Source organism: Chlamydia abortus, from assembly GCF_002895085.1.
Taxonomy (GTDB): domain Bacteria; phylum Chlamydiota; class Chlamydiia; order Chlamydiales; family Chlamydiaceae; genus Chlamydia; species Chlamydia abortus.
Genome location: NZ_CP024084.1, coordinates 1,036,246 through 1,093,916 on the forward strand (window position 1 = coordinate 1,036,246; position 57,671 = coordinate 1,093,916).

The window sequence follows — 57,671 nt, forward strand, 5'->3', positions numbered from 1 at the left end:
AAGAAGGCGTCCCTACACCAATTTTTGAAAATAAATACTTCAAACTTTGTGAAGAGGAAATGACCGACGCTTTCAAAACTAAGTTTCTAGGCATTTCTGCAGGTCACCGTGTGACTGAAATTATCGCATCCCCCGAAATCCAATCATTCCTCAACGGAGATGTTTTAACTTTTACTGTTAACGCGGTTATTGAAGTTGTTGCTCCTGAGCTTGATGATGATAAAGCTCGTCAGCTACAAGCTGAATCCCTAGAAGATTTAAAGAAAAAGCTACGCATTCAATTAGAAAATCAAGCAAAAGATAGACAACACCAACAGTGCTTTGCTGAGGCAGAAAATGCCTTGGCAAGTATTATCGATTTCGACCTTCCCACATCGATGTTAGAAGATCGTTTAGCTATGCTAACCAGAGCAAAACTACTCAACGCTCGATTGATTCAATATTGTTCTGATGAAGAACTAGAAAATAAAAAATCAGATTTATTAAAAGAAGCGGAATTAGAAGCTAAAAAAACTTTAAAACTGTTTTTCCTAGCGAATAAGATTTTCAATGATGAAAAGCTTGTGATCAGTCGTGAAGAGCTTCAATATATGATGGATGTATGTTCTAGGGAACGTTATGGCATGCAGCCTCCTCGAGATATCTCTAAAGAAGCTTTACAAGAATTAGTGATGGCAGCTCGTGATCGCTTAACTTACCATAAAGCTATGGAAAAAGTTCTAGCCAAAGCAAAAGAATCAGCGACAGCGCCCTCTGCATAATTGAGCTAGAGGAAAACACTTGACCCAAGAAAGTCTTAAACATAGAATTCAACATTTTAATGTGTAGGCTTGTTTTCAAGTAAAACAGCATAAAAAAATAAATATGTGTATTGTTGGAATTGCTTTTCCGCTTCTGGGTATATAGGCGGAGAAGAAACTATTTTGAGAGGAAATGCAAATGACATTGGTGCCTTATGTGGTCGAGGATACAGGTCGTGGCGAGCGTGCCATGGATATTTACTCGCGTCTTTTAAAAGATCGCATTGTAATGATTGGCCAAGAAATTACCGAGCCCCTCGCTAATACCGTCATAGCACAACTACTTTTCCTCATGTCCGAAGATCCTAAAAAGGACATTAAAGTTTTCATTAACTCCCCAGGAGGGTATATCACAGCTGGATTGGCTATCTATGATACTATTCGTTTCTTAGGTTGTGATGTAAATACTTATTGCATAGGTCAAGCGGCTTCTATGGGAGCTTTACTACTTTCTGCAGGGACTAAAGGTAAGCGTTATGCTCTACCTCACAGTCGGATGATGATCCATCAGCCTTCAGGAGGAATTATAGGAACTTCTGCTGATATTCAGTTACAAGCTGCAGAAATCTTAACATTAAAAAAACACCTTGCAAACATTCTTTCCGAGTGCACAGGACAACCTGTAGAAAAAATCATAGAAGATTCTGAAAGAGATTTCTTTATGGGAGCTGAAGACGCAATCTCCTATGGTTTAATTGATAAAGTGGTCTCTTCAGCAAAAGACACGAAAGATAAGGACACCATCTCCTAGAGAGTCATTATGAACAAAAAAAATCTCACCATCTGCTCTTTTTGTGGGCGTTCTGAAAAAGATGTGGAAAAATTGATAGCAGGTCCCTCTGTCTATATTTGTGATTACTGTATTAAGTTGTGCTCAGGGATTTTAGATAAAAAGCCAACATCTACATCATCCTCAGGAGCATCCACAGAAACAGCCCCTCAGCATCCGGATCTTCAAGTGCTCACTCCAAAAGAGATCAAAAAACATATTGATAAGTATGTTGTCGGTCAAGAAAGAGCAAAGAAAACCATCGCTGTCGCTGTATACAATCACTACAAACGTATACGTGCTTTATTAAACAACAAACACGTCAGCTATGGAAAGTCCAATGTTTTGCTTTTGGGCCCTACAGGATCGGGAAAAACCCTTATTGCTAAAACTTTAGCAAAAATCTTAGATGTACCTTTCACAATTGCTGATGCAACTACGCTTACCGAAGCGGGCTATGTCGGCGAAGATGTGGAAAACATTGTTTTACGACTATTACAAGCTGCGGATTACGATGTCGCAAGAGCAGAACGGGGTATCATTTACATCGACGAAATTGATAAAATTGGTAGAACTACAGCGAATGTTTCCATCACCCGAGATGTTTCTGGCGAAGGTGTTCAACAAGCTCTATTAAAAATTATAGAAGGTACTACCGCCAATGTCCCTCCTAAAGGAGGACGTAAACACCCTAACCAAGAGTATATCCGTGTAAATACGGAGAACATTCTTTTCATAGTTGGTGGTGCTTTCGTAAATTTAGACAAGATTATCGCCAAACGCTTAGGGAAAACTACCATAGGTTTCTCTGATGACCTCGGAGATTTCTCTCAAAAGGATCGTGATCACCTACTCACAAAAGTAGAAACAGAAGACCTGATTGCTTTTGGTATGATTCCTGAGTTTGTTGGTCGATTCAATTGTATTGTGAACTGCGAAGAGCTTTCCTTGGATGAACTCGTGGCTATTCTTACCGAACCCACCAATGCCATTGTGAAGCAGTATATCGAGTTATTCTCAGAAGAAAATGTAAAGTTGATCTTCGAAAAAGAAGCTCTGTATGCTATAGCGAAAAAAGCCAAGCTGGCGAAAACTGGAGCCAGAGCTTTAGGTATGATTTTAGAAAACTTACTCCGAGATCTAATGTTTGAGATCCCTTCTGATCCTACAGTAGAAGCTATACAGATTCAAGAAGACACGATCTTAGAGAATAAAGCTCCGGTAATTATCAGAAGAGCTCCAGAAGCTATAGCTTAAATTTCTCTTCTTCGTTATTTAGGGATGTAATGACAACAATCGCCCTAGAAGCTGCAAAAAAGATTCTCCTGAAATTGCGTAATGCCGGCTACCAAGCCTATTTTGTTGGTGGTTGTGTTCGCGATATGCTCATGGGCAAGCCCATAGAAGAAATTGACATAGCTACTAGCGCTCCTCCCGTTATTGTTTCTACTATCTTTCCTGACACACTAGCCATAGGAGCCGCTTTCGGTATTATCGTCGTTAAAGAAAACAACCGCTTATTCGAAGTAGCTACATTTCGTAGTGATGAAAATTATACAGACGGACGGCATCCTGAACGTGTGATATTTTCATCAATGAAAGAAGATGCTTTACGCCGTGATTTTACAATAAACGGGATGTATTACGATCCCTTTGAAGAAAAGCTCTATGATCTTGTTGAAGGAAGAAGAGATCTCGAAAAGCGTGTCATACGTGCTATTGGTCATCCTAAATTACGTTTCTCCGAAGATAAACTCCGTATATTACGTGCTATACGTTTTAGTTCCTCTTTAGGATTTACTTTAGATCCTGCTACCGAACGTGCCATTATTAAGGAAGCCCCTTCGTTGGTATGTTCCGTATCTCCAGAAAGAATCTGGCAGGAACTAAAGAAAATGCTGAAAAAAAATCCTTACGAAGCTCTATCCTTGCTGATACAGCTGAAAATCATGACGATAATTTTCCCCGAGCTTCGGGATATTCCTCCAAGCTTACTACGCACAAGTAGCGAATTTGCTAAAAGACTGAATCCGCTAGATTTCCCTGAAATTTGCTTTTTACTTCCTCTATTTCAAGGTGTGAGCGAAGAAGCGGCTTGTGTAGCTTTTACTCGTTTACGAATCTCAAACAAAGATTTGAAACTCATACAACTGTGGTATCAAGCACTTCCTCAGTTCCAGAATGTCAGTAATAATCGTGTGTTCTGGGCGCACTTTCTAGCCTCCCCGACAGCACACCTATTTCTATCTCTATTTTCAGCAACCCAAAAAGATCCTTCCCAACAACAACATTTCATCGCCCGCGTTCAAGAACTAGAAGAACGCTTAGAACAATTCATTGTGAGAATCAAAACTGCGTCGCCCTTAGTTTCTGCTCCTGATCTCATCGCTAGGGGGATTGCACCAGGCAGACTACTCGGAGATCTATTAAAAGAAGCCGAGATACTTTCTATAGAAAACGAGTGTCATGATAAAGAAAAAATTTTAACCCTGCTAAAGGAAAAGGGGTTCTGGAAGTAAGATAAATCACAAAATAAACTTTTCCCTTAAACACGTCATCAATTTTATTTCTTTAGATTTAATTTTTTAGCTCTTATTATTTTTCCTATAATTATTCAAAACTTAGATTAATTGAGCTTATCATGCTACGAATTGCTATTTTAGGAAGACCCAATGTAGGGAAATCTTCTCTTTTCAATCGCATGTGCAAACGATCTTTGGCTATAGTCAACTCACAAGAAGGAACGACACGAGACCGACTATACGGAGAGATACGTGGATGGGGAATCCCTGTACAAGTCATCGATACGGGAGGAGTAGATAAAGATTCTGAAGATCACTTCCAAAAACATATTTACAAGCAGGCGTTAGCTGGAGCAAACGAAGCGGATATATTACTGCTCGTCATTGATATCCGCTGTGGGATTACAGAATTAGATGCAGAGATTGCGAAACAGCTGCTCTACTTAAAGAAACCTTTGATCCTCGTCGCAAATAAAGCAGATACACTAAAAGATGAATACCGTGTTCATGAACTATACAAAATAGGAATCTCTGAGATTGTTACTGTATCGGCAAGTCACGATAAACATATCGACAAGCTTATACACAAAATTAAAACTCTCGCTAATGTTCCTGAAGTTGTTGAGGAACCTAGAGAGGAGATGCATGAGGAAGAAGTTCCTGGCATGGAGTTCCCAGAAACCAAAGAATTTCTATCCGATGACGAAGACGAAGACACCGCCTTTTCCCAGTCTTCAGTAGCAGATAAGCCCCTAAAAATTGCTCTTATAGGTCGTCCTAATGTCGGGAAGTCCTCGATCATTAACGCACTATTAAATGAAGAGCGTTGCATCATTGATAATGTCCCTGGAACTACTCGTGACAATATCGATATTCTTTATTCTCATAATGACCGGTCGTATCTATTTATAGACACCGCGGGTCTGAGAAAAATGAAAAGCGTGAAAAATTCTATAGAATGGATCTCTTCTTCCAGAACAGAAAAAGCTATAGCGCGTGCCGATATTTGCTTACTCGTCATTGATGCTACGCATCACCTATCTTCTTATGATAAACGCATTCTTTCTCTGATATCTAAACAGAAAAAGCCCCACATCATTCTTGTGAACAAATGGGATTTGATTGAAGGCGTGCGGATGGAACATTACATTCGCGACTTACGTGCTACAGATATGTATATTGGTCAATCGAAGATCCTTTGCATATCTGCGGCGACAAAACGCAACCTACGTCAGATCTTCTCATCGATTGATGAACTCCATACAACAGTATCAAGTAAAGTCCCCACGCCGGTAGTGAATAAAACACTCGCCCTAGCTCTACAGAAACATCATCCCCAAGTCATTAACGGAAGAAGACTACGTGTGTACTACGCTATTCATAAAACAGCAACACCCTTCCAGTTCTTACTATTTATTAATGCGAAGTCCTTATTAACTAAACATTACGAGTGTTATTTAAAAAATACTTTAAAATCAGCATTTAATTTATACGGTGTTCCTTTTGATTTAGAATTTAAAGAAAAAACGAAAAGAACAAATTAATTTGTTTAAAAAATGAATATTATTAAAAAAATAATAATAACAAATTAATTATTTCTTGGAGACTTTAACCATGAACCATGATCGTTACGATATGTCAGAAGCTGATTACCACCATTCACTTGATCAGCTTCTGTACCAATCAGAAGAGGCTTTCTCCTTAGACAAATACCAAGAGACAGGTGTTTATGTTGAAGAAGAGAAAGAAAATGGTGATCTCCTTATCGTGCTTGGAGAATCGATCCTTAAAGGCGTAATACGCCAATTTTACATTAGTGACGACAATCACGCCTACACGCGTAGTTGTCTCAACGGGACATGGGACCTGTGGTTCAATATTCCTCCAAAAACTATCGAAAGCAAAACTTACGACTTTAACTCTTTATTAGAATCAGACTTCCTTCTCATACAAATGTAGAAACATTTGTGAATGCCCCCAAAGATTTTCCGAAAGGATCGGAATCATTAAGCAACATTATCATTTGCATGACAACACGCAATCGCGATCATCATGTACAATTTCTGATTGAGGATAATCACAGAACATTTTGGATACGCCACCACGACACACAATCCTGGTCTGAGTGGTCCGTATTTATTTAAAACTATAAATCAATAACGTAAGGGAAAAGGCTGGAAGCTAGCCCAGCCCTAAAGCTCTTTTTATTCATCGTCAGAATCACTGATAACTGTGAGTTCCAAAGGACCGAAATTTTCATTATTTTGGAAAGATGTGGCAACAACAGGCACGACATTTTGAGGCCGCTGTTCTCTAGTCATCGTCAACTCTAAACGGAACAAATGCTTTACAATAGCAATACGAATATCGCGAATAAGACTTTCGAATAGTAAGAACGACTCATGTTTAAATTCGATAAGAGGGTCTTTCTGACCGACAGTACGTAAACCTACTTCACTACGTAATAAATCCATATCTACAAGATGAATTTTCCACTGCTCATCGATATGCATAATCATGACCGAGCGAATAACATCTTTACAGACACCATTAGCATCGACTTTTTCTCCGGCTGCTTCGGTAATTTCCTGCACCATAGAAGCAAACTTATTCTGGAAAACTTCTATGAGATCATCAGCAACCCGTTCGGCAATGGCATCTATAGACTTCAATCTTTTCAATTCTTCAATATTCAATTGCAGTGGGAAAGAATAGTTCATCCATTCTTCCAGCCTAGGAAGAGAATTCCCTGTAGGATGATCACGGCTCACTATCAACGAAGCGATCATTAATGCAACATGAGATATTGCTTCCTTAGCTAAACCAAAGATATCTTCAGAGCGGATAACGTCATTACGAAAAGCATAGATCGTCTGCCTTTGCCTATTCATAACATCGTCATACTCAAGAGTATGCTTTCGAATAGTATAGTTTCTTGCTTCCACCCGTTTCTGTGCTGTTTCAATGAGCTTATTGAACATAGGATCCGACATAGCCTCTCCTTCAGGAGGACGGAAATGACGAATCAAGGCATTTAACTTGGGCGATGCAAATAAGCGCATCAGGCGATCTTCAAAAGATAGGAAAAATTTCGCCGAACCAGGATCTCCTAAACGTGCGCAACGCCCGCGCAACTGCCTATCTATACGGCGTGATTGGTGCCGACTCGTACCAATAACATGGAGACCTCCAACAACTACAGCTTCTTCATCCAGCTTAATATCTGTACCACGGCCAGCCATATTGGTAGCTACAGTCACAGCTCCCAGCTTTCCTGCTGCTGCAATGATCTCTGCTTCTTGAGCATGATTTTTCGCATTTAACACTGTATGTTCTATGCGATTTTGTCTCAAAATACGAGAAAGTTTCTCAGAAACCTCTACAGACTCCGTTCCTATGAGAATCGGGTTCCCTACGGCATGTATACGGGCAATTTCCTTAACAATCGCGTGGTACTTTTCACGCTCTGTCATATAAAATTCGTCATTGTGATCTACACGCAAACATTCTTTAAACGTGGGCACCTGCAATACATAAAGATTATAAATCTCTTTAAACTCTTTAGATTCCGTAATTGCTGTTCCCGTCATACCTGCGAGTTTTTCATACAGACGGAAGAAATTCTGTAAGGTAACTGTAGCAAACGTTTGTGATTCCTTACGGATAGTGACATGTTCTTTTGCTTCTATGGCTTGATGCAGTCCTTCGGAAAAACGACGACCTGGTTGCGGGCGGCCCGTATGTTCGTCAATGATGACAATTTGATCATTACGAACAATATAATCCACATCGCGTTCCATAAGAAGATGCGCTCTTAATAGTTGGCGCAAGCCATGAGCTCGAGCTTTTCTCCTCGTATCTTCTTCGGAAATAGCTATTTTTCTATTGATTTTCTCTGTCGGTGATAAGGTATCGTCACCATCTATAAGAGCATATTCATGCCCCATGTCCATCATGACAAAATCTTCAGCAGAACCTCCAGCCTTATCCACCCATTGTTGCATGCCACGATCTGTCAATTCAAAATCGTTATTATGTTCATCAACAATGATATACAGCTGAGATAGCTTCTCTATACTCTCTTCTTTATTTTGCTCAGCATGATAATAAGTATCCCATTTATCTATCATGGCTCGCAAATCTGGGTGTTCGCGCACTCTACGCAAAACACGATTTAAAGGCATTCCCTTACTAACTAACCATAAGCTACGGCAAAATTCGGAGATAGCTTCGATAACTTTTTTATCCTTAGGAAGAATATCCATATCCAAGAACAATTCTAGTCCCCGTCTAGCTTCAAGAGCTAACTGGTTACATAACTCCCTTTGTAACTGAACGAGGTCAGCCACTTTATCTTTGAGTTCGAAATACACAGGATTATGTTTTTCCCCAGGACCAGAAATAATTAAAGGAGTTCTGGCTTCATCAATTAAAATCGAGTCGACTTCATCGATAATAGCAAAATAAAACCCACGTCCCACCTGCTCATCCACAGAAGTTGCAATAGAATTATCTCTGAGATAATCAAACCCGAACTCTGATGCTGTACCGTAGACAACGTCACAACGATAAATGTCTTTTCTTTTTTCTAAAGGCGATCCTGATATCAATACTCCGGTAGTTAAACCTAACCAACGCAATATAGAGCCGACCCACTCACAATCCCTTTGAGCGAGATAATCATTCACTGTGACTAAATGCACAGGCTTGCCTGTCAATGCATTTAAATATAGAGGCATAACAGCGGTGAGAGTTTTCCCCTCTCCTGTCTGCATCTCGGTTATAAAGCCCTTATGCATAGCTATAGCACCGAGAACCTGCACATCATAGGGAACCATGTCCCAATTTTGATGATAACCCGACACTTCTACAGGAGTTCCTGTTAAACGCCTGCATACATTTTTCACTACGGCATAAGCCTCGGGAAGCATATCATCTAAGGATTCGCCGTCCTGATAACGCTTTTTTAACTCTGCTGTTTTATTACGTAACTCCTCATCAGACAAAGGAGCTAGCATCTCATCATAGAGGTTGACCTTATCCACAAGTTTTTGAAATTTTTTTAAGGTGCGCTCTTGAGAAGATCCAAAGAAACGTTTAAGAAAATCTAACATACGTCGCTTAATTTAATATAATTGCTTGGAAAATAATCTATTAATTCCTACGAAAACTCATCTGCTAATACCATACTCGATGATGGTGAATAAAAGGAACAAAAGTTCCCTCTCTTATATTCTTCTTTCTCCAGAAAAGGAGACAAAAAACTTTTATCACAAAGATAGAGAAATAAAAAAAGAATTTAAGCAGCAAGTAGCGTATCTACTTCTACAACATGCTGATGATTCAAAGGCAGCTTGCGTCGTAAATTACGCATAATTTGCGAACGACGCTTCTTTTGCTGCAAAGCAACATCTTGAGCTGACAAAAATGCTTGTATTTCATAAGCAGCGTCAAAATTCCCTGAACGGGCTTCACAAGCACTCAATAATTCTAAAGTTTCTGAGGAATGATTGAGGTGCAGAGCCTTTTTTGCATACTCTAAACCAGCTTCTGCTGTGACTATTGATGCATACCCGACCCCTGACAACCAGGCCAAAGCTTTGCATGCTGTAGGACAATCCGGGAACTTCTGAATCACTTTAAGGTACATCTTTTCAGCATCAGAATATTTCTTCAAACAACATAAACTAAAGCCATAACCCAAACTACATTGCCAATCCTCAGCATATGTACAACACTGAAATGCTAAACCCCAGCAATATTCAGCTAGGTGGTGATCACCTTGATCCATGGCTGCTAAAGCCGCGTGCTTCATCAATAAAGCATCGCCTCGGGACCACAAATCACTGCTTTGATAAATCAGTAAAGCTTTTTTAGATCGACCTTGTTTTTGTTCACATAAACCAATGTTGAATAGAGACTCCTCTCTATAAGTCGGCTCGGATAGTAACTTGCGAAATAGCTTCCCTGCTTCTAAATAATTACCACAAATACGAGAAGAGTGCGCCAAATTATAGATAACTTTTAAAGGGCATGGGCCCAAAGTATAGGCACGATTATAAAACTCTATAGCATCTTGGTACCGCTTAGATATAAAATAAATATCTCCGACGGTAATGTAAGTCTCTTGATGGGATAGAGGAGAAATCCACGGTTCAATGACACTACACGCCGCATCTAAGTTCCCCACATGCACTAAAGCGGATGCATACTTCGCGGCATCTTGTTCTTCAAATATCTCTTTCGAAACTAAAGAAAAGGCATGACAAGATTCTTTATACGCGCCATGACGGTATGCTTTGTAGGCTATCTCTAACAAAAATTGCGGACCGCGTAAATGTAATCTTCGTGCTTCGTCTAACAGTTTTTCTACCTCGTCAAAGCGACGCAAATTGCGAAGAATCCGCATATAATCAAATAAACACTGACGACGGTAACAACGTTTTTTTAAGATGGGCAAGAGTTTTTGTTCTGCGGCAGACCATTCCTTCAGCTCCATGCTCAAATGAACCTCGCGAATCACCTGAATAGCATAACGACGGAAACGGGAAACGTGACAATAGACTTTAAAAACTAAAGCTGTTGTCAAACTTGCAACTAAAGCCCATAGGATGACTAGCCACATAATTCGCCAACTCTCTCTTTTCTCTCTCTTTGCAATACCAAAAAAAACCTTTAAAGTCTGTAAAATTATTCTCTCAAAGAACGCCCTAAAGATTGTCCCATAAGGCAACGTGTTTCCAATCCCATGCGCGAATTCTTCAATAAATCTGCGTCAAATTGCACAGATCCCGGTTGAAATAACACAATCACCGTAGATCCACCTATCTCAAAAAAGCCTTTCTCATCACCTTTAGAATACTTTTCCCCAGGTTTGTAGGTTTGAATAATAGAGCCAACATTTAATGCCCCGACTTCTAGGTAAAGTACATCTCCAAACGCCTCTGTTTTGAGCTCGGTTAGTGTCCGTTTATTCTCACAAAAAATATTAAAATTATCTTTTAATGCCATCGGATGTACAGAAAATAAATACCCGTTGATAGTGCGCGTTGGCCCCGGTAAGCAATCTACTGGGAAGTGAAAACGGTGATAATCAAAAAGAGCTAAACGGGCAAAAACCACACTACCGGAAGCATATTTTTCAACAAGTCTAGGGTCTCCTAAAAGTTTTGAAAGAGAAAAACGCTTGGATTTAACAACGAATTCTCCAAATTCAGCTATGTTCGAGTAAATCAGATAGGCACCATCTACAGGAGTCACACAGATATTATCTCCTTGAGCAATGGGTCGCGCTTCAGGGAGAAGCTCCCTAGTAAAAAAATCATTAAAAGAGGAAAACTCGGAAAGAGATTTTTTGAAGTCTTTGATGTTGATATGATTTCTCTTTACAAATCCGGGGATTTTTCTACGTGTCCAAGAACGTTTTTGAATCCAACCATAGATACGTGACAGAATGGGAGATCTAGATAATAGTGTGGATAGTCTTTTCCCTAATTTAGAGCTATATAGAAACGTCATGGTTTTTTCATAACATACGGATTCCGTCACTCTTTGATTAGTTAAACGATCAATGTATTGCAGTTTCTTCACTTGTCCTCGACCTATGAGATCAAAACAGGCGACTATAGAAATTTATTAAAAATATTCCAAACTAATTAAATAGAAATCGTTAAAAAACCTGCCTACATCTTTAATGGGGAACCTGATATCCTAACTCTCAAGTTAGTTTTATTTTCATCCATTTTCATGATTAAAAACGATACTATTGCTGCGATAGCCACACCTCCCGGAGAGGGAAGTATTGCCATTGTCCGTATATCGGGCCCAGAAGCTATTCAGATCACAGACAAAATTTTCTCCGGATCCGTACCGTCGTTTTCTTCCCACACAGCACATCTAGGTACGGTAAGTTACAATGGCCAGCAGATCGATCAAACCCTTTTATTAATTATGCGAGCTCCGCGTTCATTCACGGGAGAAGATGTTGTCGAACTCCAGTGTCATGGAGGCTATTTTTCCTGCTCTCAAATCTTAGCAGCTTTGATAGCCGAAGGAGCTCGCCCTGCTCTCCCTGGAGAATTTTCTCAACGCGCTTTTCTCAATGGAAAAATTGATCTTATCCAAGCAGAAGCAATTCAAAATATTATTGCTGCTGATAATTTAGACGCTTTCCATATAGCGCAGAACCATTTCCAGGGACACTTCTCAAAGAAAGTTCAACAGATTTCTTCGTTGATTATCGAATCTCTCGCCTTTATTGAAGTTCTTGCAGATTTCCCTGAAGAAGAACAGCCGGATATGCAAGAACCGATGAACCGACTCCACGAGGCGATATTGATCATCGACGATCTCATTGCTAGTTTTGATCAAGGGCAAAGGTTAGCTCAAGGAACGAGTATTGTATTAGCCGGCCACCCTAATGCAGGAAAATCTTCTCTTCTTAACGCACTCACGAATAAAAATCGCGCCATTGTTACGGATATCCCCGGAACTACAAGAGATATATTAGAAGAAAATTGGATGTTACAAGGAAAACGTATCCGACTTATCGACTCTGCAGGACAGCGAGAAACCCATAATCCTATAGAACAAGAAGGTATTGAGCGGGCCATAGCTGCCATGGAAGCGTCCGAAGCCATTCTTTGGGTTATGGATGCCTCACAACCTCCACCACCTCTTCCAGAAATCTTAATGCGCAAACCTTCCCTTCTTCTTTGGAACAAATCCGACCTAGCGACACCACCTCATCTTGAAACCACCTTACCTCAATTAGCTGTCTCCGCAAAAACAGGCGCAGGCATGATTGAGCTCAAACAATTTATCCAACAATGGATGCAAAAACAACAGTTGGGCAAGAATGGAAAAGTCTTTCTTATTTCTTCGCGACACCATACAATACTGCAACACATGCGCACCTATTTGCTCTCAGCCCAGGAAGGATTACAGAGTCAATCCCCCCCGGAGTTTATTGCTTTAGAACTAAGACAAGCTCTGCAGACTACAGGAAATCTTTCTGGATCTGAAATTAATGAAACCATACTGGGAGAAATTTTTAGCAGGTTTTGTATTGGGAAATAGAGATTGCATTAAAAATTTTATTCTTTCTACTTTGAACGAGCTCTTCCCCGATCCACAACCGTCGTTAACAGGGTGGGAAACTCCGTTTCAGCTCCTTGTGGCTATTGTACTTTCAGGAAATTCCACCGATAAAGCTGTAAATGCTGTCACCCCAAGGTTGTTCTCCCTTGCTCCTGATGCGCAGGCTTTAGTGCAACTCCCCTTAGAAGACTTATACTTCATCATCTCGCCTTGCGGCCTCGGCAGAAGAAAAGCTGCCTACTTACATCATTTAGCACAGATATTGTTAGAAAAATATCATGGGGAACCTCCGGCTTCTCTAGAGCTATTAACACAATTGCCCGGAGTGGGAAGGAAAACTGCATCGGTTTTCTTAGGAATTATTTATAAAATACCGACCTTTCCTGTAGATACACATATCTTAAGATTATCCCAACGTTGGGGAATCTCTAATAAACGCAGTCCTTCAGCAGCAGAAAAAGATCTCGTTCTTTTTTTCGGAGAAGCTAACTCTCCAAAACTCCATTTACAACTCATCTACTACGCCAGAGAGTACTGCCCTGCTCTCTACCACGACACAAATAAATGCAAAATATGTGCATATTTAATCCGAAGATCTTATGAAAAAAAAACAAACAAAACCCTCTAAGAAATAATATGTTCTGTTTTTAAAAATAGAAATAGTTTCATATAAAGTTTTTCCTCTGTATATGTCATGGATGAAATTTACTTTGCTTTCTAACGTAGAAATCTTTTAGACTGGGCACCTACTTACTACCTCGATATCGCAATTTTTAATATAATGAATAAAAACGCTTCTCATAGGGCTAGTTCTAAAAAAGAGCTCTCTGTTTGGTCGATAGGAGGCTCTATTTTCGCCATGTTCTTTGGAGCGGGCAATATAGTATTTCCACTAGCCTTAGGTTATCATTACCATGCCCACCCTTGGTTTGCTTGTTTCGGCATGATCCTTAGCGCAGTCTGCGTTCCCCTACTGGGCTTATTCAGTATGTTATTATATTCCGGAGATTATAAAGCTTTTTTTTCTTCCATTGGAAAAATGCCCGGAATGTTTTTCATCGTAGCCATTCTATGTTTGATAGGTCCTTTTGGAGGGATACCTAGAGCGATCGCCGTTTCGCATGCTACTCTAGTGTCGCTATCCGATTCAAAAACAACATGGATTCCTCATCTTCCTGTTTTCAGTTTGATTTGTTGTGTTTTGATTTATCTATTTGCTTGTAAATTCAGTAAACTTATCCAATGGTTAGGGTCTGTATTTTTCCCCGTAATGTTAGTTACTCTAATTTGGATAATCTTTAAAGGATTGGTCATTCCTGCAAATCCTAGCTTTATGACATCAGTAAGTTCCAGAGAAGCTTGGTCAGCAGGAATCATCGAAGGCTTCAATACTATGGACCTTCTTGCAGCTTTCTTCTTTTGCTCTATTGTTGTAATTTCTATAAGACAACTGTTAGAAAATAGAGAGGCGAGTGATGAAACACCTTTAAACTTTCAAAAAATCAACAAAAAAGACAAACGCACTTTAGGTTTAGCTTTTGCTTTGGCTGCAGCACTTCTTGGATTAATTTATCTAGGATTTGCGTTGTGTGCTTCTCGGCACGCAGGTTTGCTAGCCCATGTAAGTAAAGGACAAATTCTAGGAAGAATTTCTGCTATTGCTCTCGGACCAAATAGTTTATTAACCGGTGTATGTGTGTTTGTAGCTTGCTTAACGACAGAGATAGCTTTAGTTGGGATCTTTGCTGACTTTTTAGCCCGCATCATCTCATCAAAAAGAATGACGTACTCTAATGCAGTAATTTTCACTCTGATACCCTCATACCTAATTTCTATTTTAAACTTCGAAAATATCAGTCTCCTTCTATTACCTTTACTACAGCTAAGTTATCCTGCATTAATCGCTTTGACTTGCGGAAGTATTGCTTATAAGTTGTGGAATTTCCGACACGTCCAAGCTTTGTTTTATTTAACCCTCTCTCTTACAATCGTTTTACGGTTGGTGAGTTGAGTTAACGCTTGTATTTGCTAACTAGCATAAAGTTATGGTTTTAAACGCTTTAGCTGGCTTTCGTCAAACAGCGATGGATTACCTCGCAACGAATCGCCACGACATTGCTTTAGATTTTTCTGGAGATTGTTACACTATCCGAATTCCTGATGAAGATTCTCCCGATGGAGATTGGGTCAGTACGTTAAAATTCAGTAACATTGACAATCTGACCTTTGCCTCATGCAGTTGCCCTGATGGGGACTGTTGTGTTCATTTGATGACGGCATTCTTCTCTGCTTATGACGCACACGGATGGTTACCCCTACACCATAAATTTCACTTATCTTTCTGGTATGCGCTATTCTTTAAGTTCTTCATAGAAGAAGCGCGGTTACACGCTGATGGTGATCGACACTATTCCATAGCGTCTTCTCATGTCACGTTAGAGATTTCCGCACTGTCTCCCGAAGCTTTTACAAAATGGTTGCCTATCGTCCATCAATCTACAGAGCCTAAAATCCCTAGTGAGAAAACCTTCCCACAATCCGCGCTATATCGTATAGCCAAATGCTTCTTTTTCTTCGCTGAAGCTGGAGCACAGTTAGATCTCATTGAAAATAATCAAGGATTCCCTACGCAATTTTCTTTACAATGGGAAGGGCTCTCTCTAAAAGGAGAGATTCTAGATTTCACGACTTTAGAATACCTATTTCCTAAGATCAATTTTGCACAAACATCTCTCCCTGGAAACTATCGAGACTTTTCTGTCACCAAAGTCCGTGTAGCTCCTGAAGAGTCTAAAATATATTTCACAATTCACCCTGCACAACAAGACAATACAACTCAGACTATAACACCACTGGGTTCCGTCGGCTATGTCGCAGGATCTCAACTCGTTATTTTGCCATCACAAGAAACTTCCGTTTCTATTTATGTCCTTTCCCTGCTTCCCGCAACATTGAAAAAACAGATCCTCTCTCTACTACATTATGACGCTGAGGAACGACCTATCCGCTACTCTATCCATTTCTTAAGGGATTCTTCTTTATCTTTTTCAGCATATTTAGATACCCCAGGGGATTTAGAAAATGGGGAATTAATCTACCCAGATTTTTGCTATGTACCCGAGAGAGGGCTATTCACAATAGAGGGATTACTCTCTCCACAAATCTCATTTATTATTAAAGCAGATCAAGTTGAAGAGTTTTTAAATCACGAGGGCTCATTAATTCGAGAACCAGGATTCGAAGTATTTACCAACCAAGTTCCTGAAGGGCAACTCACCTACAACATTACACAACAAGGCGTCCTGTTATTCCATTACAATACAGGTGATCCTGCCGCTATCGACATTCATTATGGTCCTTGGACATATTACTCGGGGCAAGGTTTCTTCTTACAAAGAAAAGCTGATCTAGAAATTCAAGATGGTTTAATCGTAGAAGCCGACCAAATTCCTAGCTTCATTATGAAGCATGAGGTGGTATTAAGAACGATTCCTAACTTCTTTGCTCCTACACCACCATTAAAAAATCTCTTTTTTGAAGTACATAAAGAAACTAAGGGGTCAGGGTTATATTTAAAGCCAGTATTTCAAGGACTCGAAGAAGAAAATTGTCGATTATTTGGTGTTTTCCTGTATCGCGAAAATCTCGGATTTAACTTACTCCCAACTCCTTTACAGTCCTTATGTTCCCTACCTAAGAAAATTCCTCCGGAACAGGTCCCTGATTTTATTCATCAGAATTTCCAAAACGATAAGCTTGTCTTTGTAGATCCTCAGCTGTGTCTACCTGAAACTTTTGAGCTTGTTATACGATCCATAACACGTCCGCACCCATCCTCTCCTTTGCATTTACAGCTAGAACTCAAAACGAACATCGGTTCTATACCTTTAGGTACGGCACTACAAGCCCTAAAAAATAAAAGAGCTTTTGCTTTTACTAAAGCAGGTTTCTTAAATTTCCAACACTGCCTATTCCAATTTTTAAAACAGTTCATTTCTTCTCAGAAGTGTCTAATCCCTGAAAACACGCTAATAGCGACAGTGACTGATATTTTTAAATTGGATGCTTTAGCTCCGTTATCTACCCATGAGAAAATTCAAGCCAGTGAATCTGATCTCGCTTTCTTCTCGCAACTTAAAGCGGCATGTCTTCCTCCGATTCCACAAAGTCTGTTCTCTACTGATCATAAGCTGCGCCCGTACCAAAACAGTGGCTTATTATGGTTATGGTTCTTGTACAACCACCGTCTATCTGGTCTACTTTGTGATGAGATGGGCTTAGGGAAAACACACCAAGCTACAGCCCTATTAGATATTGTTTTCCAATCTGCAGAACCTACAGAACGTCCTAAGTTTCTTGTTGTTTGTCCCACAAGCGTTCTTCCTCACTGGGAACACACATTAGCCACGCATTTGCCTACAGTCAGTATTTTTTCTTTTCATGGTCCGAATAAGCCTGAACACCTGCCTCCTGCTGATGTGATTATTACCTCATATGGCACTCTAAGACAAAACTACACTAAGTTTTACAAGCTTTCATTCACCGTAACGGTATTCGATGAAATTCATATGGCGAAAAACAAAAGTAGCCAAATTCACAAGATTCTTTGTCGGTTGGACTCCCAAATGAAATTGGGCTTAACAGGCACCCCTATAGAAAATAACCTTCTAGAGTTTAAAGGTCTCTTAGACATCATCCTGCCCAACTACCTCCCATCAGATGCTTTATTTAAAAAGCTCTTCACAAAAAAGCATACTGCTGAAGTCGATGATGAAATTATCCCTTCTCAAGATTTGTTATTAAAATTAACTCGGCCTTTCATCTTAAGAAGAACGAAAAAACTGGTTCTTCCTGAACTTCCTGAAAAAGTAGAGTCGATTATTCCTTGCACTTTGTCTCCAGAACAGAAGAAGTTGTATCTGTCTACCTTGAAACGAGAAAAAGCGCAAATTCAACAACTGGAATCTCCAGAAGAACAAACAGTCAACTACCTCCACGTGTTTGCATTGTTGAATCACTTAAAACAAATTTGTAACCACCCTGCGATTTTCTTTAAAAATCCTGATAAATACAGAGAACATGAATCAGGGAAATGGGAAGCTTTTGTCCGTCTTCTCCACGATTCATTATCATCAGGCTATAAAGTTGTTGTCTTTTCACAATACATCCACATGATTCGCATTATCATGTTATATCTTGAAGAGATCGGGGTAAAATACGCCTCTATTCAAGGGAAATCCTTAAATAGAAAAGAAGAAATAGAATACTTTACTACAGACCCAGAGTGTCGAGTATTTGTAGGTTCGTTACTCGCAGCAGGAACAGGAATTAACCTCACGGCTGGAAATGTCGTGATTATGTACGACCGTTGGTGGAACCCTGCCAAAGAAAATCAAGCTTTGGATCGTGTCCATAGGATAGGACAAAAAAACACTGTATTTATTTATAAGCTCATGACTGAGGATACGTTAGAAGAACGTATCCACTACCTGATTGAAAAGAAAATTCGTCTATTAGACAAGGTGATTTCTACGCAAGATTCGAACATTCTCCACATGTTAAATCGGGAAGACCTCATCACCATTCTATCATACAAAGACGAACGTGGGGGAGTAGATGAAACTCTAAGCAACACGTCAGAAGAAGATGAGGTATCTCTATTCTAGAACTCAGGGAAAATGGCAAACATTTACTGAGAAAGCTTTAAGTAGCCCCGATAAGTAAATACGGCTCCTAAAAGTCCATACACATAGGCACGATTTTTGGGCCACGTCAAAGTCAATCCAGCATCGGTAGCAAATAATAGGATAATCATAGCAAAGGCAAGAAGCCCTGCTCCTAAAAATAGCGCAACAAGTGGCCAATGTTGTAACCAACTCCAATCTGATTCAGATTGTTCGGTAGGTTTTTGAAAAGTGTTTTGATCACTAAGAACAGCTTCCCAATCTTCTGAAGAAACGGCAAAAAGATCTTCAGTTTCTCCCTTTGCAGAGCCTTCTGGGAAAGAAATATGACACGAAGAAAATCCTCGTGAAGCTATCGGAGGATCTTGAAGGAATGCGCTGCAATAAGGACACTGGGGCATATGCATGGATACGCTACCTTCACACTTCCAACACGTGCGCTGCATCTCTGCTTCTTTAGCAAATGGCATGGCAACCTACCTTCCCCAGCTTAGGGTTTAATACAAAGAAACAGAAAGTTTCTTCTATGTCAATTTGTACGCATTACAGATAATTACAGTACATAACTTAAATTATAATTTCTATTGGGAAAAAATCAATGCTGAAAATTAATCTTTAGATCTAGAATAAGCACAAAGCTCCTCATAAAATCATACTAAGACCTAGCGTCTTAAAAAACATCTTCTTAAGGACTTTTAAATTTCGATACTTACGAGAATTGGGGACAAAATATGAGTACAGATTTTGACTGTGTTGTTATTGGTGCTGGACCTGGTGGTTACGTTGCAGCAATTACCGCTGCGCAACAAGGACTGAAGACAGCACTTATTGAAGAACAACAAGCCGGCGGAACATGTTTAAATCGCGGCTGTATTCCATCTAAAGCCCTATTAGTAGGTGCAGGAATTGTTTCCCAAATTAAACATGCAAACCAATTTGGCATACATATTGATGGCTATTCCATAGACTATCCCGCCATGGTTCAAAGAAAAAATACGGTCATCAATGGAATACGCCAAGGATTAGAAGGTCTGATACGCAGTAATAAAATCACTGTATTGCATGGTCGAGGATCGCTCATCTCCTCTACAGAGGTCAGAGTCAAGGGTCAAGATACTTCAGTCACTAAAAGTCAGTATATTATCATAGCTACAGGCTCAGAATCCCGCCCTTTCCCCGGTGTGCCATTTTCATCTCGCATTCTATGTTCTACCGGCATTTTAAATCTTACTGAGCTGCCTAAAAAACTCGCCATTATCGGCGGTGGTGTCATCGGTTGTGAATTTGCCTCCCTATTTCATACTTTAGGAGTAGAAATTACGATCATAGAAGTCGCTGAGCAGATCCTTTCGGTAAATAACGCGGATATTTCCAAAACCATGTTGGACAAATTCTCACGACAAGGAATCCGCATCATCACGAAAGCTTCGATTCATGCACTGGAAGATCTTGGAGATCGTGTAAGAATCACTGTAAACGAACAAACAGAAGAATATGACTATGTTCTTGTCGCGATCGGACGTCAATTCAATACTACGGATATAGGTTTAGACAACGCAGGAGTCATTCGCGATAACCGTGGGATTATCCCTGTAGATGAGACGATGAGAACCAATGTCGCGAATATTTTCGCTATTGGAGATATCACAGGGAAATGGTTACTCGCTCATGTTGCCTCTCATCAGGGGATTGTCGCAGGGAAAAATGCTGCCAGCCACAATGAAATTATGGATTATTCTGCAGTGCCTGCAGTCATTTTCACCCTCCCCGAAGTTGCTATGGTGGGTCTTTCTTTGGAAGCTGCACAACAACAAGGTATCCCTGTGAAACTCACAAAGTTTCCTTTTAACGCTATTGGGAAAGCTGTCGCTATGGCAGAAGCTGACGGTTTTGCAGCGATCATCAGCCACGAGACTACACAACAAATTCTAGGAGCCTATGTTGTCGGTCCACACGCAGCATCATTAATTGCAGAAATGACTCTAGCTGTACGTAATGAACTTACATTACCTTGTATCTATGAAACTATACACGCTCATCCAACACTTGCTGAGGTTTGGGCTGAGAGTGCGTTATTAGCAACAAATCACCCTCTTCATTTACCTCCTCCAAAACTATGAATGACACTCCTAATGACATACAAAAACCCAAACAAGGGAAACGTTTTTCAGAACGTCTCCCTCACTGGCTAAGGCAAGCTTTACCCAAAGGCTCAGTCTTTGACTTTACCGACAAAACTATAAAACGTACTGGCATGGCTACAGTATGTGAGGAAGCGCTCTGCCCTAATCGTACGCGCTGTTGGTCAAGAAAGACAGCAACATACTTAGCTTTAGGAGATGCCTGCTCTCGACGTTGTGGATTTTGTAACATTGATTTCACAAAAAAACCCCTACCTCCAGATCCTGATGAACCAAGAAAAATAGCAGAATCCGCAAAGATCCTTCAGCTTAAGCATATCGTATTAACTATGGTCGCTCGCGACGACTTAGAAGATGGAGGGGCGAGTTGTTTGGTACGTATTATCGATACTCTTCACAAAGAGCTCCCCGAATCTACTGTAGAAATGCTTGCTTCCGACTTTCAAGGAAATGTCGATGCCTTGCATACCCTGCTAGATTCAGGATTAACCATTTATAATCACAACGTGGAAACAGTTGAACGTCTCACCCCTGTAGTTCGACATAAAGCCACATACCGGCGTTCTTTATTTATGTTGGAGCAAGCCGCGTTATACCTCCCCGATCTTAAAATCAAATCCGGCATCATGGTGGGGTTAGGAGAACAAGAAAGCGAGGTAAAACAAACACTCAAAGATCTTGCAGATCATGGTGTACGTATTGTCACAATAGGACAGTATTTACGTCCTTCACGATTGCACATACCTGTAAAGAGCTACGTTACTCCTGAGACTTTTGATTACTACCGGAGAGTAGGAGAATCCTTAGGCCTCTTTGTTTATGCAGGGCCTTTCGTAAGATCCAGCTTCAACGCAGATATTGTTTTACAAGATATGGAAAATAAACAATCTAAAATGGCAAAAACGTAGAACTCCTGTGCATTTTCGCTGTCACTTTTTTAAAAGCACCTGTGTGTTAACGAGGCTTTTTTAGATCTAAATTTGTACGACTATAACTGCATATTAAAGAACTTTTGCGCTCTCATGTTAATAGAAATCAAAAACATATTTCATGTTTAATGTTCACGATTGGCACTAATCCCCCCTTTTGTTATGGTGAGTAAAAAGGTATGCGTGGGTTATGTTTCGTAGTTCTATTTCTTGTTGCTTATTCTTTATAATGACCTTATTTTGCTGTACAAGTTGTAACAGCAGATCGCTCATCGTTCATGGGCTTGCAGGAAGAGAAGCTAATGAGATTGTCGTTCTTCTTGTTAGCAAAGGTGTCGCCGCTCAAAAGCAACCACAAGCTGCTGCTTCTACAGGAGGTGCCTCTGCAGAACAACTATGGGATATTTCTGTTCCTGCAGCGCAAATTACAGAAGCATTAGCCATTTTAAATCAGGCTGGTCTTCCTAGAATGAAAGGCACTAGCCTCTTAGATCTATTCGCCAAACAAGGTCTTGTCCCATCAGAAATGCAAGAAAAGATCCGGTATCAAGAAGGTCTTTCTGAGCAAATGGCTTCTACCATTAGAAAAATGGACGGGATCGTTGACGCTAGCGTACAAATTTCTTTCACCACAGAAGCTGAGGATAATCTTCCTTTAACTGCCTCAGTATACATTAAGCATCGTGGAGTTTTAGATAACCCCAATAGCATCATGGTCTCTAAAATTAAACGCTTGGTAGCCAGTGCTGTCCCAGGATTGTCTACAGAAAACGTTTCTGTCATTAGTGACCGAGCCTCCTATAGTGATATCACTATTAATGGCCCTTGGGGATTGACCGATGAAATTGACTATGTCTCCGTATGGGGTATCATCCTAGCAAAATCTTCGTTAGGTAAATTCCGTTTAATCTTTTACTTCTTAATACTTACCCTATTCATTATCTCTTGTGGATTGCTTTGGGTAATTTGGAAAACGCATACATTGATTCTTTCCTTAGGTGGAGCCAAAGGCTTTTTCGACCCAGCTCCCTATTCTAAAGTTGCCCTAGAGACTAAGAAACCCGAAGAAGGTGCCGGAGAGAAAAAAGAAGGACAAGCTCAACCTAATCCAGAGGGTACAGAAGATCCTAAAGACAATGCACCAGAGGCAACAGAAGGAAACGAAGAAAATGAGGGTGTCTAGTGACCGCCAACACTTTTGGAACGTTGAATATCTTAATGAAGTATTCCAAAGAAGACGATCTTGCAAATTTTTTGCCAGAGGATCTCTTAATCTCACCTACGCATCATGAGGATATTCCTCTAAGTTCTTTATCCTTCACTATGTGTTGGTTGGCAACAATTCATCCTTCATGGATTAGTGTGGCCATTAAAGATTTTCCAGAAGTTATACAACGCCAATTACTCTCTTGGCTACCTGATTCTTTAGTTCAAGAATTGCTTCCCTTGCTTCCAGGAGTGTCTATTGCTAAGCAACGCTGCTCAAATTTTGGTGCGTTCTACCTACTCGATATGTTGAGCAAAAAAATCCGTCCTCCGGGGATTATCGAAGAGATATTTCTTCCTGCTTCGCCGTTCAATGCTATGCTATACTATTCCGGAACGACAAAGATGACGTTGATTAACTGCTTAGGATTATTCGCCATAGCCAAAGAACTACGCAACATTGTTGATAAAGTCATTATCGATCGCGTGCATAAGATCCTTTCTCCTACAGAACAACTCTTCTTGTCTTATTGCCAATCGCACCCTATGAAACATCTGGAAACTACAGAATTTCTTGTCTCTTGGGATAACGATCATGATTTCCACAATTTTATTCACAAACAAGGACTTCAATTTCTTGCTATAGCCTTGGCAAAAGAAGATGCCTCTTTCCTTTGGTATTTTCTACGTAGATTAGATATCGGTCGGGGATATATTTTTGAACAAGCTCTACGAAAATCCTATGAACATCCCCACAGAGACTATTTTAAGAGCCAGTTAGAATTATGCATGAAGATCTTAGTACAGTAAGATCTCTAAAACTCAGAGCATGAACAAATAATCAGGGAGACTTTCTCTTTTTTCCTTGCATATGAGTTGAGTGTTAATAATAAGGAATGAAAATAACGAAAAGAAGGAGCAGCGTTTCCTCTCTAAACATTAAAAAATCTTAGGGTTTTATGCGCTGTTAAATGAATGAAGTTTTTTAGTCTAATTTTTAAACATGACGAAGTCGTACCGAATAAAAAAGTCCTTGCTCCGGAGGCTTTTTCAGCTCTGCTTGACGCTAAAGAACTCTTAGAAAAAACAAAAGAAGATAGTGAATCTTACACTAATGCAACAAAAGAAGAATGTGAAGTATTACGTAAAAATGCGAAAGAGCAAGGCTTTAAAGAAGGCTGTGAACAATGGAATTCTCAACTTGCCTATTTAGAAAAAGAAACTCATAGTCTCCGTAATAAAGTTAAAGAAGCTCTTGTTCCTTTAGCTATTGCTAGTGTGAAAAAGATTCTCGGTAAAGAATTAGAAATCCATCCAGAAACTATTGTTTCTATTATTGCTAAAGCATTGAAAGAACTCACTCAACATAAAAAGATCATCATCCACGTCAATCCCAAAGATCTTGCCATTGTTGAGCAAAACCGCCCTGAGTTGAAAAAAATCGTTGAGTATGCTGATACATTGATTATTGCTCCTAAAGCAGATGTGACACAAGGAGGTTGTGTCATAGAAACAGAAGCAGGTATAGTAAATGCTCAGCTGGATGTACAATTAGCTGCTTTAGAAAAAGCGTTCTCTACTATACTAAAACAACAAAATCCTGTAGATGAAGCTCAGAACAAGCAAGAATAAAGGTATTTGACATCATGCGTTTCATTTTTCGTACTTTCCTGTGTATGTTTATCTTGAGCGCACCGTGGTGTCTTGCAGATAACGGATTATACGATACCTCTTGTTCGTCGCGTTGTCAGCCCTCTAAACCTACAGAGTTGCCTGTGGCTTCTCCACAACCTGAAGTAAAAAAAACTTACCCCCAGCCTACATTCCGAGAAAGAGTCACAGCTGACGATGTTCTTCCTCGAGAACACCTGTCCGAAGGAAGTTTTTCCGATACCTATCCTGATCTGACTACTCAGGCAGTCATCTTAATTTTCCTAGCATTGTCCCCTTTCCTGATGATGCTGCTAACATCATATTTGAAAATTATTATCACTCTCGTTCTGCTAAGAAACGCTTTAGGCGTACAACAAACTCCACCTAGCCAGGTCCTTAACGGGATCGCATTGATTCTTTCTATTTATGTGATGTTCCCTACCGGCGTGGCTATGTACAATGACGCTAGGAAAGAAATTCAAGGCAATGCTATCCCTAGAGACCTATTCTCAGCAGAAGGCGCAGAAACGGTTTTCGTAGCACTAAACAAATCCAAAGAACCCTTACGGTCATTCTTAATACGCAATACGCCAAAAAGTCAGATCCAAAGTTTTTATAAGATTTCTCAAAAAACATTTCCCCCAGAGATCCGAGAACATATGACAGCTTCGGATTTTGTGATTGTCATTCCTGCTTTTATTATGGGGCAGATTAAAAATGCTTTTGAAATAGGCGTCCTCATTTACCTACCGTTCTTTGTCATAGATTTAGTCACAGCCAATGTTTTGGTAGCTATGCAAATGATGATGCTTTCGCCACTATCGATTTCGCTACCTTTAAAATTACTTCTTGTTGTGATGGTGGATGGTTGGACGTTATTACTTCAAGGTCTCATGATTAGCTTTAAATAGGGATATGCCGTGATAGCACTCGCCGCAAGTTTTAAATCCATGCTCTTTGAGTATTCCTATCAGTCGTTGTTACTGATTTTGATTATCTCTGCGCCTCCGATTATCCTGGCCTCTATTGTGGGTATCATGGTTGCCATCTTCCAAGCAGCAACACAAATCCAAGAACAAACATTTGCGTTTGCTATTAAGTTAGTCGTGATTTTTGGCACCTTGATGATTTCTGGGGGGTGGCTAAGCAATATGATTTTCCGTTTTGCTTCTCAAATCTTCCAAAACTTTTATAAATGGAAATAAACAGCTATGGCAATCTCTTTACCAGAGCTTGTTTCTGTTTTTGAGTCTACATACCTTAATTACATTTTGCAAAAGCCTCCGGCTTATGTTTGGAGTGTCTTCTTGCTGCTTTTATCTAGATTACTTCCTATATTTGCTATAGTTCCCTTCCTTGGGGGGAAATTATTCCCCGCACCGATTAAAATTGGCATTGCGCTTTCCTGGGTAGCCATCATCTTTCCTAAAGTATTGATGAGCACTCATGTAGCCAATTATCTTGATGATGATGTGTTCTATATTCTCATTATAAAAGAGATCTGTATCGGTACATTAATCGGTTTTATTCTTTCTTTTCCTTTTTATGCTGCACAATCTGCAGGATCCTTTATTACTAACCAACAAGGTATTCAAGGTTTAGAAGGAGCAACATCGTTAATTTCTATTGAGCAAACCTCGCCTCATGGGATCTTCTATCACTATTTTGTGACTATAGTTTTCTGGTTATCGGGTGGTCATAGAATTGTCTTAACGATTTTACTCCAATCTCTAGAAGTCATTCCTATTCATAAATTTCTCCCCATGGAGATGATGTCTCTAGATGCTCCTATCTGGATTACCTTAATTAAAATGTGTCAGCTCTGTCTGATTATGACTATTCAGCTTAGTGCTCCGGCAGCTGTAGCTATGCTCATGTCTGACTTATTCTTAGGAATTATTAATAGAATGGCTCCGCAAGTGCAGGTGATTTATCTCCTTTCTGCCTTGAAAGCCTTCATGGGTCTATTGTTCCTCACTCTTGCTTGGTGGTTCATAGTCAAACAAATCGACTACTTCACATTAGCGTGGTTTAAAGAAACACCCATCATGCTTCTCGGATCTAATCCTAAAGTCCTTTAGGGAGAACCATCTAAAAATCTATATTGAGAAAATATGCAGCGAAAAAGCCACGAAATTCCAGCAGCTTATTTCGCTAAGACTCTATAAACTTATAGAGGTTTCTGAGAGGAATCATTGCTCTTATTGTCCCCAAGTAAAACAAGAATCAAACACAAGACTAAAAACGACAGTGTAAAAGGGAAAACATTCAAAAAGAAGAACAATAACAAGCCACAAAGAAGAGCATTCTTGGCAGGGCCATTCTTCGCATAATAACTCTGAAGATTTTTCAACACCGCGCGAATTTCAGAATAAAAACCTAGCACCACGCCGCAGGCGACAAATAATCCACCTACCCAAGATACAAAATCAGTAATAATACCAAATAGAACTAGAGCTCCACTGACAGCTTCTCGAGCGTGATGAGAAAAGAATCTCTTCATTCTTCCTACTTTAGGATTGGCATGCAAATCCTTCACCTTACGCTTCAAAGACTCAAACTGAGAGGACGACTCTTTCGAAGAAGAGTTTTCTTTTGGTGTCTCATCTGCCATAGCCTTACCTTTAAAAATCTTTTTTATTTATAAATACTTATAATACACAATTATCAAAAAAAATATTTAAAGATAAATAAGAAATTTTTAATTATAATTTATTACTCTTTGGAGAGCAGCGACATCGAGAAACAGCTCCTGTTTCTGGATCAATGAGATAGAGATAGTCTCCGGCATTCCCTAAGGTGAAATCAAAGATCTTTTTATTCAGCAAGGGGAGCAGATCGTATTGCGAAAGAAGAATCTGCGTCTTATCCCTCAACTCCATACGAAAATCCGTTCGTGTTTTAAAGAGCTCTAAAGCAGCGGCTTCTCCATGCTCTTGAATGGATTGTTCTTGCCGTTTTACACTTTCCCAAATCCCCCCTCGGAGAGCTTCCAGCTCTCGATACGCGTTAGGGTGATCTATAACGGCTTCTAAGAGTAAGGGATCAGCAAATATCAAGTTTAACTTTATCATCCCTTGAGGTTTCTCTTCATAATGAAGAAAATTCAGCAGAGGTTGGATAGTTTTCGTGCCTCGCAGCATAGTATAAAGAATCTCTGCCTCTTGTGAGGGCAACGTAAGAGTTTCAATGACATCGGCTCCAAATTTTTTCCCCCCTTGCAGAATCTCCTCTTTTTTATTTAGCAAAGCTTTCGTAACCGCGTACTCTGAACCTGGAGGCACGCAGCCTGTATCCACATAAACACGTCTCAACAAGCGTATAAATAGTGCATGCCAAGATACGGAATCTGCGTAATCCTCTGGAGACTCTTGCATAAGAGCATATAAATTCAACCTAGAGTTGTTCGGAGGTCGTGAAAAAGGAACTTTTAGAAGGCGGTATTTACGTTTTTTCGTGGTCGCTACCTTGGCTGTCTTTTTTGGAGAAGAATTTTCAGCATCTCGAGAAATCTTTTCCATAGCAGAGATTTTTTTAGATTTTTCCTGATATTCTACCTCTGCGCAGGCGGAGCGTTGTGCCGTAAAGAGATTTTCACTATTTTCTACCATCCGCGAATAAACTGCGCGTTTTCTTGCATTTACAGCATCAAAAGACACCATAGAAACTAAAGAAGCCAGGCAGAGTAAGGTGAAAATGTAAGACTGCATCGTTATTTCCCCAGGGCAAATTGGTATGTCAACACGCGCTCAGTACTCTTAGGACAATGGCGATGGATGACCATGAGCACCCTCTCAGGAAGCTCTGAATCACTCGTGTTCCTCCGAGGAACAATATCTACTTGGGAGACGTTATCTAAAAGTAAAGAGGTTTCTACCTTACCGTGATTTCTTAAACTACGTATTTGCAGTTCTAGTCTTCCTTGCTCTTTATGATAGTATAGAGAGCCTCCGACTTCTCCGGCAAGATCAGGATCCCGGTAGACCCCACGATCAAAAACTACAGAACATAGCGCACCCGGGATCTCTTCTATTTGCGATGTAGTGCGGAATATAGTCCGCAGTTGCTTATACGCGTAGTTTTCCTGTAAAAAGGTTTTGTATGCCTGCTCATCGCGTTTCGTAGAGCAAAACATGTGCCTTTGCCAAAACCCTAAAATACCGAATAGTACGGCGAATAAGGTCATGGAGACCAACACCTCCATAAGCAGGAAGGACCTTTTCTGTTTTTTAAAAAAGTTTACACGACTACGCATACACTCCGTTGCACCGATGTTGTATATTTTTGATTAGGGAAAATCTCAACGACAACATCGGCAAAACAAGCTTTTACCATGTTGGTCTCTACACGCATGCCTTTGCGAATGTCTATAGAATACACATAGGGAACCCGTATCCCCTTCCCTTGGCTTGTATAAACAACACAGGAGAGTTCACCCGAACCTGATGTAGGAAAATTTCCATTCAGCATGTGCTCGCGCATAGTATCTTCAACGGCAAAAAAACAATAATCAATCACCGCGGGCAACTGTAAATTGATCACATCATCTTGAATAGATTTATGCACCCCACAGTAAAAACGAATGCAAGGCATAAGCACTAGACAAACTAAGGACAGTGACATCAATACCTCGATAAGCAGAAAACTCCGCTTTACCTTCTTTTTACGTAGAGCCATAGCCACCTTTACCCATGCTTTTTATTTGTTCCTGTTGCTCGTTGCGAAAACACTATCAAGTCATCACCCTGGTCATTGACCTTCACAATGATGTCTTCACCCCAGGCGTCTTTCAATAATTTTTTCCCTTCTTTACACCATGCCGCTCCTTCAAGAACGGATTCTTTCCGGTCGACGATCTCTTTTAAAGAAGCTCCTCCTGTGGCATATTCCATCATTAAGATGTCGTACACCTTGGCACAGTTTTGCTCTGATTGGAAAGCTTTGCCTTTTTGAATGCTTCCGCGCATATTAAAAGCTAAAGCTCCACCAACAATCCCGATCAATGTGATCACCACCATCATTTCAATCAATGTGATGGATTGTTTACGTTTTTGTTTTTTCATAACTTCTGCCCTGTTTGTCTATAAAATTTGAATATTGCTTGTTAATGGGATAAGTATTGCCAACATAATTATCCCTATAATTCCCCCCAGAAACACAAGAATCACTGGCTGGCACCACGAGGTTATCCAGGTGAGTGTTTTTTGAATATCTTCATTATAAATATGAGCGACATGGCCGAGAACATCAGCAAGATCTCCGGATTCCTCTCCTAAAGCCACCATCCCCAATGCCAATTTCGGCACCCAGGGTCTTTTTGCTAACTCTTTGCTTAGCGAACTCCCTTCGATGACAGCGTGTACCATTTGTCGCATATCTTCACGTAGTACGTCATAAGGAACAGCTCCACAGCCAAGCTCTAATCCCTCGATCAAAGTTCCACCACCACGCAGAATCGCCGAAACTACGGAGCAAAACCGAGTAAATCCCAATTTGACAAAAAAATTCTTCACTCCAGGAATAGAAAATACAGTATTCTCGTACCATTTTTTCCAGAAGGGTTGACGGCGTGTAGCTATGATGCTCACCATTCCCAATCCCAAGAAGCCGAGTATAAGATACTTGTATTTACACACGAAATCGCTAAGACCGAAGACTATAGAAGTCAGTGTGTTGGGCTCCATATTTTCAAATGTCTCTTTCAACGAAGGAATCACCCCCGTAAGGAAAAAGAGAATCACAGCTAGAGAAAATACTAACAAAACTATCGGATAGCTAAGCGCTGCTGTGAGCTTTTTGGTCATTTGCTCACGTTCTTCTAAAACTATGATGATGTTTTGCAAACACCCCTCTAGGTTGCCTACACTTTCTCCAGCGAGAACAGCGCTGCGATAAAAATTGTCAAAAATCCCTGGATACGTTGCCATTGCCTGTGACAAGGATCCTCCTCCACGAAGCTTTTCCATAAACACTGTCAGCAATCCGGACATGCTCTGCCCTTGATATTGATCCCGCAGTGAAGATAGCGTTTCGTATAAAGGCAACCCCGAACGGAGAAGAAGGAGCATTTGTTTTGAGAAAATGATCAACTCGCTATTTTTTAATCGTACACGACAGGGAGGCACCTCGCGAATCGACAACAGTTGTACACCCTGTTGGGCAAGTTTTTCTCTCGCTTCCTGAAGATGTAATGCTTCTATCCAATCTTGTTTACGCCGCTCTTTAGCATTAAGGTAGGTGTAGCGATATCGTGGCATATCCCCCTCCTTAGTCATACCGTTTCGTCACACGGAACACTTCCGACAAAGTCGTCTCTCCTGAAAGAGCTAGAGTGACACCATGTTGTAATAAAGGTTGAAATCCTTTCTGTTCAGCATATTCTCGCAACACATGATAGGGCTTATGCATAGCGATTTCCGAACGCAAGGCTGCATCAGGATGGAAGAATTCGTAAATTCCCTGACGCCCCTTATATCCTGAACGGAAACACTGAGCACATCCCTTTCCATAATATAACGGCACATCGGCATCGACGCCTATAGAGTGTAGAAACGCTCGCTCCTGAACACTTGCTGCACAATGCTCCTTACAATTAGGACAGATTTTCCTTACCAACCTTTGCGCTACAACACCGATAATTGTTGCCGAAAGTAAATAGGGTTCTACTCCCATATCTAAAAGACGGGGGATGGCAGAAATCGCGTCGTTAGTATGCAATGTACTCACAACAAGGTGTCCTGTGAGTGCTGCCTGTATCGCTATTTCTGCAGTCTCCTGATCACGAATCTCCCCCACCATTACAACATCAGGATCCTGACGAAGCAAATGTCGTAAACCACAGGCAAAAGACAAACCGATTTTAGGTTTCACAGCAATCTGAGCGATTCCTGCCAACTTGTATTCAGGGGGGTCTTCTATTGTCATAATGTTGGCAAAAGGACCGGAAAGATGCTGTATCACACTATACAACGTGGTTGTTTTTCCGCTTCCTGTAGGTCCTGTCACCAAGAGAATACCCTCAGGAACAGCTATGACCTCCCTAAAAGACTTTTCGATATTCTTAGGCATGTGCAACCCAGAGATATCTAGAATGACATTACGCTTATCTAAAATCCTCAGAACAACACGCTCCCCGTGGATCACAGGAACCGTACTCACACGCATGTCAATTTCCTGGCCGCCTATTTGGATTTTTATTCTTCCATCTTGAGGTAGACGATGCTCTGCGATATCCATCTTCGCTAAAACTTTAATCCTAGTGATCAAAGCCGAACGTAGATGCGCAGGTGGAGAAAGACGGTCATGCAAGACTCCATCAATACGATAGCGTATGCGTAAAGAATCTTCCAAAGGTTCAAAATGAATATCCGAAGTCCGTTCTTCTATAGCCTCTTTTAAAATGAGATTTAAAAAACGCACGACGGGAACAGCATCTGTATTTTCTAAAAGATCTTCCTCTTCACTTGCTTGAGAGAGTCCCCCTTCTTTCATGCTTAACAGCATGTCAGAAGCCTTCCCTTCTAAATTCGAATAGATCTTTTGTAAATTTTTTAAGATATCTGTTTCATCCCTAAGGATAAAAAGCACAGGCTTCTTTATCAGCAGCTGCACCTCATCTTTCGCCATAAGAGAAGTCGAGTGTGCATAAGCCATCGTTATGCCGTTTTCCTGCTCTTCTAAGGGCAGTAAACAGTGTTTTTTTAGAAAGCTATAGGGTAGAGCATTAAGAAGCTCTTGAGAAAGTAAAGACTTACCGCCCATCGTACTCTAGCCCCTGTACTTGAGACGCGGGTAACTCTATAGCAGAAATGAATTCTAATTTTTTATGAGCGGCCTTGGCAGCTTCTTCTCCAGCAAACAATGCTTGGCGAAATTCCGTATTTTCCCCAGGACGTGAAGAAAGAATCGCTTCTTCATGACGTTCTTTTTTTTCTATAGGATTATCTAAAATTTTCGGTGTGATAAATACAAACATTTCTGTTTGACTATCGGCTGTAGAGTTCATACCAAACAACTTCCCTACACCGGGGATCTCCCCAAGAAACGGAATGCCATCTTGAGAATCCGAAGCGTGCTTACAACGTAAGCCTCCGATAATTACTGTCTCTCCATCAGGAATACGCACCTTGTTAGTAATATTACGTCGAGTAACATCAGGGCGCTCGTTAGCATTTTTCCCAGTTGTGTCAAAAGTAATGTCTGTCTCTAAAGTAATATAGCTTTTCCCGTCTTCATCCCCTACATTGATTACGGGAAGCATTTTGATCATAATACCATATTGCGCACGGTTGTACTGGGCTTTTTCTTTATCCGCAGAAACAGCGATCGACATCTCTTCTACAATCGCTATTCTTGCAGGCGTTTGGTTCATAGTAACTACGGAAGGACTAGCATTGATACGCACATCTTCTTGAGCCATGAGAAACTGATAAGCCAGATCATAACCAGGAACTACAGAAGAACCTGTATTCCCTTTAAAAAGAAACTCTAAAATCCCTGAACTTGTCCAAGAGATCGTAGAAGAGGTTTTTTTACAAACTTCTTCTCCCAGGCGCAAAAGATTTAATCCGGCCTTACGTTGGTTGGAAAGCTTTCTTTCAAATAGCAAAACCTCTATACGCACCATTTTTTTAGGAACGTCCAGCTTTTTTAATAGCATCTTGATTCTGGGCAGAGCTTCTTTCTCTACAACCATGATCAAAGTTCCTGTTTTAGAATCTGCTATAAAATTTCCATATTTTACAGAACCCTCTTTTACAGAACCTACTGAAGCGGTATCGATACTTATTGTAGAAGCCGCTTCCCGAAGGATAGCTTCAGAAGATGGGGGGGTGGTGCCCTCCTTACCAGAAAACACATCATGGACTTGTGATAATAAGACGGCTAATTCTTGCGGATCAGAGTGCTTAACGCTATACCAAAAGACTGTTTTATCTGTAGGATTCTCTATGCCTTCTTCAAGATCCTTAATCAAATCTATAGCTTGATGTACTAAAGCTGCAGTACCACTTAAAAATAGAGAACGCCCTTGGTGTTGTAGAGGAACAACTTTAAGACCGAGTCCTTCTTCATCCCCCTCTCTAGTCATATCTTCTCGAAATGCCGCTTTAAGTATAGAAAGCATTTCGGAAGCTTCTATCTTTGTTAAAGGAACAACGCGATATTCCTGACGTACACTATCTTCTTGAATAAAGTCGTAGATTTTCAGCAGCTCGTGAATTTCTCCGACGGAGCCAAAAACCCACAACTTCCCCCCAAACGCATCAATGTGCATGGTATCAAGATTAGCAAACTTTCTTAAAATATGCTGATCCGCACGTACATCAATATTCTTAGAATTTAATACATAACCAATATAAGACGTGGGGGGGAGCAAATCTAAATCCTTCCTAGAAGAGAAAACCCCAGCAACGCCACACCCCTCTTTGCGCGTTGTATAGAGCTCTTTAATCCACGGGCTTATCTGACGTATGCCAATGCCAAGACGAGAGAGCAACTGCATCAAGCACTCTTCAAAACCTTCTTTGGGAACAGTGAATTTTGATAGTGAAGAAACTTTGATCGAACCGATATCTTGAGGCACCAGATAAATCACATTATCCTCACCATAATCTGACACCAAATTATAGATTGTAGCCTCAGGATGGTGCCACAAAGCATAATCGTCGGGATTTTCTCCCCGTTCACGAATTTCCGCAGCCCAAAGATTTTCGATACGCTGAATTTGATTTTTTACGTCCGTTAGCTGATGTAAAAGCCCTTGCCATCGAGCTTCATCTTCACAACCTGATGCACGTAAAGCGGCGGCTTCTTCATAAAGGCTTTTTAACTGCAGGTTATATTCCTTCATCTCTGCGTTAAATGAAGCCAAACCCGAGGAAATATCTATAGAGTCTTTGGATTTTTCTAAAGAAGCGGCTTTTTCCGCAACGGTTAGAGCTAGACCGGGAGTGCAACAAGCTAAACCCGACAATCCAAAGAAATAAACTAAAGGAGTACGCCAAAAACGCATTTATGATCCCCCACGGTTGGTTCCCTCGCTGCCTACAAGAGCCTGTCTTCCTGGAATTGCCTCTTCTTTGGAAGCTGCATACCCAACGTCAAACCCTGGCTTTAATGGCAGTGTCACCGCCTCGACTAAAGTCCTTTGCGCATTAAATACATGAGCGCGCAAAACAAACTCCCTCGAGTCCTTTTCTAATTTATCAAAAACCAACAACGGCCCTTGAGTCTTTCCTGAAAGATAATCTTCCAGCTGTTCTTTTCGCGTGATCTTTTCCCAAGATTTTCCTGTGTATACCACCCAATCATCAGGAGAAAGAATCATTCTCTGCCCACCAGCCTGTATGATGGGACGGGACCAAGAACGCATCCCAACAAATTCAAATTCCTTAATGATCTCGGCAACCTCTATAGGAGAACTCATAGTTTTTACTAAACTCATAGACTGCCGGGATGTTCCCCCAACATTCCACACTTCTATGACCATGACTTTCTCATCTATCTTCTTCACCTCTAAAAGAGGCACTTCGGAACTCTTTCCGCGAAATTCCCCGCATGTCTGCCAACAATTTCCATCCCAAAGTAAAATATCGCCAACAGCAAGGTAACGACTGTAGTTCTCATCAGCCAGAGACACAAAATCCACGCGTTCTTTAACAGCTTTATCGGCGTAGTCTGAGCCCCCATGCATAAGAAGGAACTTGTCACTGCCTATACGACGAATCTTTTGCTTCATAGGGAAACTGGCATCCACACGAACACCACCAATTTCCCAAGATTCCATCCCCCGAACAGGAGCATTTAACAACAGGGTCTCTCTTTCTTTAGGAGAGGTAATCACCTCTCTATTTACACCCAGTAAACGGACTTTGACTTCTATACGGTTATCCATGCTCAATGGACGGCACTCTAACCATAAGTCTGTAGGCTTGCCTTCGGGACTAAAAGTAAATATCCCCCCTTCAGGAGAAGGAACAACCTGCAGGTAAACTTTTTCATTGGCGCTAGCAACGTAAGTATCCTTAGAGGTCGCTAATTCCAAAAAAAACTTACCGCCACACGCGTCAGGGCGGTTGTTGCTGCCTAAAAACACCAGCTCTTGTCTAAGATCTGGCAACTTTTCCCTCAGTTCCGGGAAATCTAAAAACCAAATCCCTTTAGAGACATTTTGAGCCTGAGGGAACATCTCTTGTTTCTCTTTTGCACCATCAAAATTCAAAGAAACATTATATAGGCTTTCCAAATGATCTGGAACACCACACACCATCCAGAGCAAAGCAGCGATACTCATCAGGCTGTATCCGATTGAAAAAAGCTGGTGCATATGAGAAGCAAACTAAAAATAAAGTTAAAAGATAACCGATTAGAGAAAAAAAATCAATTTATACAAACAAAAGCATCTGTATTTAACATTAAAAAACAACTAAACAAAGAGAGAATACTTTTATAAGCAAACTAACTCTGTAGACACAGGTCGATTGGTTAAACTAAAATTTTTATTTCCATCTATCAACACCGTATCTTCAATGCGTATACCGCCAATCCCTGGGAAATACACTCCAGGCTCAACGGTCACGGTCATTCCTGTCTCTAAAGTCGTTGTACCGGATTTTGGAGATAGTACAGGATATTCGTGGATATTCCTTCCCACACCATGGCCTACACCGTGGCAAAAATAATCCTCGAGGTCATATTTCCTAAGAATGCGAGCAGCCTCTTCGTGAATATCTAGACATAGAGCACCCGCTCGGCATAATTTCATAGCTTCTTGCTGTGCCTCTACTACGGCAGGATAACTTTCTACAAGACGAGAATCAGGGCGCCCCCACGCTACTGTGCGCGACATATCTGAACAATATCCCTGATACAAAACGCCTATATCAATAAGTACGATATCTCCTTTACGTAGGGCCCTATCCGTAGGCATGGCATGAGGAAAGGCAGAATGATGACCAAAAGCAACAATAGGAGAAAACGATGGACCTTCAGCGCCGGCCTTAGCCCAAAATATACGAAGAAGTTGTACAACTTCTTTCTCTGTTATGCCCTCTTTCAGCACAGAGAGCACATAATCATAACCTTCAGAACCTAGGGCCGCCGCCTGGCTCATCTTCTCAATTTCATCCGCAGACTTTATGCTGCGCAATTTTTCTGTAAATAGATGAATGGGCATCCAAGAACATGAGGCATTTTCTCTTTCTTGATACCTATGAAATGAAGTATGAAAACTATCAAAACCTAAAATTTGATATGTTGTTGTCTCAAGGTAAGGAAGGAGAAATTCTCCGATGTTTCTATCACAAAATACAAGAGAAGGACCTTGAAGGTCAGCATAGAGATCTTTATCCATACGATAGACAAAAAATACGACTTCATTTTTCCCTATGAGAAGGGTTCCTGAGGTCACTTTATCACCTAAGAAATACGCAAGATCCTCGCTTCTTTCTACGATAAATCCGTCAATACCATAATCTACGAGAGCCGCCTGAGCTCTTTCAATACGATCTTGGAACATAATTTACTCCTTAATAAAATCTTCGTCTAAAATTAATCGACGTATCAGCGTCCCATCAAACGCCTTTTCCGGCTTACCTATCTGCCAGAGCAAAGATAGCCAAGAAATATCGAATGTTCGTAGTGTTTTACCAAATATGGTTTGAGTTAAAGACTCTTTGATCAAAAGAGCTATAGCCTTTTTATCAACTTTTGTATGACTTTCTGCTGCTAAAGAGAGTATCCAAGATTTCAACTCTTCTTCACCTATAAACGTCGGGGCACTTTCAATAGCAAATACACAAGGGCCGATTTGAGAGATTTCTATTCCCAACTGTTTAAATTCTTCGATATGAGATAAAAGAAAAACCCTCTCTTGAGGCGTCACTTCCAAACATAACGGAACCAAAAAAGACTGGCTCTTATAGTGTTCTTGTTGGTTTTCTATCAAAGATAAGTAAAACAAATGTTTACGCGCAGCTTCTGTAAAAATAGCATGAACTCCTTCAGAGTCCTCTGCAAGAACTATTTTTCCTAATGAAGTTAAAAAACGCACCTCTTGAGATTCTCCCCAAACTATTTCTGTCTGTGTATCTACAGCAGGGATCTCCTGCTGGCAACCCAGGGAAGAAATAGATCGTATGGAAGGTGTGGCTAATTGTGTTACGGGTAAGCTCATAGACTCCCGAGGTTGTTCTAAAGAGATCTCGGGAAGTTGCCCATCAAAAAAACGCAGCGTAGGCAAAGTCAAGGATGTTTTTTTATAACTTGAAGATTCTTGAGAACGGGCTAATACCTCCCCTATAGATTCGGAAAGGAATTCTCTAACAAATTCTTCTTTAAGAATTCTTACTTCTGTTTTTTGAGGATGCACATTGAAATCACACCACTGCGGAGGAAGATAGAGTTTTAAAACAAAAACAGGATACCTTTGTGGAGGCAAGAGCATCGTATACGCCTCGCTGATTTGCTTGGATATCAGCGGGGAATCTACAGGACGGTCATTGATGAAAATCCGCTGTCCTAAACGTGTGGGGCGATGAAAACATGGCGAACCTAGAAAACCTACAATACGTATAGGTTCCTCTACCCTATCGACTCTCAAAGCCTCCTGCATGAAACCCTCGCCCATCACAAACGCCACACGCTCAGCAAGGCCTTGATGCTTAAGTATATGAAATTCCTGCTGTCTTTCGCTTATCCAAGACCAACCCACACTCTCTAGGGATAAAATCCGATTTTCTAATAGCTTTCTCATCGCTATCCGATTTGTTTGCGGGCTTTTTTGAAACCCTCGACGCACAGGAACGTTATAAAATAAAGAATCTACGGAAATGGTTGTTCCTAGCTGACGTGGTTTTGCCTCTGCAGCAATAACTTCTCCTCCGTGGATGATGGTTCTCGACCCTTCTTCTCCTTTGGGACAGGAAAGGATCTCCATCTTAGAAATAGAGGCTATTGCTGGGAGGGCTTCGCCGCGAAAGCCAAAACTTGATAATGAAAACACATCGGAAAACTCTTCGATCTTTGAGGTAGCGTGACGCTTAAGAGCTAAGGTCACCTCGTCAGAGCTCATCCCGCAGCCGTTGTCCTTAACAACAATAAGGCCCTGACCTCCCCCTAGAGTTTCTACCTCTATCTCATCAGCTCCAGCGTCTAAAGCGTTCTCTACCAACTCTTTAACAACAGATACAGCATTTTCAATCACCTCTCCCGCGGCTATCTGATTGATAGTCACGGTATCGAGTAGTTGGATCCGGGGTCGTACAGCCATAGAAAATTCTAATCAAAGATCTTGCGAAAGCAAAAAGTAAAATACCCAAAAACTAATGTCAAGACACGTAATTTTTATAATCCGTAAGAGACAAAATAAGAACAACTTATCAAATAATTATCTGTAAAGACTTTAAATTATATCTAATTAATAACTTGTCTTTTCAAAAAAATTAATTTTAAAATTGATTTATGAATTAAATAATTTTAATTTTAGGAATTATATTAATGAGCAAGCCTACTTCAAATAATTCTAAAAAGCCATCAGCCTCGTTTAATAAAAAAACACGTAGCCGACTCGCTGAGCTTGCTGCACAAAAAAAAGCTAAGGCTAATGATTTAGAACAGAAATATCCTGTCCCTACAGAAGAAGAAACAAAACAAGCGTTAACAGGGATTTTACAGGGACTTGATGCCGGATTAACTCTCCAACAAATCCTAGGGCTATCCGACGTTTTATTAGAAGAGATCTATACCATAGCCTACAGCTTTTATTCCCAAGGGAAATACAATGAAGCCATTGGCCTTTTCCAGATCCTTACAGCCTCAAAGCCCCAGTGCTACAAGTATATCCTAGGCTTAAGCTCATGTTACCATCAACTCAAAATGTACAATGAAGCGGCCTTTGGCTTCTTCCTTGCTTTTGATGCGGAGCCCAATAACCCGATCCCTCCCTATTACATAGCTGACAGCTTGATGAAGATCGATCAAACCGAAGAATCGAAAGATTTCTTAGACATCACTATTGATATCTGCGCTAACAAACCCGAGTACAGAATTTTAAAAGAACGCTGCAACATCATGAAAGATTCTCTTAAAGGGAAGAGCGCAGACACAACTCCAAAAAAGAAAAAAACTACCTCTGCTAAATCAAAAACACCGGCCAAAAAAAACTCCGGAAAAAAAAATTAACCTAGGGTTAGGAGAACTCCAATATGAATAAAAAAGTCAGAAAAACAAAAAAAACTACGACTACAGCGAAGAAGACGTCTACCCAACACACTCCCACCTCTCCAGCCTTAGTTTCTAAGGAAACAGACAAACAAGAAAAAGCTATCTCAAACTTAGAGAAGTTAGTGTCCTCGATCTATGAAGATTTACCTTTAGCTCAGACATTTTCTGGGATTCAAGATGAGAAGCAGCTGGCTCAGATGATGGCGGCGCTAAACGGCACTTTAGATTCTCTACCTATCGAGAGTTTAACTGAAGGCTTGTTTAACAATCCTAAAGAAGATGCTAAGTTCGCTAAAGATCTCGCCTCGGTACTTCATGGTTTGAAGAACTTATCTTCAACAGTAAACAAACATATCTCTGATAGACGTTAGTTTTACAATAATTTTAGATAACATAGGGCAATTAGAAGATGTCTCTTTCTACCTCAGGTCCAGATAGTTCCAATCAGAAAAACATCCTGGCTCAGGTACTTGCTTCTACACCACAAGCTGTACCCAACCCAGACAAACTCGCTGGTAATGAAACTAAGCAAATTCAGCATACCCGTCAGGGGAAAAACGCTGAAATGCAAAGCGATACTAATATCGCTGGAACTCAAGGTAAGGAAAAAGCTGGGGCTGTTTCTGAAGCACAATCTTCAGAGAATCTCATGGCAGGACAAGGCATTGCCGCAGGACAAGAGACGGCATCCGCAGAAGCTGCAGCTGGTGCTAACCAAGCCGCTGGAGCTTCTGCTTTCCAGGCTGTAAACCTCCAGTCTACTATTGAAGAGGCGAACAAAACATTAGAGACCACTCTTTCTTCTTTATCTTCTGTAAACTCTTCACATCTACAAGAAATCCAAGCATTAGTCGCTTCTGCTGTTAACGGAACATCGAATTCCGCAATTCAAGCATTGGAAACTCCTGATCTTCCTAAGCCTTCCATAACGCCTAGACAGGAAGTTATGGAAATCAGCATGGCCCTAGCAAAAGCCATCGCCTCTCTGGGAGAAGCCACGGCTTCTGCTCTTTCCGATTATCAAAGTACACAAGCGCAAGCTTCAACCATGAACCGCATATCCTTAGAATCTCAAGGACTCAAAATTGATTCTGAACGCGCAGAATACAAAAAAATGCAAGAAATTCAAAATAAGGCGGGAAGCAACAAGACTCTTGAAACAGTCAACACTGTGATGATAGCTGTTTCAGTAACCATCACTGTGGTTTCCATTGTTGCGGCTTTATTTACTTGTGGTTTGGGTCTTATAGGAACTGCGGCTGCTGGAGCCACAGCTGCTGCCGCCGCTGCAACTGCTGGAGCTACCGCAGGTGCTGCCGCTGCCACTTCCGTAGCAACAACTGTAGCCACACAAGTGACTGTGCAAGCAGTGATGCAAGCCATAAAAACTGCTATTGTACAAGCTGTTAAGCAGGCCATCATGGAAGCTGTAAAAACAGCTGTAAAACAAGGGATTAAACAAATTATCAAACAAGCTGTGAAAGCAGCTGTGAAGACTCTTATGAAAAACATGTCTAAGATCTTCCAAACAGGACAAAAAGCTCTTTCTAAATTCTTCCCTAGACTATCTAAAGTCATCAATGCTTTAGGAAACAAATGGGTAGCTGCAGGGATGGGTTTGGTTGTCGCTGTGCCATCTTTAGTTAAAGGTATTGGGGATCTTAAATTATCCGAACTACAAACCGAACTTGCCGATATACAGAAAAAAACAGGAATGCTCACCGCACAATCAGAAATGATGAAGATGTTCACTATGTTTTGGCAACAGGCAAGTAAAATCGCCGCGAAACAAACTGACAGTGCTAATGAAATGCAGCAACAAGCAACTAAATTGGGTGCTCAAATTGCTAAAGCCTTCCAAGCTATTAGCTCAGGCTTAGCATCAGCAGTATAAAAATTATTTATTAAGGGGACATTTTTGCTATGACATCAGGAGTTAGTGGAAATAACAGTGCTGATCCTTCATTAGCTGCTCAGCTTGCACAAAATGCCAGTTTAGCAGCTACTAAAGCTCAAGGACAAGGTAAAACAGGGAATACACAAGGTGCGCAAGAAGAGGTCGCCGCAGGTTTTGAGGATCTGATTCAAGAAACTCAAACTCAGGGAACTTCTAAAAAAGAAGCCTCTTCGCAAACATCAAAAAGTTCTAAAACTGATAAATCTGAAAAATCCTCCTCTTCTACGTCGGTATCCAGTGCTTCGAGTACTGTTACAGCTCAAGCGGTGAAAGGGCCTAAAGGACTGCAACAAAATAACTATGAGCTCCCACAACTTCCCACGCCCGAGAATACAGAAGTCAATGGTGTGGTGATTAAAAAAGGGATGGGAACTCTTGCCCTCTTGGGATTAATTATGACACTACTGGCACAAGCGAGTGCAAAATCCTGGTCTTCACAGTTCCAACAACAAAACCAGGCTATCCAAAACCAAGTAGCTATGGCTCCAGAAATCGGAAACGCGATTCGAACTCAAGCGAATCACCAAGCTGCGGCTACAGAAGCTCAAGCTAAACAAAGCATGATCTCGGGTATTGTAAATATCGTAGGTTTTGCTGTTGCCGTTGGTGGTGGTATCCTGTCTGCAGCAAAAAGCTTAGGGGGATTAAAATCTGCAGCTTTTGCAAAAGAAACCGCGGGTGCTGCTGGATCCGCAGCCAGCTCTGCAGCATCTCAAGCTTCAAAAATGGCTACAGATGCCGCGAGCACAGCAGCTAAAACAGCAACATCGGCGGCATCCACTGCTGCGGGTTCTGCTGCTCAAGGCGCAGCAAAAGCAGCCGCAGGATTGGCAGACGACATGGCCAGTGCTGCTGCAAAAGCTACAGCAGGTGCTGCAGGAAAAAGCGGTGGTCTATTTGGTAAAGCTTTAAATACCCCAGGATGGAAAGACAAAATTGCCCGAGGTATGAACGTAGTCAAAACTCAGGGGGGTCGTGCTGCAGCTTTCGCTGGTAGAGCCCTTTCGACATCTATGCAAATGTCTCAGATGGTTCACGCACTTACCGCAGGTATTGATGGGATCGTTGGGGGCGTTATGGGTGCCGAAATCGCTCACCACCAAAAACAAGCCGGTATGGCGGAAGCTCATGCTGAAGAATTGAAACAATTGTCTTCTATTCAGAGCCAATATGCAGGACAAGCTCAACAGCTTCAAGAGCAGTCACAACAAAGCTTCAACTCTGCTTTGCAAACTCTACAAAATATAGCGGACTCTCAAACACAAACAACTTCTGCAATCTTTAGCTAATATAGCTTTTCTTCTTCGGATAAGCAAAAGGGCTCAATGCATATTGAGCCCTTGTTTATGTAAATCCGCTTTACATTAAGAAACAATGTAGCCTTGGCGAAATTCTTCATGATAGATTAAACGACAACCTACAATCATAAACACCACAGCAAGAAGTAGGGCTCCCGACAGACTCTCCCCTAAAAGCACCCAGCCATAAAATGCGGAAAATACAGGCATAACAAGGTGACAAAAAGACAGGAACGTTGAGGAATATTTCCTCAACAACTTAGCGTACAAATTGTAGCTAATGAGATTAGAAAACAGAATAAGGAAGAAAATAGCTTGAACAAAGAGAAGGCCATTACTTACAGGAATGGGATTCCAAGTTTCTACAACCATAGAGTGCGCCAAAGATAGCACCCCGGAAATAAGCATAGCGTAAGCATTGATGGCCATCACTGACAAAGAGGAGTTCTTTTTTATTTTTCTTAACAACGTCCATCCAAAAGCAGAAAAACACGTAGCAAGTAATAATAAAATTTCAGGAATACCTAACTGCCAGCTCCACGTGCTTGTATCACTCCCCCCAAAAAATAGGTAAGAAAGATAACCAAATAGCCCCAGACTCAATCCCCCCAATTTCTTTAATGTTACCGTCTCTCGTAACTGGATATAAGAAAACAATGCAGAAATAAATGGCGAAAGTCCGTAGATAAAACACGCCTTGGAAGAAGATAAGTTCTGCAAGCCTAGAAACTCACAGACATTCGTCAGATAGAACCCCACTACTGATAAAATCAAAACGGGAACATACGCCTGTTTTGGTAGTTTTAACGACTCTTTTTTCCACAATACGATTCCCGCCAACACGAAACCCGCAATCAGCATGCGGCTACCTGTGACAAATAAAGGAGCCGAAGCCTCCATCGCTAATTTGCTAAAAGCAAAAGACGAGGACCAGATAAAAGCAGTAAAAAATACTAAAAAAATAGACATGAAGAAGTCATTTCTAGAATCGAAAACATCCCATTATAAAAGAATAAAACTTTGGCTCCAACTCAAATATACTTTTATCATTCAACATCTCTAAAAAACTCAGAATTCCCCACTTAAACACACAGTTTTTTTAAGAAAACGCCCTTGCTTTGATCCAGAAAAACGTTACAATAACAGACCTAGAAAAACTCTTAATGGAGAGAAGATGATCCGCGTAATTTGCAACAATGAAACTTATGAGCTGCCTCAGGGCACAACAGCTGCTGATTTCGCGAGCAAAATAAAAAATTCTCATTACTTTGCTGGCGTTGTCATAAACGATCAAATTAAAGATCTGTCTACAACCCTAAACGAAGGAGATACCTTAAGATTTGTTACCTTTACAGATCCAGAAGGACGAGAAATTTTTTTACATACTTCTGCTCACATTCTAGCTCAGGCTATACTACGTTTATGGCCAGATGCTATCCCGACTATAGGTCCTGTTATCGATCAGGGATTTTATTACGATTTCGCCAACCTTTCTATCAGTGAAGACGACTTCCTAATGATTGAAAATATGATGGGTCAAATAGCTGAAGAAAAGTTTGCGGTGCAGAAAAAAACATTTAACAGCAAACACGAGGCCCTAGAAGAATTCGCCCGTAATCCCTTTAAAGTAGAACTCATAAAAGAGCTTCCAGAAGGAGAGAGCATTACTGCCTACTCCCAAGGGGAATTTATGGATCTCTGTCGGGGGCCACACTTGCCTTCCACTGGCCCTGTCAAAGCTTTTAAGCTTTTACGCACATCAGCAGCCTATTGGAGGGGAGATCCTCAAAGAGAATCTCTAGTAAGAATCTATGGTGTGGCTTTCCCTACAACAAAAGAATTAAAAGAGCATCTACACCAGTTGAAAGAAGCAAAAAAACGTGATCACCGCGTTTTAGGGATGAAACTCGACCTGTTTTCTCAACAAGAGTGTTCCGCAGGCATGCCTTTTTTCCATCCTAGAGGAATGATTATCTGGGACGCCCTTATAGGGTATTGGAAACGCTTACATCAACTTGCGGGATATAAGGAAATCCAAACGCCTCAGCTTATGAGCCGTAGTCTTTGGGAAGTTTCTGGACATTGGAGTAACTATAGAGAAAACATGTACACTCTAAAGATAGAGGATGAGGACTACGCAATTAAGCCCATGAATTGCCCTGGGTGTATGTTGTATTATAAAACACGCCTACATAGCTATAAGCAATTTCCCTTAAGAATTGCAGAGATTGGTCACGTGCATCGCTACGAAGTTTCGGGAGCTCTTTCCGGACTTATGCGCGTACGTGCATTCCATCAAGATGACGCGCACGTATTTCTAACCCCTGAACAAGTAGAAGAGGAAACATTAAATATTTTACATTTAGTTTCTGAATTATACTCAACGTTTGGGCTAGAGTACCATTTAGAGTTGTCAACACGTCCAGAAAAAGCCACAATTGGCAGTGATGAACTCTGGGAGTTAGCGACAGCAGCCTTAGAGCGAGCTCTTGTCAATTCACATACTCCTTTCATTATCAATCCTGGAGATGGAGCTTTTTACGGACCGAAAATTGACATCCATGTGAAGGACGCCATCCAACGTACGTGGCAATGTGGAACCATCCAACTCGACATGTTCCTACCCGAACGATTTGAGTTAGAATACACCAATGCTCAGGGAGAAAAAAGTACTCCTGTGATGTTACATCGGGCTTTGTTTGGTTCTATTGAAAGATTCTTAGGTATTCTTATAGAGCATTTCAAAGGAAGATTCCCCTTATGGCTCAGTCCTGAGCATATCAGGGTAATTACTGTGGCAGACCGCCATCAACCTCGAGCTCAAAAGCTGGCCACAGCGTGGCAAAAATTAGGCTTCGTAGTTACGGTGGATGATTCTAATGAATCTGTAAGTAAAAAAATACGGAATGCACAAAACATGCAAGTCAATTATATGGTGACTTTGGGAGATCGGGAAATTGAGCAAAATACCTTAGCAATACGTACCCGAGACAACCGAGTTTTAAATGACATGACAGAGGACAAATTCCTAAATACTCTACTTGAAGAAAAGAACTCTTTAAGTTTAACTCCACTATTGTAGAAAACCCAGATCCAAGGACGAGCGTCTCCAATGAAAACCATCGCTGTCAATAGCTTTAAAGGTGGAACAGCAAAAACATCGACAACCCTACATTTAGGTGCAGCTTTAGCGCAATACCACAACGCTCGTGTGCTCCTTATTGATTTTGATGCTCAAGCAAACCTGACTTCAGGACTGGGTCTTGATCCCGATTGTTACGACAGCTTAGCTGTCGTACTTCAGGGTGAAAAAGATATTCGTGAAGTAATTCGTCCCATCGAAGATACAGGATTAGATTTAATTCCTGCCGACACTTGGTTAGAGCGTATAGAAGTTTCGGGGAATTTAGCCGCTGACCGTTATTCTCACGAACGGCTAAAACATATTCTCACCTCTGTAGAAAATGACTATGACTATGTGATCATTGACACCCCCCCCTCTTTATGCTGGCTTACCGAATCTGCATTAATTGCAGCACAATATGCCTTAATTTGTGCCACTCCTGAGTTTTATAGTGTTAAGGGTCTAGAAAGGTTGTCATCATTTATTCAAGGCATTTCGTCACGCCATCCCCTGAGTATCCTGGGAGTTGCTCTTTCCTTTTGGAACTATCGTGGTAAAAATAACGCCGCTTTTGCTGAGTTAATCCACAAGACATTCCCTGGAAGACTTTTAAATACTAAGATTCGTCGAGACATTACGATTTCTGAAGCTGCTATCCACGGGAAACCTGTCTTTGCTACCGCGCCTTCAGCACGAGCTTCTGAAGATTACCTCAATTTAACCAAAGAATTGTTAATTTTACTGAGGGATATGTAATCCTATGGGAAATTTAAAAACGTTGTTGGAGAGCCGTTTCAAAAAAAATACACAAGATAAAATGGAAACGCTTACACGCAAACGTATGGAAGGCGAGCACTCCCCTTTCTTAAGCAGATTTTCCGATGTAAAATTATCCCCACAAGAAGAAGAAAAATTCCGCCAGTTATTACAACATTACACGTTTGAAGATCAGATTTCCGAAGAAGATTTCAAAAGTCTTTGTAATCTCTCTGCCCAAATCAAACAAATCCACCATCAAGCAGTACTATTGCACGGCGAACGTATAAAAAAAGTACGTGATTTACTAAAAACTTACCGCGAAGGAGCTTTTTCATCTTGGTTACTACTTACCTATGGCAACCGTCAAACTCCTTACAATTTTCTTGTGTATTATGAACTCTTCTCTACTCTTCCTGAATCCCTGAAAATAGAAGCTGAGAAAATGCCAAGGCAAGCGATTTACACATTAGCCTCTCGCCAAGGTTCTCAAGAAAAAAAAGAAGCGATTATCCGAAATTACCGTGGAGAAAGTAAGGGAGAACTCCTAGATATTATCCGAAGGGAATTCCCTCTAATTTCTACAGATCGTCGTCAGATATGCTTAGCAAAACAAGCACTATCTCTGCTTTCCAAAGGCTCAGAATTATTAAGAAAATGCTCAGAATTGTCTACTGAGGATCAGGCTGCCCTTGAAAAATTGATAAAAAAGCTTCAAAAAGTTAAAAGTAATTTCATTCCCAATACAAAGGTCTAAATATGGCAGCAAAATCAAAAACACTGGAACTAGAAGATAATGTTTTTCTTATTCTTGAAGGAAATTTAAAAAGAATTTTCGCCACCGCGATTGGCTATACAACATTCCGAGAATTTCAAAATGTTGTTTTTAATTGCTCTAATGGCCAACAGGAAATAGCCAATTTCTTTTTTGAAATGCTCATCAATGGGAAACTCATCCATGATCTTCCTGCAGAACAAAAACAAGCATCGCAAAGCTTAATCGCCGAGTTCATGATGTTGATTCGTGTTGCTAAAGACGTTCACGAACGTGGTGAATTCATTAACTTCATCACATCGGATATGCTCTCTCAGCAAGAACGTTGCGTGTTTTTAAATCGCTTGTCGAGAGTCGATGGTCAAGAATTTCTTATCATGACAGACGTACAAAATACCTGCCATTTGATTCGCCATCTATTAGCACGACTTTTGGAAGCACAAAAGAATCCTGTAGGAGAAAAAAACCTCCTAGAAATTCAAGAAGATATCGTATCATTGAAGAATCACTTCGAAGAACTAGAAAAATCTCTTCAATAAAATAAAATTCTATGAACAAAAAAACGCGCGTACTTACCGGTGATCGACCAACAGGCAAGCTCCATTTAGGTCACTGGGTAGGCTCTATAAAAAATCGTTTAGACTTACAGAATAACCCAGCGTACGATTGCTTTTTTATCGTTGCGGATCTCCACACTCTTACAACCAGAATACGTAAAGAACAAGTGCTCAATGTGGATAACCACATTTATGAAGTTCTTGCAGACTGGTTAAGTGTGGGGATAGATCCGAATAAATCGACTATCTATTTACAGTCGGCCATACCGGAAATCTACGAACTCCACTTACTGTTTTCCATGTTGATTTCGATTAATCGCATCATGGGGATTCCGAGTCTTAAGGAAATGGCGAAGAACGCTTCTATAGATGAGGGTGGTTTGTCCTTTGGATTGGTGGGCTATCCAGTTTTACAAAGCGCGGATATTCTTCTTGCTAAAGCGCAACTCGTTCCCGTAGGTAAAGATAATGAAGCCCATATAGAGCTAACTCGTGATATTGCTCGCAATTTTAATCGTTTATACGGTGAGATATTCCCCGAGCCAGAGACTCTACAAGGAGAACTTACCTCTTTAGTCGGCATTGACGGCCAAGGGAAAATGAGTAAATCTGCGAATAACGCCATCTACCTTTCTGATGATGATGCAACTATCAAAGATAAGATCAGAAAAATGTATACCGACCCAAATCGAATTCACGCTACGACCCCAGGGCGAGTCGAAGGGAACCCTCTATTCATCTATCATGATATTTTCAATCCTAATAAAGAAGAAGTTGAAGAATTTAAAACACGTTACCGTCAAGGATGTATAAAAGATGTTGAGATCAAGGCACGCCTTGCCGAAGAACTTATTCTCTTTTTACAACCTTTGAAAGAAAAACGTGCCGAACTACTTACAAAACCTCAAGCCCTTCAAGATGCATTACAACTGGGCACAGAAAAAATGCGTGCTGTAGCCAAAGAAACCATGGAAGAAGTCCATGACACCTTAGGGTTAAGCCATAAATGGCGCTCTCGTTTACTACCTTAATTGCTATATGCTCCTATGACCTTTGAATTACGCGCTGCTTTTTCGCCTTGTGGAGATCAGCCCGAAGCTATTGCTAAACTCACGCAAGGCGTACGTAATCGCACGCCATCTCAGGTGTTGTTAGGCACTACAGGATCAGGGAAAACATTTACCATTGCTAATGTTGTTGCTAATGTCAATCGCCCTACGCTCGTATTAGCACATAATAAAACATTAGCTGCACAGTTGTATCAAGAATTCAAAGAATTCTTCCCTAATAATGCTGTTGAATACTTTATCTCTTACTACGATTATTACCAACCTGAAGCCTATATTGCCCGTAATGATACCTACATAGAAAAAAGTCTCTTAATCAACAGTGAAATCGATAAACTGCGTTTATCCGCAACGCGATCTATTCTAGAGCGTAGAGATACTTTAATTGTTTCTTCTGTATCTTGTATTTATGGTATTGGCTCTCCCGAAAACTACACTTCCATGGCATTAGAACTCACAGTGGGCACGGAATATCCCAGAGCACTACTAGCCTCTCAGCTTGTAAAAATGCATTATCAAGCTTCCTCAGTCCCCCAACGCTCAACTTTTCGCGAACGCGGTAGTGTGATCGATATTTTCCCTGCGTATGAGAGCGAGCTCGCCATTCGTTTAGAATTTTTCAATGACACATTAACTTCCATAGACTACAGCGATCCTCTCACTATGATGCCTAAGGAATCGGTCACCTCAGTGATTTTATATCCGGGATCCCACTATGTCACTCCTGAAGCTGTTCGCGAACAAGCGATACGCTCTATACGAGAAGAGCTAGAAGAACGTTTAGCATTCTTCCAAGATCGTCCTATAGAACAAGATCGCTTATTCCATAGAACGACTCACGATATCGAAATGATCAAAGAAACCGGATTTTGTAAAGGTATAGAAAACTATTCTCGCCACTTTACAAACACGCCTCCGGGAGCGCCTCCCACCTGCCTATTAGACTATTTCCCCGAGGACTTCTTACTGGTTATTGATGAATCACACCAAACATTACCGCAGATACGCGCTATGTACCGCGGAGACTTTTCTAGGAAACAATCTTTAGTAGAATACGGCTTTCGTCTTCCCTCTGCTTATGACAACCGCCCTCTAACCTATGAAGAAGCTAGGAAATATTTCCATAATGTGATTTATGTATCTGCTACTCCTGGAGAGACAGAACTCAACGAAAGTCAAGGTCATATTGTCGAACAGATTCTCCGCCCTACAGGAATTCCTGACCCTATTCCAGAAATCCGTCCGGCAACAGGGCAAGTAGACGATCTCCTAGAAGAAATTCGCAAACGCTTATCTAAATCTCAGGAAAAGATTCTCGTCATCTCCATCACCAAAAAGCTTGCCGAGGATATCGCAGCTTTCCTTTCAGAATTAGATATTGCTGCCGCCTACTTACATTCTGGCATAGAAACAGCAGAGCGTACGCGTATTCTCTCTGACTTGCGTTTAGGGAATATTGACGTGCTCATAGGTGTCAACTTACTTCGTGAAGGCTTAGATCTCCCTGAAGTTTCTTTAGTTGCTATTCTTGATGCCGATAAGGAAGGTTTTCTACGTAGCACTTCGTCCTTAATACAGTTTTGTGGAAGAGCTGCACGAAATGTGGATGGGAAAGTCATTTTTTATGCTGACCACAAAACTCTCTCTATAGAACAAACCTTAAAAGAAACAGAGCGTCGTCGGCACATACAGTTGGAATACAATAAAGCAAATAACATTACACCAAAACCCATCATCAAAGCGATCTTTGCCAATCCCATTCCGCAAGGGGGAAAAAAGGCAGTGCAAGACACTCCGCAAAAACCTTTATCTACGCAAGAATTAGAAAAGCTTATAAAAAAATACGAAAATCTCATGCTGCAAGCGGCCAACGCGTTCAGATTTGATGAAGCTGCTCAATACCGTGATAAAATGAAAGCTGCTAAAGAACAACTTCTTTATCTCTCATAACACATGAAAAACAACCGAAATGAAATCTGCTTGCTTTTTGTAAAATCAGAACCTAATATTGCCTTAATCTCCCCGCAACCTCATGGTGATCATATGATCCGTGTGTTCATATTGTGTTAAATTAGGTCTTTGGGAGCTAGTTTCCAACCCCTTGACAAAAGAGATTAAAGACTGATGCTAGAAGTTGTCATTTCCGATATCCAAGCTAGAGAAATTTTAGATTCCAGAGGATATCCCACACTATATGTTAAAGTAATTACAAACACAGGCACGTTCGGAGAAGCTTGTGTGCCTTCGGGAGCCTCCACAGGAATTAAAGAAGCTTTAGAGCTTCGCGATCAAGATACCTCTCGATACCAAGGGAAAGGTGTTTTACAAGCCTTAAAAAACGTGAAAGAAGTTCTGCTTCCTGTTTTGCAAGGAGTCAGCATATTTGATCAAATCCTTATAGACTCTATTATGGTAGAAGCAGATGGCACACCAAATAAAGAGAAATTAGGAGCCAATGCTATCTTAGGGGTATCCTTAGCAGCTGCAAAAGCAGCAGCCGCAACTTTAGGACGATCTTTTTACCGTTACGTGGGAGGATGTTTCGCTCACATTCTTCCCTGCCCTATGATGAATCTCATTAATGGGGGTATGCATGCAAACAACGGCCTGCAATTTCAAGAATTTATGATTCGCCCTATAGGCGCACATTCTCTACAAGAAGCTGTACGTATGGGTGCCGATGTGTTCCATACATTGAAAAACCTTCTCAATGATAAACATCTCGCTACAGGAGTGGGAGATGAAGGCGGATTTGCTCCACAATTAAAATCTAACTCTGAAGCTTTAGACCTTCTTGTATTAGCTATTGAGAAAGCCGGTTTCCAGCCTGGCGAGGAGATCTCTTTAGCTCTTGACTGTGCTGCATCTTCTTTCTACGATACAAAAACAGAAACTTACGCAGGGAAAAACTCTCAAGAACAAGTCGGCATACTCGCCGATCTTTGTGATCGTTATCCTATAGACTCTATAGAGGATGGGCTTGCTGAAGAAGATTTTGACGGTTGGGAATTGCTAACTGCAGAACTCGGAGAAAATATACAAATTGTCGGTGATGACCTCTTCGTCACCAATCCAGAGTTGATAGCAGAAGGTATAAGCAAAGGCCTTGCTAACGCTGTGCTCATTAAACCTAATCAAATCGGCACATTAACAGAAACTTCAGAAGCTATACAACTTGCCCATAGTCAAGGCTATACAACTATTCTTTCTCATAGATCCGGAGAAACTGAAGACACAACAATTGCCGATCTTGCTGTGGCCTTCAATACAGGGCAAATTAAAACTGGATCCTTATCACGCTCGGAACGCATTGCCAAGTACAATAGGCTTATGGCAATAGAAGAAGAACTGGGGTCTGAAGGTTTATTTAAAGATTCTAACCCATTTTCTGGAGAATAGCATCGGATCGATCGCTTTCTTGTGATTACTAGAAAGCGATTGTCTTTTTCAGCTTCTCTGTGATGAAATTTATGCTTCTATTCTTAAGAATCATTCTAAAAATAGAAAAACTCCTTATCTATGTTAAATAGTAGATGTCTGCTTAAGCAAAATTTCTTATATACTTAAAAAATAAAGAAAATAGGCAATAAAGAAGCATTTTTTGATCTCCATGATCTTCTAAAATGCTGTCTTGCAACTACAAATTTGATGTAGATGATCCCTTTTACAAAAACAATAGGCTATCGTCTGTGGTTAGCATGCGTAGCAGCGATATTAATTCCCTTAGGGATGAATATTGTTTTACTTAACCTTAGACAATACCATACTACAGTTTCATCAGTTGCCTTAGCATTTAAAGAAAATGCGACGTTTAAAGTGGATACTCTCATGCAAATTGTCCCACTGAATGCTGATGTTTTAGCCCTATTTTCAGAAGTCTTAGATCTCGATGAAGGCATTCCCTCCACCCCTAACGTTGAACTTAGCAACGAAATGCAAAGGACGTTTAGCGTATTATATGATGAGATTTCTTTAATTAAGTTGTTCCCCAACGGGGAGAAAATCGTTGTTGCCTCCAGCATTCCCCAACATCTTGGAGAAAATTACCAAAATAAAATAGATATTTCTGCCCAAACAGACTTTTCAGCAACATTCAAACAGTCTTCTAACAATCATGAAGTATTCTCTGTCATGCAGGCAAATATTTTTGACAATGAAACTCATGAACTTTTAGGGATCCTCTATACAACGCATAACATTGAAAAATTTCTTGAGGATATTCTTGTAAATACCCAAGCATACTTCAATGTAAAAACGGCTCTTTTATCTAAAGAAGGGATCATTTTAAAAGCATCGGATCCAGATTTAAACTTACGTGCTATCTACCCTAACCTTACTGAAAAACAATTTTGTGACACTTTCATGGACAAAAGCACCTGTCCAAAAAATATTTCTTTAAAGCCGATTCATCTCTCCCCATTATCTATAGAACCCAACTTTTTCGCTTTTAAAAATGGGAAAAATGTAACATGGAGCTACCTTGCTCATGTTCCTAATATGGACCTGAGCGTACTTTCATACGGAATAAAAGCAGAGCTCTTTGCCACATTTTGGAAACGCACGTTAATCTATTTCGCTTATTTTCTATGTGTTGTATTAGGAAGTATGATTGCCTATCTTGTTGCGAAACGGCTCTCTCAGTCCATTCGCAAACTGGCCACAGTCATCATACAAACTAGAGACAACATCCACACACCCTATAAAGATGATTCTCTAGGGTTTGAGATCAATAGGCTAGGGCATATTTTTAACGCTATGGTGGAAAGTCTAAACCAACAACAAAGCCTGGCTGAAAAAAATTATGAAATAAAAGAAAGTGCTCAAAATGCGCTACATCTGGGAGAACAAGCACAACAAAGACTCCTTCCTAATACGCTTCCTAATTATCCCCATACCGAACTAGCGAAAGCTTACATCCCAGCCATTACTGTAGGCGGGGATTTCTTCGATGTCTTCATCGTTGGCGAAGGAGACGATGCCAAACTATTTTTAATTGTTGCTGATGCTTCTGGGAAGGGTGTCCATGCTTGCGGATACTCCCTATTTCTTAAGAATATGCTGCGCTCGTTTCTGTCGCAGATGCCTTCAATAAAAGAAGCTATAAAACAAACTTCTTCGCTATTTTACCAAAATACTGCGGATTCAGGGATGTTTGTCACACTGTGTGTCTATAGCTACAATTACAAAACAGGAATTGTCGAGTTTTATTCCTGTGGGCACAATCCCGCATGTTATCTCTCTCCGGATGGCGCCGTTTCTTTCCTATCTCATCGTGGTATGGCTTTAGGATTTCTTCCCAACATTCCTGATATCCCTACAGGAAGCCTTAAACCCGATCCAGGATCCCTAATTATCTTGTATTCAGATGGAATTACAGAAGCTCATAATCAAGCTTTAGAAATGTTTGGAGAAGAACGCCTGAAAAATGTTGTAAAAACTTTAGTAGGTAAAAGCGCAGAAGATGCTATGCATTCTTTAATACTCTCTGTGAAAACCTTCGTAGGGAATTGCCATCAACACGATGATATTACCTTACTGATCCTTAAAATATCAGACTTATGAAACAAACTTTTACCAAACGCATTTTGTTGTTTCTTTTTTTGGTAATTCCGATTCCTTTAATTTTGAATCTGGTCGTCCTCTCCCTATTTTCTTTTTCAGCAGCAAAAAGCAATCTCATGGAAAACCTCCATACCCATGCGACAAATTTTAGCTTGGAATTTGAAAAAAAACTCACCATTCATAAGGTTTTCCTGAAACGTCTGGCAAACACATTAGCACTAAAAGCCTACTCCTCATCGTCAGAAGATTGCTATTCTCAAGCTTATAACGAGATGTTCGCCCTATCCAACATGAATTTCTCGCTTTGTCTTATTCCTCTCGTACAAGGAAACATAAAAACAAAAACTCCCCACGATCCATTTATCCATTATTTAAAGGAGCATCCTGAAATAAAAAAGAAGCTCAGCATGTCTGTAGGGAAGGCATGCCTCATTACTGTTCCCTCAAGCTCGAATACGCATTTTACACACTATCTAGTGATTACTGAAGATATCGAAGTATGGAATTCACCTACAAGCGCAGGGCTCCTAGTTAGCTTCTACCCTATGGATTTTCTACAAAGAGACCTTTTTAAATCCCTACACTTAAAAGATGAAGACATCTGCCTCCTGAATAAATACGGTGAGGTCCTCTTTGCCTCATCTCCTCAATTCTCCTCAGAAGTATTTTCATTGGATATTGCGGATCTTCCTAAAATCACGGCTAGAAAACAAGCCACTCCCCTTGAAGCCGCACCAAAAATCCTTCACGAACAAAAACTGATAAGCGTAAAAATAAAAAATAAACGCTATCTAGGGCTCGTTTTAAACAAGCTTCCTATTCAAGGAACGTACACCCTATCTATTATTCCTCTCTCTTGGTTGGTGATTAAGGCGATCCGTCTCCCTCTCAACGTCATTTTCTTTTATTCTCTAGCCTTTATCTTCATGGGATGGATACTTTCTAAAATTAACAAACGATTAAATCAACCTATTCAAGAACTTACCACATGCATGGAAGCCGCATGGAGAGGAAATCATAATATCCGTTACGAACCCCAGCCCTACGGATATGAAATTAACGAATTAGGAAACATTTTTAACTGCACATTACTGTTGTTACTCAACTCCAAAGAAAAAGCAGAAATCGAACGTCTTTCTGGAGATAAGCTGCAAAAAGAATTAGCTATTCTTTCTTCGCTGCAAAAAGCATTACTCCGTCCTGATTTTCCAGAGTTTCCTAATGTTTCTTTTATTTCGAAACATCTCCAAGGCATGCAAAGATCTGGCCATTTTTACGGATGGAAAACCTCAATTCCTGAGCAAAGTTTCGTAGGTGTTATAGGCCTGGCTGGTGATATAGGACTGCCGTCTTATCTTTATGCCCTATCAGCACGAAGTTTATTTCTTGCCTATGCTAATCTGTCTTCTTCCTTAGAAAACATTTGCTCCCATACTTTCGAAGCGTTTGGGCAAACTACAGAAGGAGATGAAGCAACCATCTCCATGACATTTATTCGCTACTGCTCAACTGATAGGAAGTTATCTATCTTATCTGCAGGAGAAACACCCCCTGTAGCCTTTTTAAAAAGACAAGAAACATTTTCTCGTCTTATTTCGCCCTCCGTTCAGAACATACAACCCGGCGATGTCCTGGTGTGCATCACAGGAAATAAAGAACTTACAGAATATCTCTTGCGCTTACCTATTGAAGAGTTGATTAGAGATCCTTTAGCCCCTCTAAATTCAGACAACTTTATAGAAACTCTTACAGACATGCTAAATAAGGAAACTCAATCACAAATCGATGGTACCCTAAGCTTTTTATCTTTCTTCTAAATGAAGATTTTCAATAGTTATACTTTCACTTCCGGGTTCTCTTCTAGGTCCTTTGCCTAACCATAGTAGCACCCCTGAAATTACAAGAGCAAGAACACCCAGGAGGACAGCTCCAGAGACAACAATTACAAATGCCGGAGAAGTAACAGTAAGACAGATAGCAACTACAGCTATACCAATAATCACAAACACTACAGAGCTTTTACTGATTTTTGATAATGTGGCTTTATGATTTTGTCCAAACTGTGCCATGGTTGGGCAGTAAAACTTTAGGTGTTCCTGTATATTCATTCCTTATACTCATCAGATCAGAAATTCAAACGGAACATGGTATTCATGTATGCCTTTTCTTACAAAATGATAAAAACTTCTTGCCGATACCTTGAGGAAGGTTTTTGACTCTTGTTGTATTCCATCTTTCTCATCCTGTGAGTACTAGTACGCCTACCGTTGTTACGTTCCCTGATTTTGATATTCTCTTTAGGGAATCGCTTACTGACAGAAACCTAGAATTCGTGATAAGAAGCAGAAAAAGCCCAAAGTTTTCCTCGTATTTCCTATGTCACGACTGGATTTTTTTGTTTTTGATTCACTAGTTCTTAAGCAAAAGCATAATGAGTTAGAAGAGATCTTCTGCTCAGAAAATGATGATCTATTTCGTGCTTATCAGACGACTGCTCTACAGTCTCCCCTAGCCGCAAAAAACCTTACCATCGCAAGAAATACAGCACGT

The 57,671-nt window shown here is 40.6% G+C and carries 48 protein-coding genes and 1 pseudogene (2 of these 49 only partly in view); 32 read left to right on the forward strand and 17 right to left on the reverse strand.

Annotated elements, in window-relative coordinates; all coding sequences use genetic code 11:
* From tig to CHAB577_RS04690, 6 genes and pseudogenes are all read left to right on the forward strand, one after another.
* Positions 1 to 761, forward strand: partial view of a trigger factor gene (gene tig / locus CHAB577_RS04665; protein ID WP_011097402.1) — the 3' portion only. It extends 565 nt beyond the left edge of the window; the window shows 761 of its 1,326 coding nt (coding positions 566-1,326); its start codon lies off the left edge, out of view; its stop codon occupies positions 759 to 761.
* Between the two features lie 178 nt (positions 762 to 939).
* The gene (locus CHAB577_RS04670; protein ID WP_006343578.1) at positions 940 to 1,551 is read left to right on the forward strand and encodes an ATP-dependent Clp protease proteolytic subunit; all 612 of its coding nucleotides are present in this window, start codon (positions 940 to 942) and stop codon (positions 1,549 to 1,551) included.
* 9 nt (positions 1,552 to 1,560) lie between these two features.
* Positions 1,561 to 2,826, forward strand: coding sequence for an ATP-dependent Clp protease ATP-binding subunit ClpX (clpX, locus tag CHAB577_RS04675; protein WP_086393205.1), 1,266 nt, complete (start codon positions 1,561 to 1,563; stop codon positions 2,824 to 2,826).
* A 29-nt stretch (positions 2,827 to 2,855) separates the two neighbouring features.
* Entirely contained in the window at positions 2,856 to 4,088 is a 1,233-nt protein-coding gene (locus CHAB577_RS04680) for a CCA tRNA nucleotidyltransferase (RefSeq protein WP_011097403.1), read from the forward strand.
* Between the two features lie 122 nt (positions 4,089 to 4,210).
* Positions 4,211 to 5,635 (forward strand): ribosome biogenesis GTPase Der, encoded by a 1,425-nt coding sequence (gene der, locus CHAB577_RS04685; protein WP_011097404.1) that lies wholly within the window; start codon positions 4,211 to 4,213, stop codon positions 5,633 to 5,635.
* A gap of 70 nt (positions 5,636 to 5,705) precedes the next feature.
* Positions 5,706 to 6,235, forward strand: a pseudogene (locus CHAB577_RS04690) (hypothetical protein).
* 60 nt (positions 6,236 to 6,295) lie between these two features.
* On the opposite strand, the gene secA reads toward CHAB577_RS04690, so the two are convergent.
* From secA to CHAB577_RS04710, 3 genes are all read right to left on the reverse strand, one after another.
* The gene (secA, locus tag CHAB577_RS04695) at positions 6,296 to 9,205 is read right to left on the reverse strand and encodes a preprotein translocase subunit SecA (RefSeq protein WP_011097405.1); all 2,910 of its coding nucleotides are present in this window, start codon (positions 9,203 to 9,205) and stop codon (positions 6,296 to 6,298) included.
* A gap of 185 nt (positions 9,206 to 9,390) precedes the next feature.
* Positions 9,391 to 10,716, reverse strand: coding sequence for a tetratricopeptide repeat protein (locus tag CHAB577_RS04705; protein ID WP_011097406.1), 1,326 nt, complete (start codon positions 10,714 to 10,716; stop codon positions 9,391 to 9,393).
* 65 nt (positions 10,717 to 10,781) lie between these two features.
* Positions 10,782 to 11,681, reverse strand: a complete 900-nt coding sequence (locus CHAB577_RS04710) for a phosphatidylserine decarboxylase (protein ID WP_011097407.1) — start codon at positions 11,679 to 11,681, stop codon at positions 10,782 to 10,784.
* 156 nt (positions 11,682 to 11,837) lie between these two features.
* On the opposite strand from CHAB577_RS04710, the gene mnmE reads away from it, so the two are divergent.
* The 4 genes from mnmE (at position 11,838) to CHAB577_RS04730 (ending at position 18,856) form a co-directional block, all read left to right on the forward strand.
* Complete coding sequence (gene mnmE / locus CHAB577_RS04715; RefSeq protein ID WP_011097408.1) at positions 11,838 to 13,169, forward strand: tRNA uridine-5-carboxymethylaminomethyl(34) synthesis GTPase MnmE; 1,332 nt, start codon at positions 11,838 to 11,840, stop codon at positions 13,167 to 13,169.
* Positions 13,159 to 13,818, forward strand: a complete 660-nt coding sequence (locus tag CHAB577_RS04720; protein WP_011097409.1) for an endonuclease III domain-containing protein — start codon at positions 13,159 to 13,161, stop codon at positions 13,816 to 13,818. The genes mnmE and CHAB577_RS04720 overlap by 11 nt, the downstream gene beginning before the upstream one ends.
* 153 nt (positions 13,819 to 13,971) lie before the next feature.
* The gene (gene brnQ, locus CHAB577_RS04725) at positions 13,972 to 15,201 is read left to right on the forward strand and encodes a branched-chain amino acid transport system II carrier protein (RefSeq protein WP_011097410.1); all 1,230 of its coding nucleotides are present in this window, start codon (positions 13,972 to 13,974) and stop codon (positions 15,199 to 15,201) included.
* A 34-nt stretch (positions 15,202 to 15,235) separates the two neighbouring features.
* Positions 15,236 to 18,856 (forward strand): DEAD/DEAH box helicase, encoded by a 3,621-nt coding sequence (locus CHAB577_RS04730; protein ID WP_086393204.1) that lies wholly within the window; start codon positions 15,236 to 15,238, stop codon positions 18,854 to 18,856.
* Positions 18,857 to 18,879: 23 nt separating this feature from the next.
* On the opposite strand, the gene CHAB577_RS04735 is transcribed toward CHAB577_RS04730, so the two are convergent.
* Positions 18,880 to 19,344, reverse strand: a complete 465-nt coding sequence (locus CHAB577_RS04735; protein WP_011097411.1) for a phage holin family protein — start codon at positions 19,342 to 19,344, stop codon at positions 18,880 to 18,882.
* A 261-nt stretch (positions 19,345 to 19,605) separates the two neighbouring features.
* Here CHAB577_RS04735 and lpdA point away from each other — a divergent pair, with 261 nt between their 5' ends.
* From lpdA to CHAB577_RS04775, 8 genes are all read left to right on the forward strand, one after another.
* A complete protein-coding gene (lpdA, locus tag CHAB577_RS04740; RefSeq protein ID WP_086393203.1) occupies positions 19,606 to 20,994 on the forward strand; it encodes a dihydrolipoyl dehydrogenase in 1,389 nt (462 codons plus the stop codon).
* A complete protein-coding gene (gene lipA / locus CHAB577_RS04745; protein ID WP_011097413.1) occupies positions 20,991 to 21,923 on the forward strand; it encodes a lipoyl synthase in 933 nt (310 codons plus the stop codon). Before lpdA ends, lipA begins: the two co-directional genes overlap by 4 nt.
* 211 nt (positions 21,924 to 22,134) lie before the next feature.
* Positions 22,135 to 23,127 (forward strand): type III secretion system inner membrane ring lipoprotein SctJ, encoded by a 993-nt coding sequence (gene sctJ / locus CHAB577_RS04750; RefSeq protein WP_011097414.1) that lies wholly within the window; start codon positions 22,135 to 22,137, stop codon positions 23,125 to 23,127.
* On the forward strand, positions 23,127 to 23,960 hold the full coding sequence (locus CHAB577_RS04755) for a hypothetical protein (RefSeq protein WP_011097415.1): 834 nt from the start codon (positions 23,127 to 23,129) through the stop codon (positions 23,958 to 23,960). The genes sctJ and CHAB577_RS04755 overlap by 1 nt, the downstream gene beginning before the upstream one ends.
* Before the next feature lie 165 nt (positions 23,961 to 24,125).
* On the forward strand, positions 24,126 to 24,782 hold the full coding sequence (locus CHAB577_RS04760; RefSeq protein WP_011097416.1) for an HrpE/YscL family type III secretion apparatus protein: 657 nt from the start codon (positions 24,126 to 24,128) through the stop codon (positions 24,780 to 24,782).
* A gap of 14 nt (positions 24,783 to 24,796) precedes the next feature.
* On the forward strand, positions 24,797 to 25,714 hold the full coding sequence (gene sctR, locus CHAB577_RS04765) for a type III secretion system export apparatus subunit SctR (RefSeq protein WP_006344508.1): 918 nt from the start codon (positions 24,797 to 24,799) through the stop codon (positions 25,712 to 25,714).
* 9 nt (positions 25,715 to 25,723) lie between these two features.
* On the forward strand, positions 25,724 to 26,008 hold the full coding sequence (gene sctS / locus CHAB577_RS04770; protein ID WP_006343598.1) for a type III secretion system export apparatus subunit SctS: 285 nt from the start codon (positions 25,724 to 25,726) through the stop codon (positions 26,006 to 26,008).
* 6 nt (positions 26,009 to 26,014) lie between these two features.
* Positions 26,015 to 26,884: an EscT/YscT/HrcT family type III secretion system export apparatus protein gene (locus tag CHAB577_RS04775; RefSeq protein ID WP_045071983.1), complete on the forward strand. Its 870-nt coding sequence runs from the start codon at positions 26,015 to 26,017 to the stop codon at positions 26,882 to 26,884.
* 89 nt (positions 26,885 to 26,973) lie between these two features.
* Here the strand turns inward: CHAB577_RS04775 and CHAB577_RS04780 are convergent, their stop codons facing one another.
* The 11 genes from CHAB577_RS04780 to mutL form a co-directional block, all read right to left on the reverse strand.
* On the reverse strand, positions 26,974 to 27,417 hold the full coding sequence (locus tag CHAB577_RS04780; RefSeq protein WP_011097418.1) for a hypothetical protein: 444 nt from the start codon (positions 27,415 to 27,417) through the stop codon (positions 26,974 to 26,976).
* A 91-nt stretch (positions 27,418 to 27,508) separates the two neighbouring features.
* A complete protein-coding gene (locus tag CHAB577_RS04785; protein ID WP_011097419.1) occupies positions 27,509 to 28,513 on the reverse strand; it encodes a hypothetical protein in 1,005 nt (334 codons plus the stop codon).
* A 2-nt stretch (positions 28,514 to 28,515) separates the two neighbouring features.
* Positions 28,516 to 29,007, reverse strand: coding sequence for a DUF1494 domain-containing protein (locus CHAB577_RS04790; RefSeq protein WP_149305463.1), 492 nt, complete (start codon positions 29,005 to 29,007; stop codon positions 28,516 to 28,518).
* A 35-nt stretch (positions 29,008 to 29,042) separates the two neighbouring features.
* Positions 29,043 to 29,480: a hypothetical protein gene (locus tag CHAB577_RS04795; RefSeq protein WP_041461353.1), complete on the reverse strand. Its 438-nt coding sequence runs from the start codon at positions 29,478 to 29,480 to the stop codon at positions 29,043 to 29,045.
* A gap of 8 nt (positions 29,481 to 29,488) precedes the next feature.
* Entirely contained in the window at positions 29,489 to 29,866 is a 378-nt protein-coding gene (locus CHAB577_RS04800) for a type II secretion system protein (RefSeq protein ID WP_006344514.1), read from the reverse strand.
* Positions 29,867 to 29,884: 18 nt separating this feature from the next.
* On the reverse strand, positions 29,885 to 31,060 hold the full coding sequence (locus tag CHAB577_RS04805) for a type II secretion system F family protein (RefSeq protein ID WP_086393202.1): 1,176 nt from the start codon (positions 31,058 to 31,060) through the stop codon (positions 29,885 to 29,887).
* 10 nt (positions 31,061 to 31,070) lie between these two features.
* Positions 31,071 to 32,564 (reverse strand): GspE/PulE family protein, encoded by a 1,494-nt coding sequence (locus tag CHAB577_RS04810; RefSeq protein WP_011097422.1) that lies wholly within the window; start codon positions 32,562 to 32,564, stop codon positions 31,071 to 31,073.
* Entirely contained in the window at positions 32,554 to 34,815 is a 2,262-nt protein-coding gene (locus tag CHAB577_RS04815; RefSeq protein ID WP_011097423.1) for a secretin N-terminal domain-containing protein, read from the reverse strand. The genes CHAB577_RS04810 and CHAB577_RS04815 overlap by 11 nt, the downstream gene beginning before the upstream one ends.
* Positions 34,816 to 36,129 (reverse strand): hypothetical protein, encoded by a 1,314-nt coding sequence (locus CHAB577_RS04820; RefSeq protein ID WP_006344518.1) that lies wholly within the window; start codon positions 36,127 to 36,129, stop codon positions 34,816 to 34,818.
* A 120-nt stretch (positions 36,130 to 36,249) separates the two neighbouring features.
* Positions 36,250 to 37,320 (reverse strand): M24 family metallopeptidase, encoded by a 1,071-nt coding sequence (locus CHAB577_RS04825; protein WP_011097424.1) that lies wholly within the window; start codon positions 37,318 to 37,320, stop codon positions 36,250 to 36,252.
* A gap of 3 nt (positions 37,321 to 37,323) precedes the next feature.
* Positions 37,324 to 39,072, reverse strand: a complete 1,749-nt coding sequence (mutL, locus tag CHAB577_RS04830; RefSeq protein ID WP_011097425.1) for a DNA mismatch repair endonuclease MutL — start codon at positions 39,070 to 39,072, stop codon at positions 37,324 to 37,326.
* A 227-nt stretch (positions 39,073 to 39,299) separates the two neighbouring features.
* Here mutL and CHAB577_RS04835 point away from each other — a divergent pair, with 227 nt between their 5' ends.
* From CHAB577_RS04835 to sctE, 4 genes are read left to right on the forward strand one after another with little or no spacing between them, the layout of a single operon-like run.
* Positions 39,300 to 39,983: a SycD/LcrH family type III secretion system chaperone gene (locus tag CHAB577_RS04835; protein WP_006344521.1), complete on the forward strand. Its 684-nt coding sequence runs from the start codon at positions 39,300 to 39,302 to the stop codon at positions 39,981 to 39,983.
* A 23-nt stretch (positions 39,984 to 40,006) separates the two neighbouring features.
* On the forward strand, positions 40,007 to 40,396 hold the full coding sequence (locus CHAB577_RS04840) for a hypothetical protein (protein ID WP_006344522.1): 390 nt from the start codon (positions 40,007 to 40,009) through the stop codon (positions 40,394 to 40,396).
* Positions 40,397 to 40,434: 38 nt separating this feature from the next.
* Complete coding sequence (locus CHAB577_RS04845; protein ID WP_011097426.1) at positions 40,435 to 41,919, forward strand: type III secretion system membrane protein; 1,485 nt, start codon at positions 40,435 to 40,437, stop codon at positions 41,917 to 41,919.
* Between the two features lie 29 nt (positions 41,920 to 41,948).
* Positions 41,949 to 43,271, forward strand: coding sequence for a type III secretion system translocon subunit SseC family protein (sctE, locus tag CHAB577_RS04850; RefSeq protein ID WP_011097427.1), 1,323 nt, complete (start codon positions 41,949 to 41,951; stop codon positions 43,269 to 43,271).
* A 75-nt stretch (positions 43,272 to 43,346) separates the two neighbouring features.
* Here sctE and CHAB577_RS04855 read toward each other — a convergent pair whose 3' ends face one another.
* Entirely contained in the window at positions 43,347 to 44,249 is a 903-nt protein-coding gene (locus CHAB577_RS04855; protein ID WP_011097428.1) for a DMT family transporter, read from the reverse strand.
* 205 nt (positions 44,250 to 44,454) lie between these two features.
* Between CHAB577_RS04855 and thrS the strand changes: the two genes are divergently transcribed.
* The 9 genes from thrS to CHAB577_RS04900 all read left to right on the forward strand — a co-directional run bounded on the left by thrS (position 44,455) and on the right by CHAB577_RS04900 (position 56,938).
* On the forward strand, positions 44,455 to 46,362 hold the full coding sequence (gene thrS, locus CHAB577_RS04860) for a threonine--tRNA ligase (protein WP_011097429.1): 1,908 nt from the start codon (positions 44,455 to 44,457) through the stop codon (positions 46,360 to 46,362).
* Positions 46,363 to 46,392: 30 nt separating this feature from the next.
* Positions 46,393 to 47,160 (forward strand): ParA family protein, encoded by a 768-nt coding sequence (locus tag CHAB577_RS04865; protein ID WP_006344527.1) that lies wholly within the window; start codon positions 46,393 to 46,395, stop codon positions 47,158 to 47,160.
* 4 nt (positions 47,161 to 47,164) lie between these two features.
* Positions 47,165 to 47,917, forward strand: coding sequence for a pGP6-D family virulence protein (locus tag CHAB577_RS04870; RefSeq protein ID WP_006344528.1), 753 nt, complete (start codon positions 47,165 to 47,167; stop codon positions 47,915 to 47,917).
* Between the two features lie 2 nt (positions 47,918 to 47,919).
* Positions 47,920 to 48,474, forward strand: coding sequence for a CT584 family type III secretion system tip protein (locus CHAB577_RS04875; protein WP_006344529.1), 555 nt, complete (start codon positions 47,920 to 47,922; stop codon positions 48,472 to 48,474).
* A gap of 11 nt (positions 48,475 to 48,485) precedes the next feature.
* A complete protein-coding gene (trpS, locus tag CHAB577_RS04880) occupies positions 48,486 to 49,523 on the forward strand; it encodes a tryptophan--tRNA ligase (RefSeq protein WP_011097430.1) in 1,038 nt (345 codons plus the stop codon).
* Between the two features lie 15 nt (positions 49,524 to 49,538).
* A complete protein-coding gene (gene uvrB / locus CHAB577_RS04885; RefSeq protein ID WP_011097431.1) occupies positions 49,539 to 51,509 on the forward strand; it encodes an excinuclease ABC subunit UvrB in 1,971 nt (656 codons plus the stop codon).
* Between the two features lie 174 nt (positions 51,510 to 51,683).
* Positions 51,684 to 52,958, forward strand: a complete 1,275-nt coding sequence (gene eno / locus CHAB577_RS04890; RefSeq protein ID WP_011097432.1) for a phosphopyruvate hydratase — start codon at positions 51,684 to 51,686, stop codon at positions 52,956 to 52,958.
* A gap of 255 nt (positions 52,959 to 53,213) precedes the next feature.
* Positions 53,214 to 55,121 (forward strand): PP2C family protein-serine/threonine phosphatase, encoded by a 1,908-nt coding sequence (locus CHAB577_RS04895; protein ID WP_011097433.1) that lies wholly within the window; start codon positions 53,214 to 53,216, stop codon positions 55,119 to 55,121.
* Entirely contained in the window at positions 55,118 to 56,938 is a 1,821-nt protein-coding gene (locus CHAB577_RS04900; RefSeq protein ID WP_011097434.1) for a PP2C family serine/threonine-protein phosphatase, read from the forward strand. Before CHAB577_RS04895 ends, CHAB577_RS04900 begins: the two co-directional genes overlap by 4 nt.
* Here the strand turns inward: CHAB577_RS04900 and CHAB577_RS04905 are convergent.
* On the reverse strand, positions 56,924 to 57,229 hold the full coding sequence (locus tag CHAB577_RS04905; protein ID WP_232500308.1) for a hypothetical protein: 306 nt from the start codon (positions 57,227 to 57,229) through the stop codon (positions 56,924 to 56,926). The genes CHAB577_RS04900 and CHAB577_RS04905 overlap by 15 nt on opposite strands.
* 268 nt (positions 57,230 to 57,497) lie before the next feature.
* Between CHAB577_RS04905 and CHAB577_RS04910 the strand changes: the two genes are divergently transcribed.
* A protein-coding gene (locus CHAB577_RS04910) for a hypothetical protein (protein ID WP_011097435.1) crosses the window boundary here: on the forward strand, positions 57,498 to 57,671 show its 5' end (the start). The gene runs 2,718 nt beyond the window's last position; only the first 174 of its 2,892 coding nucleotides appear in the window; the start codon lies at positions 57,498 to 57,500; the stop codon falls past the right edge of the window.

What these genes read in the sequence shown, in the direction of transcription:
- secA (WP_011097405.1), bottom strand. Translation starts at nt 9,205, where the DNA reads ATGTTAGATTTTCTTAAACGTTTCTTTGGATCTTCTCAAGAGCGCACC.
- uvrB (WP_011097431.1), top strand. Translation starts at nt 49,539, where the DNA reads ATGACCTTTGAATTACGCGCTGCTTTTTCGCCTTGTGGAGATCAGCCC.
- sctE (WP_011097427.1), top strand. Translation starts at nt 41,949, where the DNA reads ATGACATCAGGAGTTAGTGGAAATAACAGTGCTGATCCTTCATTAGCT.
- CHAB577_RS04905 (WP_232500308.1), bottom strand. Translation starts at nt 57,229, where the DNA reads ATGAATATACAGGAACACCTAAAGTTTTACTGCCCAACCATGGCACAG.
- CHAB577_RS04865 (WP_006344527.1), top strand. Translation starts at nt 46,393, where the DNA reads ATGAAAACCATCGCTGTCAATAGCTTTAAAGGTGGAACAGCAAAAACA.
- CHAB577_RS04810 (WP_011097422.1), bottom strand. Translation starts at nt 32,564, where the DNA reads ATGGGCGGTAAGTCTTTACTTTCTCAAGAGCTTCTTAATGCTCTACCC.
- der (WP_011097404.1), top strand. Translation starts at nt 4,211, where the DNA reads ATGCTACGAATTGCTATTTTAGGAAGACCCAATGTAGGGAAATCTTCT.
- CHAB577_RS04790 (WP_149305463.1), bottom strand. Translation starts at nt 29,007, where the DNA reads ATGGAGGTGTTGGTCTCCATGACCTTATTCGCCGTACTATTCGGTATT.
- mutL (WP_011097425.1), bottom strand. Translation starts at nt 39,072, where the DNA reads ATGGCTGTACGACCCCGGATCCAACTACTCGATACCGTGACTATCAAT.
- CHAB577_RS04800 (WP_006344514.1), bottom strand. Translation starts at nt 29,866, where the DNA reads ATGAAAAAACAAAAACGTAAACAATCCATCACATTGATTGAAATGATG.
- eno (WP_011097432.1), top strand. Translation starts at nt 51,684, where the DNA reads ATGCTAGAAGTTGTCATTTCCGATATCCAAGCTAGAGAAATTTTAGAT.
- CHAB577_RS04785 (WP_011097419.1), bottom strand. Translation starts at nt 28,513, where the DNA reads ATGCAGTCTTACATTTTCACCTTACTCTGCCTGGCTTCTTTAGTTTCT.
- CHAB577_RS04775 (WP_045071983.1), top strand. Translation starts at nt 26,015, where the DNA reads ATGGCAATCTCTTTACCAGAGCTTGTTTCTGTTTTTGAGTCTACATAC.
- thrS (WP_011097429.1), top strand. Translation starts at nt 44,455, where the DNA reads ATGATCCGCGTAATTTGCAACAATGAAACTTATGAGCTGCCTCAGGGC.
- lpdA (WP_086393203.1), top strand. Translation starts at nt 19,606, where the DNA reads ATGAGTACAGATTTTGACTGTGTTGTTATTGGTGCTGGACCTGGTGGT.
- trpS (WP_011097430.1), top strand. Translation starts at nt 48,486, where the DNA reads ATGAACAAAAAAACGCGCGTACTTACCGGTGATCGACCAACAGGCAAG.
- CHAB577_RS04805 (WP_086393202.1), bottom strand. Translation starts at nt 31,060, where the DNA reads ATGCCACGATATCGCTACACCTACCTTAATGCTAAAGAGCGGCGTAAA.
- CHAB577_RS04730 (WP_086393204.1), top strand. Translation starts at nt 15,236, where the DNA reads ATGGTTTTAAACGCTTTAGCTGGCTTTCGTCAAACAGCGATGGATTAC.
- CHAB577_RS04820 (WP_006344518.1), bottom strand. Translation starts at nt 36,129, where the DNA reads ATGCACCAGCTTTTTTCAATCGGATACAGCCTGATGAGTATCGCTGCT.
- CHAB577_RS04735 (WP_011097411.1), bottom strand. Translation starts at nt 19,344, where the DNA reads ATGCCATTTGCTAAAGAAGCAGAGATGCAGCGCACGTGTTGGAAGTGT.
- CHAB577_RS04705 (WP_011097406.1), bottom strand. Translation starts at nt 10,716, where the DNA reads ATGTGGCTAGTCATCCTATGGGCTTTAGTTGCAAGTTTGACAACAGCT.
- CHAB577_RS04900 (WP_011097434.1), top strand. Translation starts at nt 55,118, where the DNA reads ATGAAACAAACTTTTACCAAACGCATTTTGTTGTTTCTTTTTTTGGTA.
- CHAB577_RS04760 (WP_011097416.1), top strand. Translation starts at nt 24,126, where the DNA reads ATGAAGTTTTTTAGTCTAATTTTTAAACATGACGAAGTCGTACCGAAT.
- CHAB577_RS04895 (WP_011097433.1), top strand. Translation starts at nt 53,214, where the DNA reads ATGATCCCTTTTACAAAAACAATAGGCTATCGTCTGTGGTTAGCATGC.
- CHAB577_RS04845 (WP_011097426.1), top strand. Translation starts at nt 40,435, where the DNA reads ATGTCTCTTTCTACCTCAGGTCCAGATAGTTCCAATCAGAAAAACATC.
- CHAB577_RS04870 (WP_006344528.1), top strand. Translation starts at nt 47,165, where the DNA reads ATGGGAAATTTAAAAACGTTGTTGGAGAGCCGTTTCAAAAAAAATACA.
- CHAB577_RS04780 (WP_011097418.1), bottom strand. Translation starts at nt 27,417, where the DNA reads ATGGCAGATGAGACACCAAAAGAAAACTCTTCTTCGAAAGAGTCGTCC.
- CHAB577_RS04825 (WP_011097424.1), bottom strand. Translation starts at nt 37,320, where the DNA reads ATGTTCCAAGATCGTATTGAAAGAGCTCAGGCGGCTCTCGTAGATTAT.
- sctJ (WP_011097414.1), top strand. Translation starts at nt 22,135, where the DNA reads ATGTTTCGTAGTTCTATTTCTTGTTGCTTATTCTTTATAATGACCTTA.
- sctR (WP_006344508.1), top strand. Translation starts at nt 24,797, where the DNA reads ATGCGTTTCATTTTTCGTACTTTCCTGTGTATGTTTATCTTGAGCGCA.
- clpX (WP_086393205.1), top strand. Translation starts at nt 1,561, where the DNA reads ATGAACAAAAAAAATCTCACCATCTGCTCTTTTTGTGGGCGTTCTGAA.
- CHAB577_RS04795 (WP_041461353.1), bottom strand. Translation starts at nt 29,480, where the DNA reads ATGGCTCTACGTAAAAAGAAGGTAAAGCGGAGTTTTCTGCTTATCGAG.
- CHAB577_RS04840 (WP_006344522.1), top strand. Translation starts at nt 40,007, where the DNA reads ATGAATAAAAAAGTCAGAAAAACAAAAAAAACTACGACTACAGCGAAG.
- brnQ (WP_011097410.1), top strand. Translation starts at nt 13,972, where the DNA reads ATGAATAAAAACGCTTCTCATAGGGCTAGTTCTAAAAAAGAGCTCTCT.
- CHAB577_RS04680 (WP_011097403.1), top strand. Translation starts at nt 2,856, where the DNA reads ATGACAACAATCGCCCTAGAAGCTGCAAAAAAGATTCTCCTGAAATTG.
- CHAB577_RS04670 (WP_006343578.1), top strand. Translation starts at nt 940, where the DNA reads ATGACATTGGTGCCTTATGTGGTCGAGGATACAGGTCGTGGCGAGCGT.
- CHAB577_RS04875 (WP_006344529.1), top strand. Translation starts at nt 47,920, where the DNA reads ATGGCAGCAAAATCAAAAACACTGGAACTAGAAGATAATGTTTTTCTT.
- lipA (WP_011097413.1), top strand. Translation starts at nt 20,991, where the DNA reads ATGAATGACACTCCTAATGACATACAAAAACCCAAACAAGGGAAACGT.
- mnmE (WP_011097408.1), top strand. Translation starts at nt 11,838, where the DNA reads ATGATTAAAAACGATACTATTGCTGCGATAGCCACACCTCCCGGAGAG.
- CHAB577_RS04815 (WP_011097423.1), bottom strand. Translation starts at nt 34,815, where the DNA reads ATGCGTTTTTGGCGTACTCCTTTAGTTTATTTCTTTGGATTGTCGGGT.
- CHAB577_RS04835 (WP_006344521.1), top strand. Translation starts at nt 39,300, where the DNA reads ATGAGCAAGCCTACTTCAAATAATTCTAAAAAGCCATCAGCCTCGTTT.
- CHAB577_RS04855 (WP_011097428.1), bottom strand. Translation starts at nt 44,249, where the DNA reads ATGTCTATTTTTTTAGTATTTTTTACTGCTTTTATCTGGTCCTCGTCT.